The organism is Nitrosomonas aestuarii (assembly GCF_003046585.1).
Classification (GTDB): Bacteria; Pseudomonadota; Gammaproteobacteria; order Burkholderiales; family Nitrosomonadaceae; genus Nitrosomonas; species Nitrosomonas aestuarii.
In genome coordinates, this window is the sequence record NZ_QAAE01000022.1 from 1 (window position 1) to 50,009 (window position 50,009).

53 protein-coding genes and 2 pseudogenes are annotated in these 50,009 nt (G+C 44.9%); 25 read left to right on the forward strand and 30 right to left on the reverse strand.

The window, feature by feature from the left end:
- From C8R11_RS13820 to C8R11_RS13830, 3 genes are all read left to right on the forward strand, one after another.
- Positions 1-387, forward strand: a 387-nt coding sequence (locus C8R11_RS13820; RefSeq protein WP_146159119.1) for an efflux RND transporter permease subunit, incomplete at its 5' end; no start/stop codon positions are given.
- 45 nt (positions 388-432) lie between these two features.
- On the forward strand, positions 433-777 hold the full coding sequence (locus C8R11_RS13825) for an EAL domain-containing protein (RefSeq protein ID WP_107796211.1): 345 nt from the start codon (positions 433-435) through the stop codon (positions 775-777).
- A gap of 306 nt (positions 778-1,083) precedes the next feature.
- Positions 1,084-1,779, forward strand: coding sequence for an MgtC/SapB family protein (locus C8R11_RS13830; protein WP_107796212.1), 696 nt, complete (start codon positions 1,084-1,086; stop codon positions 1,777-1,779).
- A gap of 219 nt (positions 1,780-1,998) precedes the next feature.
- On the opposite strand, the gene C8R11_RS13835 is transcribed toward C8R11_RS13830, so the two are convergent.
- The 9 genes from C8R11_RS13835 to C8R11_RS13870 all read right to left on the reverse strand — a co-directional run bounded on the left by C8R11_RS13835 (position 1,999) and on the right by C8R11_RS13870 (position 10,805).
- A complete protein-coding gene (locus tag C8R11_RS13835) occupies positions 1,999-3,969 on the reverse strand; it encodes an aconitate hydratase (protein ID WP_107796254.1) in 1,971 nt (656 codons plus the stop codon).
- A gap of 185 nt (positions 3,970-4,154) precedes the next feature.
- The gene (locus tag C8R11_RS16825; RefSeq protein ID WP_244907699.1) at positions 4,155-4,280 is read right to left on the reverse strand and encodes a thiamine pyrophosphate-dependent enzyme; all 126 of its coding nucleotides are present in this window, start codon (positions 4,278-4,280) and stop codon (positions 4,155-4,157) included.
- Between the two features lie 74 nt (positions 4,281-4,354).
- A complete protein-coding gene (locus C8R11_RS16830) occupies positions 4,355-4,573 on the reverse strand; it encodes a hypothetical protein (RefSeq protein ID WP_244907700.1) in 219 nt (72 codons plus the stop codon).
- Between the two features lie 130 nt (positions 4,574-4,703).
- A complete protein-coding gene (locus C8R11_RS13845) occupies positions 4,704-5,336 on the reverse strand; it encodes a MarC family protein (protein WP_107796213.1) in 633 nt (210 codons plus the stop codon).
- A 363-nt stretch (positions 5,337-5,699) separates the two neighbouring features.
- Entirely contained in the window at positions 5,700-6,296 is a 597-nt protein-coding gene (locus C8R11_RS13850; protein WP_107796214.1) for a DUF1579 domain-containing protein, read from the reverse strand.
- Between the two features lie 485 nt (positions 6,297-6,781).
- Positions 6,782-7,861, reverse strand: a complete 1,080-nt coding sequence (locus C8R11_RS13855; protein WP_107796215.1) for a GGDEF domain-containing protein — start codon at positions 7,859-7,861, stop codon at positions 6,782-6,784.
- 18 nt (positions 7,862-7,879) lie between these two features.
- Positions 7,880-8,116: a hypothetical protein gene (locus C8R11_RS13860; RefSeq protein ID WP_146159120.1), complete on the reverse strand. Its 237-nt coding sequence runs from the start codon at positions 8,114-8,116 to the stop codon at positions 7,880-7,882.
- 257 nt (positions 8,117-8,373) lie between these two features.
- Positions 8,374-8,781, reverse strand: coding sequence for a hypothetical protein (locus tag C8R11_RS13865; RefSeq protein ID WP_107796217.1), 408 nt, complete (start codon positions 8,779-8,781; stop codon positions 8,374-8,376).
- Between the two features lie 428 nt (positions 8,782-9,209).
- Complete coding sequence (locus C8R11_RS13870; protein WP_146159121.1) at positions 9,210-10,805, reverse strand: tetratricopeptide repeat protein; 1,596 nt, start codon at positions 10,803-10,805, stop codon at positions 9,210-9,212.
- A 189-nt stretch (positions 10,806-10,994) separates the two neighbouring features.
- Here C8R11_RS13870 and C8R11_RS13875 point away from each other — a divergent pair, with 189 nt between their 5' ends.
- Together C8R11_RS13875 and C8R11_RS13880 are read left to right on the forward strand one after the other, a co-directional pair.
- Complete coding sequence (locus C8R11_RS13875) at positions 10,995-11,246, forward strand: WGR domain-containing protein (RefSeq protein ID WP_107796219.1); 252 nt, start codon at positions 10,995-10,997, stop codon at positions 11,244-11,246.
- A 34-nt stretch (positions 11,247-11,280) separates the two neighbouring features.
- Positions 11,281-11,850, forward strand: a complete 570-nt coding sequence (locus C8R11_RS13880) for a DNA-binding protein (protein WP_107796220.1) — start codon at positions 11,281-11,283, stop codon at positions 11,848-11,850.
- Positions 11,851-12,014: 164 nt separating this feature from the next.
- On the opposite strand, the gene C8R11_RS16275 is transcribed toward C8R11_RS13880, so the two are convergent.
- From C8R11_RS16275 to C8R11_RS13915, 7 genes are read right to left on the reverse strand one after another with little or no spacing between them, the layout of a single operon-like run.
- The gene (locus tag C8R11_RS16275; RefSeq protein ID WP_181258267.1) at positions 12,015-12,416 is read right to left on the reverse strand and encodes a hypothetical protein; all 402 of its coding nucleotides are present in this window, start codon (positions 12,414-12,416) and stop codon (positions 12,015-12,017) included.
- A 28-nt stretch (positions 12,417-12,444) separates the two neighbouring features.
- A complete protein-coding gene (locus C8R11_RS13890; RefSeq protein ID WP_107796221.1) occupies positions 12,445-15,294 on the reverse strand; it encodes a zincin-like metallopeptidase domain-containing protein in 2,850 nt (949 codons plus the stop codon).
- 1 nt (position 15,295) lies between these two features.
- Positions 15,296-15,526: a conjugal transfer protein TraD gene (locus tag C8R11_RS13895; protein WP_244907701.1), complete on the reverse strand. Its 231-nt coding sequence runs from the start codon at positions 15,524-15,526 to the stop codon at positions 15,296-15,298.
- Positions 15,523-16,083, reverse strand: a complete 561-nt coding sequence (traF, locus tag C8R11_RS13900; RefSeq protein ID WP_107796222.1) for a conjugative transfer signal peptidase TraF — start codon at positions 16,081-16,083, stop codon at positions 15,523-15,525. The genes C8R11_RS13895 and traF overlap by 4 nt, the downstream gene beginning before the upstream one ends.
- Positions 16,080-17,945 (reverse strand): type IV secretory system conjugative DNA transfer family protein, encoded by a 1,866-nt coding sequence (locus tag C8R11_RS13905; RefSeq protein ID WP_107796223.1) that lies wholly within the window; start codon positions 17,943-17,945, stop codon positions 16,080-16,082. Before C8R11_RS13905 ends, traF begins: the two co-directional genes overlap by 4 nt.
- Entirely contained in the window at positions 17,942-19,522 is a 1,581-nt protein-coding gene (gene traI / locus C8R11_RS13910) for a TraI/MobA(P) family conjugative relaxase (protein WP_107796224.1), read from the reverse strand. The genes C8R11_RS13905 and traI overlap by 4 nt, the downstream gene beginning before the upstream one ends.
- A 28-nt stretch (positions 19,523-19,550) precedes the next feature.
- A complete protein-coding gene (locus C8R11_RS13915; RefSeq protein WP_107796225.1) occupies positions 19,551-19,895 on the reverse strand; it encodes a plasmid mobilization protein in 345 nt (114 codons plus the stop codon).
- A 335-nt stretch (positions 19,896-20,230) separates the two neighbouring features.
- Here C8R11_RS13915 and C8R11_RS13920 point away from each other — a divergent pair, with 335 nt between their 5' ends.
- The 9 genes from C8R11_RS13920 to C8R11_RS13960 all read left to right on the forward strand — a co-directional run bounded on the left by C8R11_RS13920 (position 20,231) and on the right by C8R11_RS13960 (position 31,069).
- Positions 20,231-20,563 (forward strand): TraK family protein, encoded by a 333-nt coding sequence (locus tag C8R11_RS13920; RefSeq protein WP_107796226.1) that lies wholly within the window; start codon positions 20,231-20,233, stop codon positions 20,561-20,563.
- A complete protein-coding gene (locus C8R11_RS13925; protein ID WP_107796227.1) occupies positions 20,563-21,294 on the forward strand; it encodes a nucleotide-binding protein in 732 nt (243 codons plus the stop codon). The genes C8R11_RS13920 and C8R11_RS13925 overlap by 1 nt, the downstream gene beginning before the upstream one ends.
- Entirely contained in the window at positions 21,291-21,728 is a 438-nt protein-coding gene (locus C8R11_RS13930) for a conjugal transfer protein TraM (RefSeq protein ID WP_107796228.1), read from the forward strand. The genes C8R11_RS13925 and C8R11_RS13930 overlap by 4 nt, the downstream gene beginning before the upstream one ends.
- A 117-nt stretch (positions 21,729-21,845) precedes the next feature.
- Positions 21,846-22,865, forward strand: coding sequence for a hypothetical protein (locus C8R11_RS13935; RefSeq protein ID WP_244907702.1), 1,020 nt, complete (start codon positions 21,846-21,848; stop codon positions 22,863-22,865).
- An 885-nt stretch (positions 22,866-23,750) separates the two neighbouring features.
- A complete protein-coding gene (locus tag C8R11_RS13940; RefSeq protein ID WP_107796230.1) occupies positions 23,751-24,365 on the forward strand; it encodes a restriction endonuclease subunit S in 615 nt (204 codons plus the stop codon).
- A complete protein-coding gene (locus C8R11_RS13945) occupies positions 24,362-25,873 on the forward strand; it encodes a type I restriction-modification system subunit M (protein ID WP_107796231.1) in 1,512 nt (503 codons plus the stop codon). The genes C8R11_RS13940 and C8R11_RS13945 overlap by 4 nt, the downstream gene beginning before the upstream one ends.
- Positions 25,860-27,098 (forward strand): restriction endonuclease subunit S, encoded by a 1,239-nt coding sequence (locus C8R11_RS13950; protein WP_219908614.1) that lies wholly within the window; start codon positions 25,860-25,862, stop codon positions 27,096-27,098. Before C8R11_RS13945 ends, C8R11_RS13950 begins: the two co-directional genes overlap by 14 nt.
- Before the next feature lie 3 nt (positions 27,099-27,101).
- Positions 27,102-30,296 (forward strand): type I restriction endonuclease subunit R, encoded by a 3,195-nt coding sequence (locus C8R11_RS13955; RefSeq protein WP_107796232.1) that lies wholly within the window; start codon positions 27,102-27,104, stop codon positions 30,294-30,296.
- Positions 30,296-31,069 (forward strand): M48 family metallopeptidase, encoded by a 774-nt coding sequence (locus C8R11_RS13960; protein ID WP_107796233.1) that lies wholly within the window; start codon positions 30,296-30,298, stop codon positions 31,067-31,069. The genes C8R11_RS13955 and C8R11_RS13960 overlap by 1 nt, the downstream gene beginning before the upstream one ends.
- A gap of 129 nt (positions 31,070-31,198) precedes the next feature.
- On the opposite strand, the gene C8R11_RS13965 is transcribed toward C8R11_RS13960, so the two are convergent.
- The 9 genes and pseudogenes from C8R11_RS13965 to yjjJ all read right to left on the reverse strand — a co-directional run bounded on the left by C8R11_RS13965 (position 31,199) and on the right by yjjJ (position 39,831).
- Entirely contained in the window at positions 31,199-32,191 is a 993-nt protein-coding gene (locus C8R11_RS13965) for a hypothetical protein (RefSeq protein WP_107796234.1), read from the reverse strand.
- A complete protein-coding gene (locus C8R11_RS13970) occupies positions 32,172-34,667 on the reverse strand; it encodes a hypothetical protein (RefSeq protein WP_107796235.1) in 2,496 nt (831 codons plus the stop codon). The genes C8R11_RS13965 and C8R11_RS13970 overlap by 20 nt, the downstream gene beginning before the upstream one ends.
- 343 nt (positions 34,668-35,010) lie before the next feature.
- Entirely contained in the window at positions 35,011-35,328 is a 318-nt protein-coding gene (locus tag C8R11_RS13980) for a hypothetical protein (protein WP_107796237.1), read from the reverse strand.
- A 67-nt stretch (positions 35,329-35,395) separates the two neighbouring features.
- Positions 35,396-35,536, reverse strand: coding sequence for a hypothetical protein (locus C8R11_RS16280; protein ID WP_181258269.1), 141 nt, complete (start codon positions 35,534-35,536; stop codon positions 35,396-35,398).
- Positions 35,537-35,923: 387 nt separating this feature from the next.
- Positions 35,924-36,340, reverse strand: a pseudogene (locus C8R11_RS13985) (LexA family protein); the annotation flags it as partial.
- Between the two features lie 8 nt (positions 36,341-36,348).
- A pseudogene (locus C8R11_RS13990) lies at positions 36,349-36,545 on the reverse strand (ATP-binding protein); the annotation flags it as partial.
- Positions 36,546-36,796: 251 nt separating this feature from the next.
- A complete protein-coding gene (locus C8R11_RS13995) occupies positions 36,797-37,360 on the reverse strand; it encodes a helix-turn-helix transcriptional regulator (RefSeq protein WP_107796238.1) in 564 nt (187 codons plus the stop codon).
- A gap of 86 nt (positions 37,361-37,446) precedes the next feature.
- Complete coding sequence (locus C8R11_RS14000) at positions 37,447-38,001, reverse strand: hypothetical protein (protein WP_107796239.1); 555 nt, start codon at positions 37,999-38,001, stop codon at positions 37,447-37,449.
- 495 nt (positions 38,002-38,496) lie between these two features.
- A complete protein-coding gene (yjjJ, locus tag C8R11_RS14005; RefSeq protein ID WP_107796240.1) occupies positions 38,497-39,831 on the reverse strand; it encodes a type II toxin-antitoxin system HipA family toxin YjjJ in 1,335 nt (444 codons plus the stop codon).
- A 417-nt stretch (positions 39,832-40,248) separates the two neighbouring features.
- Between yjjJ and C8R11_RS14010 the strand changes: the two genes are divergently transcribed.
- The 7 genes from C8R11_RS14010 to C8R11_RS14040 all read left to right on the forward strand — a co-directional run bounded on the left by C8R11_RS14010 (position 40,249) and on the right by C8R11_RS14040 (position 43,327).
- Positions 40,249-40,602 (forward strand): hypothetical protein, encoded by a 354-nt coding sequence (locus tag C8R11_RS14010; RefSeq protein WP_107796241.1) that lies wholly within the window; start codon positions 40,249-40,251, stop codon positions 40,600-40,602.
- A 168-nt stretch (positions 40,603-40,770) separates the two neighbouring features.
- Positions 40,771-41,085 (forward strand): hypothetical protein, encoded by a 315-nt coding sequence (locus C8R11_RS14015; RefSeq protein ID WP_107796242.1) that lies wholly within the window; start codon positions 40,771-40,773, stop codon positions 41,083-41,085.
- A gap of 161 nt (positions 41,086-41,246) precedes the next feature.
- The gene (locus tag C8R11_RS14020) at positions 41,247-41,585 is read left to right on the forward strand and encodes a hypothetical protein (RefSeq protein WP_244907703.1); all 339 of its coding nucleotides are present in this window, start codon (positions 41,247-41,249) and stop codon (positions 41,583-41,585) included.
- A 267-nt stretch (positions 41,586-41,852) separates the two neighbouring features.
- A complete protein-coding gene (locus C8R11_RS14025) occupies positions 41,853-42,107 on the forward strand; it encodes a ribbon-helix-helix domain-containing protein (protein WP_181258270.1) in 255 nt (84 codons plus the stop codon).
- 3 nt (positions 42,108-42,110) lie between these two features.
- Complete coding sequence (locus C8R11_RS14030; RefSeq protein WP_107796244.1) at positions 42,111-42,485, forward strand: type II toxin-antitoxin system VapC family toxin; 375 nt, start codon at positions 42,111-42,113, stop codon at positions 42,483-42,485.
- A 207-nt stretch (positions 42,486-42,692) separates the two neighbouring features.
- A complete protein-coding gene (locus C8R11_RS14035) occupies positions 42,693-42,917 on the forward strand; it encodes an AbrB/MazE/SpoVT family DNA-binding domain-containing protein (RefSeq protein WP_107796245.1) in 225 nt (74 codons plus the stop codon).
- Entirely contained in the window at positions 42,917-43,327 is a 411-nt protein-coding gene (locus tag C8R11_RS14040; protein ID WP_107796246.1) for a type II toxin-antitoxin system VapC family toxin, read from the forward strand. The genes C8R11_RS14035 and C8R11_RS14040 overlap by 1 nt, the downstream gene beginning before the upstream one ends.
- A gap of 53 nt (positions 43,328-43,380) precedes the next feature.
- Here the strand turns inward: C8R11_RS14040 and C8R11_RS14045 are convergent, their stop codons facing one another.
- Positions 43,381-43,965, reverse strand: a complete 585-nt coding sequence (locus C8R11_RS14045) for a recombinase family protein (protein WP_107796247.1) — start codon at positions 43,963-43,965, stop codon at positions 43,381-43,383.
- A gap of 228 nt (positions 43,966-44,193) precedes the next feature.
- Between C8R11_RS14045 and C8R11_RS14050 the strand changes: the two genes are divergently transcribed.
- Both C8R11_RS14050 and C8R11_RS14055 read left to right on the forward strand, forming a co-directional pair.
- A complete protein-coding gene (locus C8R11_RS14050) occupies positions 44,194-44,472 on the forward strand; it encodes a type II toxin-antitoxin system TacA family antitoxin (RefSeq protein WP_107796248.1) in 279 nt (92 codons plus the stop codon).
- Entirely contained in the window at positions 44,469-44,996 is a 528-nt protein-coding gene (locus tag C8R11_RS14055; protein ID WP_107796249.1) for a GNAT family protein, read from the forward strand. Before C8R11_RS14050 ends, C8R11_RS14055 begins: the two co-directional genes overlap by 4 nt.
- A gap of 295 nt (positions 44,997-45,291) precedes the next feature.
- Here C8R11_RS14055 and C8R11_RS14060 read toward each other — a convergent pair whose 3' ends face one another.
- Positions 45,292-45,921: a P-loop NTPase family protein gene (locus C8R11_RS14060; RefSeq protein ID WP_107796250.1), complete on the reverse strand. Its 630-nt coding sequence runs from the start codon at positions 45,919-45,921 to the stop codon at positions 45,292-45,294.
- Positions 45,918-46,178 carry a hypothetical protein gene (locus tag C8R11_RS14065; RefSeq protein WP_090703058.1) on the reverse strand — a complete coding sequence of 87 codons (261 nt, stop codon included), beginning with the start codon at positions 46,176-46,178 and terminating at the stop codon, positions 45,918-45,920. Before C8R11_RS14065 ends, C8R11_RS14060 begins: the two co-directional genes overlap by 4 nt.
- Positions 46,179-46,844: 666 nt before the next feature.
- Between C8R11_RS14065 and C8R11_RS14070 the strand changes: the two genes are divergently transcribed.
- Positions 46,845-47,609 carry a hypothetical protein gene (locus C8R11_RS14070; protein ID WP_181258271.1) on the forward strand — a complete coding sequence of 255 codons (765 nt, stop codon included), beginning with the start codon at positions 46,845-46,847 and terminating at the stop codon, positions 47,607-47,609.
- Positions 47,610-48,023: 414 nt separating this feature from the next.
- On the opposite strand, the gene C8R11_RS14075 is transcribed toward C8R11_RS14070, so the two are convergent.
- Both C8R11_RS14075 and C8R11_RS14080 read right to left on the reverse strand, forming a co-directional pair.
- Positions 48,024-48,377 (reverse strand): KfrB domain-containing protein, encoded by a 354-nt coding sequence (locus C8R11_RS14075; RefSeq protein WP_107796252.1) that lies wholly within the window; start codon positions 48,375-48,377, stop codon positions 48,024-48,026.
- Positions 48,378-48,389: 12 nt separating this feature from the next.
- Positions 48,390-49,301: a ParB/RepB/Spo0J family partition protein gene (locus tag C8R11_RS14080; RefSeq protein WP_219908615.1), complete on the reverse strand. Its 912-nt coding sequence runs from the start codon at positions 49,299-49,301 to the stop codon at positions 48,390-48,392.
- 109 nt (positions 49,302-49,410) lie between these two features.
- On the opposite strand from C8R11_RS14080, the gene C8R11_RS14085 reads away from it, so the two are divergent.
- Positions 49,411-49,788 carry a helix-turn-helix domain-containing protein gene (locus C8R11_RS14085; RefSeq protein WP_107796253.1) on the forward strand — a complete coding sequence of 126 codons (378 nt, stop codon included), beginning with the start codon at positions 49,411-49,413 and terminating at the stop codon, positions 49,786-49,788.
- Positions 49,789-50,009 lie beyond the last annotated feature (221 nt).

Below are 50,009 nucleotides of genomic sequence, written 5' to 3' on the forward strand. Positions count from 1 at the left end.
GCGGTTTATGTAGGTTTTATAGCGTTGGCTGGAACGGCTGCTGAAACTGGCGTCATGGTATTAAATTTTATTGACATTGAAATTTCCAGATTGCGCAAAGAAAAACAAGCACTCTTGTCTTCCACAGAAATTAAAGAGGCGGTTGAGTCTGCGACTGCAATGCGTGTGCGGCCTGTGTCGATTACAGCGTTTTCTACCATGATCGGATTAATTCCCATCATGATGGCCACTGGCAGCGGTGCAGACGTCACCCACCGCATTGCGGCGCCGGTATTAGGTGGTATGTTCACAGTATTATTGTTGACTCTACTGGTTTTCCCAGTTATCTACAGTTTAGTCCTGCAATTTCAGGAAAAAAGAAAGCAGCAAAGAATTGACGCAAATTAATTACAATTTTATAAAATTGGGAATAAATGAAATGAGGGAAGTGACATGAGTGTCAATCATACAGAAAATAACTCCTTAACTTACCCCTCCCGGTGTCCAAATAACCAGGGCCACTTCAGTTTCATACATCGTGCCATGTTGAATCCGCGAGTATGCGCGATTTTTGAGAATATGCTGCAGCTTTCTAGTCGACTTGGACTAGATGTGGTTGCTGAAGGTGTGGAAGATATTGATGACTGGAATTTTTTATGTGCCGCACATTATGAACTTCTGGTACAAGGTTATTTTATTGCACATCCTATGCCTGCTGCTGATGTGTTTGATTGGATCCAAAATTGGCATTCATGTTCGCATGATAAATTTGCTATCAAAGGAAGGCTCGGACAATAATAATAAATTACGTTTTTTTGAGCTTAAAATTAGATCAATAAAATCATATAGATTATGCAAGTCATAAATTTTATCTGACTTGATGACCTTGTTACTTTGTCCAATTTTAAAATGCTTCTTCACTATTTTTTAATGTTCAAGAAATTTACGTACTATTCTAATATCTTGTTGATTTACAGCGATAATGGTCGATAATTTAGCATTAGATGCGGGTTGTTTAGATATAATGCCTGTCGTCCCAGTGAAGTCTGGGACTGTTCACTCAGCTAGTTAACCGAATTAAGGATTGCGATCGTGGAGTCCATTATGAACATTGATGACGATTTTCTGACAATCGTCATGCATCTTATCGCAGCGCTAGTAGCAGGGAGTGCCATTGGCATGGAAAGAAGCCTACACGGTCACCCTGCCGGTCTCAGAACACATGCACTCGTCAGTCTCGCATCCGGTTTACTGATGCTAATCACACTATATCAATGGAAATGGCTCCCGAATATTCCAGTCGACGCCATAAGAATGGATCCGACCCGAATGGCTCAGGGAATTATGACGGGGATAGGTTTCCTGGGTGCGGGCGTAATTTTCAAAGAGGGTTTGAATGTTCGCGGCTTAACCACCGCCGCTTCGATCTGGATCACGGCAGGTATTGGTATTTTGATGGGTATAGGATTTTTTCTTGTCGGCATTCTTGGAACCATTCTTACTCTCGGTATTCTCTCTTTATTTCGTAAGATAGAGAACAGACTGCCTCGTCAGTTATATATCCAATATCATGTCAGCTTTGATCGAAGCAAGGTCATGTCGGAAAGTGAAGTCAGAAAACTCCTGGCTGCGCACGGGTTTGAGGTTGTCACTATGAGTTATCGCATCACCTCGGCAGGCCTTTTTGAATACCGTACGGATATTCGCACCACAAGTCTCGATAGAAATTCAGTTCTTGCGGTTGCAATGAATGAAATGGAATCAGTCCGTGAATTTCGCATCTCGACAACCGGCAACTGATATAGGGTGTGTTTAAACAAACGACGGAATGTTTCATAGGCTGTAAATCAGCTTTCAATATTTTCCAGTCATTAGGCCATATAAAGCAATGAAATATAAAACTCACCTGATAAATATACATGCTGGTTTTTTAAAAAACTGGCAAGTTTTCAGCTGAATGACAACTGGAAGACGTCGATCGCTGGATAGCTTTCTGGAAGTTTGAGCTAGTACAACTAATTAGCAAATCTTCCCGCCGTTGCAAATATTGAAGTGGTTTATCACTCCGCCTTGAATCACGATATCAGCCTGTCTTTCGCTTAAATTATGTTTTACCTTGATATCATTACCTGAGGTCTTGTTTTTTAACACTATAGCAAGATTTCTCTTCAATGATTCATGTAAGTTCTCCAAAACCAAATCATCTTCCTGATTTATTTTGTCATAATCTTCAGGATTTTCAAACTCAAGAGGTAGTATTCCGAAGTTGGCAAGATTCTGCCAACCTATGCGTGCATAGCTCTTAGCAACAACAGCTACTTGTCCCAAATATCTTGGCGCGAGTGCTGCGTGCTCACGACTCGATCCCTGTGCATAATTTTCACCAGCAATCGTAATATGCCCACCATTCTTATTTTTCGCCTCAAGAGCACGATCATAATATTTTTCGTCAAGAATAAAATAAGTCCATTTGCTTATTTCTGGAATATTGCTTCTCAATGGCAGCACCTCTGCTCCAGCTCGAAGTATCTCGTCTGTTGAAATATTGTCCGCCACTTTTATCACGACAGGAACATTGTATGTATCCTTCAAAGGTTCAAGATAAGGAAGCTCTTTAATATTAGGCCCTTTACGCAATTTAACTTTGCTTCCGTCTTCAATGGGAGCAATCAACAGATCAGTATTGATTATCTCAGTCTCAGGCTGTTGGAATTTAGGATAATTCATACCATATATCTTCTCAAGATTTCTTGGATCAGTTATTGCTCCGGTAAGTGCTGATGCTGCCGCAGTCTCAGGACTGCAAAGATATACCTGATCGTCAAGTGTGCCGGAACGTCCTGGAAAGTTTCTTGGCATTGTTCTTAAGCTTACTGTGTTTGTTGCAGGCGCCTGCCCCATTCCGATGCAGCCCATACATCCCGTCTGATGCGACCTTGCACCAGCATGGACAAGATTCTTGAAAGAGCCCATGCTCGTAAGATTTTCAAGCATTTGTCTTGAGCTTGGGTTTACATCCAAAGAAACTCTATCATGGACCTTTCGTCCCCTGACTATCTCAGCTACGACCCAGAAATCTCTCACTCCAGGATTAGCTGAAGACCCGATAACACATTGATGCACTTCTTTTCCCTCAATTTCCTTTACTGGAATCACATTTCCAGGACTTGAAGGGCAGGCTATCAACGGTTCAACTTTAGATAAGTCTATTTCGTCTTCAAAATCATAAATGCATTCATTATCTGCTTTAAGCTCAACCCAGTCCTTTTCTCGTCCCTGAATCTTTAGGTATCTTCTTGTTTCATCGTCACTTGGGAATACTGTAGAGGTGGCGCCCATTTCTGTTCCCATATTGGCTATGACATGCCTATCCATTGTGCTTAGCATACTAAGACCTTCACCATGGTACTCAATGATCATTCCTCTGCATCCATTTACGTCATATCTTCTTAGCATCTCAAGAACTACATCCTTTGCGCTAACCCAGTCAGAAAGTTTTCCTGTTAGCCTTACACCAAAGACTTTAGGCATATCAATGTACAACGGTTCTCCTGCAATCGCGAACGCAACATCGAGCCCGCCGGACCCCAACGCAAGCATTCCTAGGGCACCTGCTGCTGGAGTGTGGCTGTCACTTCCTATTAGGGTTTTTCCTGGCTTTCCAAAATGTTGTTGATGCACTGGATGGCTGACGCCATTTCCGGGACGCGAAAACCATATGCCGAATTTAGCAGCTGCAGATTGCAGGAAAAGATGATCATCAGCATTTTTGAAGTCAGTCTGAAGAAGGTTATGGTCAATATACTGGACAGCCACTTCTGTCATAGCTTTCTTTACTCTCATGGCTTCAAGCTCCAACTGGACTAATGTCCCTGTGGCATCTTGAAGTAACGCTTGATCTATTTTAAGACCGATTTCAGAACCAGCAATCATCTCTCCTTTCACGAGATGAGATTTAATGAGCTTTTGTACAACGTTTAAACTATCCATAATTTCTACCTTTTTGTGATCTAAGAATTTCAGAGGCACATAATCAGAGACGCATGATTTAATTGCATATCACAGATCTCTGATATATTTGATATTTGTTCTAAACGCATCCCAGACTTCGCCTTTCCGATCTCTTAGTGCCAGATTGACCATGTCCAGACTATTATTGTTAAAGACAATCAGTATTATTGGCAATTTATATGGGTAATAGTCATCAGATCTCCCCTGAGCATCGAAATACCTCCGTCGCCACAAAATGCCATGACTTGGCGCTCGGGTGAGCGCAGTGCAGCACCGATAGATTGCGGCATAGCATTGCCATGGGTCCGTGCGAAAAGCTACCCATTAATGTGCGCTTACTGGTGCCTTGCAGATAGCGTGCCGCTCATACTGTATTCATGCCAGTATCTGCAGTGAAGATTGCATCAACATCGACTAGCCGATCAATCATCTCGGCGGCAAATTCAGGTTTAATCAAGTTTTCCTCGTCGGGATACGCAGCATGCACGCGGAAATCTTCCTCTACTTCGACATGGTCCGCCAGATAGGCATTTAAAAAATCATCTTCTACCTTGGGATTAATTAATGTATTGCAATGTGCCATGGGCTGATTCTCCAATTTTATTCAATAAGTTATGGAAAACGTCATTGTAACAATTTTGGCTGAATTGGGCCCCCTTGTTTGTCTGTTAACGGGGCAGCAGTGGCAAAAAATGAAAAATGAGACTTATTTGTCAAGCTAACCCCGGCAATAGATTGCGCAACCCATCCACAATAAACTCCACCGACATGGCTGCCAGTATCAGTCCCATGACACGCGTTGTTACATTCATTGCGGTTTGGCTCATACGATTCCCAATTTGCGGTGCGAAATGCAATATACCCCAAATAATTAGCGCCACTAGCAGACAGATAATAAGAAGAGCCAGATTGTTTATTGCTCCTTCTGTTTGATTGCTAAATAAGATAATAGTACTGATCGAACCGGGTCCCGCTAGTAAAGGTATCGCAAGGGGAACAACCGCAACCGACGCCGACTTGCTATCGACAGCCTCTTCGTCTTCCTCAGGAGTGTGTCCGGTTCGATTGATTGTCACCTGCAGCATTCCGAAGGCAATAGACATAAGCAGTATGCCCCCTGCTACTCTGAAAGCATCGACGCTGATACTGAAGAAGGATAAAATTGATTGGCCTAACAACATGGTCACGATGAAGACACAGGCAACCGAAAATGCAGTAGTGCGGGCTACTGCTAGGCGCCGATGTTTAATATTTTCCGTGAAGCTAAGGTAAAGTGGTACTACGCCTATCGGACTAACGATCGCAAACAAGCCGACAAACATGCGTGTGTATTCATTCCAATCCATTGACTACCTTTTTTAATTAAAACGGCGAGTTACATTAAAACTGCCGCTTGTGTTTTGCCCCCATTTAGTCAGCGTTTTCTGAATCCACGTACATGAGAATATTTCTAATGCAATGAATTTAAAAAAAATAGATGCTCCCTAACCCCAAAACTTGGCAGATTTTTGTGTCTAAATTTGGATTCTTAGAATATGCAATATTGATCTATATTCAATCTCTTAGAGAAAGCTAGGTGCCGCATTACATATTTTTGTAGGATTAGAGCCTACAGAAGACTTGTAAAGGAGGTTATGGCTAAATCATTCCAGGACGGCAACTACGCTGCGCTTCACACTCTTCAACGCGGCGTTACTAATTGCTGTGTATTATGTTCTTGTGTAAACAATCTCCATCATCTTCATTTCCTCGCTACCGTGATGAGCGCCGTACATATCAAATGTCTGGGTATTCTTGTCAACAATCTTCCAAATAGCGCGATGTGTCATGTGGCCGCCTCCTGGTTCGGCATGTTGTCCATGTAGCGTGATGGTTTTGCCATCCGCGCTTGCAGTTCCTTCCATAGTGAATATCCCGGTACCCATAGTACTCATCCACGCCGAAACATAGCGCTTAAGAATATTGTCATAGGCATTGATTACTATCCCAGCGTAAGGTTGTCCATGCATTAGGCCGTTGTATTCCTGTTGGAGAAAGCGGCCGCCTAGCAGCATTTTCATTTCAGCGGAGCCGGTCGATTCCACAGGTGGCTTGTTGGGTTCCATCCATTCCTTGGTTTCTGTAGTCCAGCTTCCAGCAAGACTGGCAAACAGTTGATGAGGTTCGCCTGGCATAGCTAGCTTGGTGTAGAGTTCCATCATGGCCTGTGGATCCACATTTTGTTTTTCTTTCGTGTCCGCCGCGAAGGTAACGAATGATATCAACACAACACAAATAGTAGTGAGTGTAAATTTTATGATGCGCATAATAGTATCCGCCTTATGAAATTAAACTTAGTTTTATGAGGGGAGTAAAAATCCCTCTTCAGAATTGAATTGTATCGAAAACCTCAGTATATTTTCTAACATAGAGTTTGTCGTGGTTAAGTTCTTCCTGACCTCTAGAATACTATTTTTAAGCAATGATTTACTTGGGATAAGAGAAATATTCTTTCAATAATCTAATACTACTGGCGCAGAATATTGAACAGCACCTCTGACCCTCGGATTTCGACGGTTAGGCTTAACAATCCCATTTTTCGGGCATACTAAAGCACCACCAGCCCAATTACCTGGTGTGTTACCCATATTTTATATTCCCGGTTACGGTTTCATTCGCGTATAACCCTCCGCCCGTAATTTCTGCAGAATTGTTGGTTAGGGTACTCGTCTTCATGTCTAGTATCCATCTTTTTTCTGATAAACACCGAATATATATGTTTGTTGCCAACAAATTTTCCGCCAGAAAACGTCTAGGGAGCTGCATCACAATTATCGGCGATTACTACTCGGTTGCGGCCATTTTTCTTTGCTTCATACATTGCCGAGTCTGCACGCTCAAGCAATGTTTCGAAGTACTCATTATTTCTTAGCATCGCCACCCCAAGACTAATTGTTATTTCGATGCTGAAATTTTTTGCGTGAAAGGGAGTGTCAGCAACCTCTTTACGTATTCGTTCCGCGATGACTCTCGCCAGCGCTAAGTCGGTATTTTTCAGAATAATGACGAACTCTTCTCCGCCGAACCGACCAATCATGTCGAATCCGCGAATTGCCGTTTGAATTCGCTTTGCCGTATGCTGGAGTACGATATCGCCGACGAGATGGCCATAGGTGTCGTTGACTTTTTTGAATAAATCGAGATCCGCCATCATCACGCACAAGGGACTGTCGTTTTGCTTCGCCTTATTGGCCTGGTGCTCGAGAATATCCATGAGACTGCTATAACTCAACACGCCGGTGAGTTGATCGGTTGCGACTTTTTGGTGTAGCTGGGATGCTTCTTCGCTCAGTCTGTCCAGCGCCTTCTGCAACTCGTCAACCTCACCTAGACGGTAGCCTTTCGCAGTCAGATACAAGTTTAGAGAAGTGAGTTTGAATACACAGTCCACTAACGACCATACAGTCTCTGGATCGCGATTGCATTGAACCGATATACTATCGACCAGAACTTGCTGTATAAGGCAATGTTGTAATTGCAAAATACTCAACGGGGTTTTTGTGCGGGCCCATGCCACAGCAACACCTAATTGATTTTCAAAATACCGGGGGGTGTCGAAATTTTGTCCGAAGCAACTCAAGTAATCAATCCAGGATTGCTTAAAGGATTCGACGCCAATATTTTTCTTTATCAGTGAAAAGTCTTGATAGAGCACAAGCTTATCAAGACAAGAACTTACCAAAGCATCAACTTTCTCATATATGAACTCGCTCCGAAGATGCTCCGCGTGCTTACCGTATTCCGCCTCTAATCCCAATAATGAAATAGTTTTCTGGATTCGTGCGCAGTCAAATCCAAGGGCCGCGCAGTTAGGTGTGGTTTCAGAGTTCATTATATTCTAGAAAATTTTTCACGATAGTACGCTACCGACCCCTTTTATCATTTTGGAAGTGCGTTGGAAAGGCAAATATATCCATTTGTAGCAATGAAACTTCTCTGTCCACCTCTGTATTATGGTCGGCGGGTAACCAATTTCAACCACTCGTGAAATGTAGTCGTCTTTCCTTTCTACGCCCAGCTTAGCGATTTCCTGAATAACCTGATCGTAGAATTCAGAACGATAACGCTTGATTTTCTCATCAGTCACACCGAGCTTGCGAAGAGGCTGCTGTGCATATTTGTGGACAAGAAAGAGAATATCATCCGTCAACATATTGACGAGGAGTATGTGACGAATGATCCGCGCTTGTTCGATAAAAAGCGACCTGTTGGGAAGGGTGTAGCGCTCTTTGGCTTAGAATAGTCAATAAAAAAACCCACCGAAGTGGGTTTTGAGGGTTACTACCATTTAACAGGGAGTGTCAGGTTTCTGTTGGGTTGTTTGGCAAATTTTAACGATCCGGTCTAGCCTTTAATCTTGCCTGATTCAGCAAATTTCTGTTGGTATGCTTGTTCCTCGGCCATTTTGTTATGGTACGCAGCTTTTTGCAGATTTTCTTCTGCAGCTTTTTCGAATTCGTGAATTTTATAAATCACATGTTTTTTGATACGCTGTCCATTCCTACCTAAGAAACTAGTACTAGGCTTATGATTGAACGCTTCTACCTGTTCTTCTATTTTAGCCTGCATTTCTTTGGCTTGATCTTCATAGTAATGTGCCAATGCATTATGATCAACATTGCCTTTACCACTTAGTACAGTCACATTTATTTCTTCACCTTGTTCTGCGGCAATGGAGCTCACCGGCATAGCAATGACCATAAAAGCAAAAATTGACAATATTGTAAAATATTTAATGGTTTCTGTTTTCATGATAGTGACTCCTTGAATTGACTGTTGACTTGAATATAACTCTAAACAAGTCAACATCTGAAGTATATTGGGGAGACTATTATTCTTATCTAATGAATACCATTAGGTGTTCCGAGAAGGTCGTAATAGATTGAAAGTTGCTCAATAATGTTACAAGGGGCAGAAGCTGTCCAAAATGGGTGTTCGTATATCAACACATGTGCAAAACTATAAAACACTATTGTTTGGGCATATATAAACAGCCTGTCCAATAGCGATCCTTTTTGAACAGGTCTAAATCGAGACCTTCAAGCATGGGGGGGTAAATTAATAGTCCACAACAAGGAAATGGAATTTTCCGCTACTTGCTTAATTTTGGCGTCCATTTTGATAGAGAAATTATCAGAAGCTTCTGAGTTTACAACTTATTAGAAAAAAATGCTTTGCTGCTAATCTCGTTGAGACTGACTTAATGCAGTCTGTGCAGCATCCAGATTGGTTTGCACAGTCCGGGTATTGGGGTGGTCTTTGCCTAGGAATTTTTCAAGTGTAGCCAGTACCAGCTCAAAATACGCAATGGCCTTGTGGTATTCGCCTAATGAATCCCACGCCCCGCCCAGGTTGTTTCGGGTTGCTGCGACACTGGGATGATGCTCCCCATAGGTCTTGAGGCCGCTTGCCAGCGCCTGTTCATAATATTCGATGGCTCTGTGGTATTCGTCCAATTGACGCCACGCTGATCCCAGGTTATTTCGGGTTGCTGCAACATTGGGATGATGCTCCCCATAGGTCTTGAGGCCGCTTACCAGCGCCTGTTCAAAATATTCAATGGCCTTGTGGTATTCGCCTAATGAATTCCACGCCCCGCCCAGGTTGTTTCGGGTTGTTGCAACATTGGGATGATGCTCCCCATAGGTCTTGAGGCCGCTTACCAGCGCCTGTTCAAAATATTCAATGGCCTTGTGGTATTCGCCTAATGAATTCCACGCCCCGCCCAGGTTGTTTCGGGTTGTTGCGATACTGGGATGATGCTCACCATAGGTCTTGAGGCCGCTTGCCAGCGCCAACTCATAATACGTAATAGCCTTGTGGTATTCACCTAATGAATTCCACGCCGCACCCAGGTTGTTTCGGGTTGTTGCGATACTGGGATGATGCTCACCATAGGTTTTGAGGTCGCTGGCCAGCGCGCGCTCTAAATACGCAATGGCTTTCTTGTAATTGGCGAACGTGTGATGTAATAAGCCCGCTTCATTTAAATGCAGCGTATTATAAGGTTGCAGCCGAACCGCATTTTCATAATGCCCAAGTGCGTCTGTATATCGAATAGCGTCTTGTGCAATCTTACCGCGCTGAAAGGCTGCTTCGGTAACCCGCTTGATATGGCTTTCCCCTTCATCTACGATTTGCTGAAACAGGCTATCCGCTTTATCGGTTTCACCCTGCTGCAAGGCTTCAATCGCCTGATCCAGCAATCCATCAGGAAATTCACCACGCAGTTGTTCCAATTGCGCAATACGTTCTTTTAGATCGGCAATATATGCTTCATAACTCGCTTCCGTGTCTTGTAGCCGCAGCTCAATATCTCTTAGTTCAATTTCAAGTAATTGTCGGTCTGCTGCATGCGCCTGTTCCAGTTCAGCGCGGATTTCTGCCTCGCGGCGCTTCAGTCTTTGTTCATGTTGCTCAAGGGTTATGCCAATGTGTATGGTTTGATTTTGGATATGAGCATTGTTGGTAACGTTAGCATGGATGTTACCAATGACCGTATGAACATTAGCCGTACCGCCATTTGTACTTGGATTTGTAGTGTCACCCTGATTGCCAAGCCAGGTGCCAAGAACACCTATTGATGTAACCAACAACATTAATAATACAATCTTTTCGCGTGTACGCAATGCCTTCCACCATTCCAGTAATTCATGCCCTATCTGCAAATCAATCTTTTCCTTATAGTAGAGAACGTTACATACAACCGCGAATTCCAGAATTGTAGCAGATAATGTTCTGCCTCTATTTAGGGCAACCAGCTGAATCCATTTCACCTGATTCACTTAAGTCTGTTGCACACAGCCTTATCCACAGATATTGTGGACAAGGCGACAGGCTGTTCGTATGCGCATATTTTTTCAACATTCATTGCAGTGTTATATAGTATAATGATAGTAGTAATACTATTAATGGTATTTAACTGCAACAACTGATATTTATTTTACTAATACTGCATATTTACCATGAACATACTCCTCAGAACCGACTTCAAAACAAATGCTCGCGGCTATACCCTGCTGATCGCACGCGACCTGTTCGGTGAATTGTCTGTGGTGCGATGCTGGTATGGATTGCACAATAACCGGGGTGGCCATAAACAGCAACCCTGTCATGACTGGCATGAAGCACTGAAAGCATACCAACGGATAACCGCCAGACGGCTACGCAGAGGCTATCAGGAAATATCGCCGGTTGAGGCCGAAAACGCCGCCTGACCCTCCTTTTTCCAACACACACATCTTAAATCCCATGGAACGTAAGCCCAAGGTCACACAACAGGCGGTTGACGCAGCCTGCGAAGAATTACAGCAAGCTGGCAAGAATGCCACTGTAAACGCTGTCATTGCGATCTCAGGCGGCTCTTTTTCGACTGTCGGTGCAATGGTCAAGGCCTGGCGCACGGAACAGCAAAAAAAAGCTGAGCCGGCCATTGATATGCCGCAATCCATTACCAATGCCATGTATCAGGCTACCGCCGTGGTCTGGGAAGCCGCAGCCAGTCTGGCCCACGAGAGAATTGAGCGTGTGCGCACCGAAGCGCAGGAAGCAATAGCGCAATCCAGATCGGAATTGTCAGAATACATGGACGCTATTGCCAGCCTGGAACAACAACTGGATAAAAACCGGCAATCGCTGGCGCTGGCAGAAAAACGCCTGTCCATAGCAACAAGCGAGATTGCCCAGCTGAACACGCATAAAATAGCACTGGAAACACGCCTGGCGGATCGTGACAGCGCATGGAATCAGTTACGGGATGATTACAGCAAACTGCAGGCCGATCTGGTTGTGATCGCTAAAATCGGCAAAGACAAGCAATAGTGCGGCTTGATTGACAGATAAAATCCCCCAGGGTCTGAAAGGGCAATGGAGTATCAACCCTGAGGGAGTACTGCTAGGTGTTACAGCTAGGGACTGCTAATTTATTTTCATAGACTGGTATCTATAATTAATGCATCGGCAGTCAAAAATGTTTCTTGAGCATTTTATTGCTTTAATCGCAGCAGCCTTGGCCAGCGGTCATGTATCCAGGCATATTCAGGTGGTGTATCGATGGTGACCACATAAACCCGCTGTTCTTTTTTTCGCTCGGCTAGTAATCCCTGAATCACCATCCTCTGATCCAGTGGTATCCAGTGCGATTGCGCGTCCTGGTCCTTTTCCATGAACTGGTCGGCGGCAATCAGTACCGGTCTTGGATGCCACGGCTTCCATTTGCCGGCATAGATGGAATTTAGTCGCGCCCAGCCGCCATTCGGGAAATTGCTGTTTGCTTCCTGCTTGCGGTTGCCCCAGGTCACATCGCCGCTGCGGTTACGCACCGGCAACCGCGCCTGTGGGTTCGGGAAGTAAATTTTCTCACCCTGGTATTCAATGCCGCCGCACATAATTTGCTTGCCTGCCGTGACTGTTCATTTATCGGGTTACCGCCCGTTGTTGTTGTCTGCCCGCCAAACCTGGCTGTTGACTATCCGCACGGGTCTGCAGCTTTTCAACTTTGGCCTGAACAATGGCCTTTTCAACGACCGAACCAACCTGGCGTTTGACCGCATCGATTCCCAATGTGCTTTTACTGGCCAGATCGTTAAAGTCGCTCAATTTCTGCGATACTTGTTCACCGGGTGCGAATACCGGAAACACCGCAACACCATCAACCAGTCCGGCCGCTTCAATCGCTTTGTCCTTGCCGGCATTGATTTCATTAATCGACTCCAGGTGCTGATCGTCATCACCGGCAATCACAATCGCCTTGTCTGTATAGCGCTCATGTAGAAGCTTTGCAACCGGCACAAGATTGCCTGAATCAAATGCCGCCACCACCGGGCAATTTAAGGCGCTTGATACCGTATCTGCTGTCGCATAACCTTCTGCAATAATAATGGCTTTTGCGTCATCCAGTGCAGCCAGGCCTTGATTATTGCTATCGATCACATGAAAGTGGCCTTCCTTCTGACTGCCTGCCGCAAACAACTTGGCGCCGTTCGGTTGTATGGTCTGCGCACTGCGGATATGGCCATCCACATCATAAATCGGCAACAACAGATCACCGACGACAAATACCAGGCTGTCAGGATGTTGTTCGCGTACTGTTTTGACTGCCTGCCAATCCTGTGCGATTTTAATGATCGAGTCTTTCGGTAAACCTGTCACACTTTCAGGCACGACCTTCAAACCACCCGGTCTGGCATTCTTGTCCTGCAGATAAGGATGATTAGCGTCAGCCTGTGGTGCGATGGTGAGCAGTTCCCCGATGGCATCAGCCACTTTGATCTGCTGCGCATGAAGCGCCGCTTGCCGTTCCTGTTGTTTGATCGCAACCTGCGCGGCAAACGCGGCCTTTTGTGCGTCAGTCAGGGTATATCCTTTCGCCTTCCAGCGTATCTCGGATTTGGTACGGTTATTGATAAAATAGCCGGCAGGGTGATTGTCCAGGTGCGCGACATAAAAACCGGACTTCTGCCCCCCCTTGTCGCCGGCCACCTTGATGCGGTGCTTGTGACCATCCATCAGCGGATGATTGCCGTCAACAACGCAACCGTTGGCGCGCAGCAGCTCGGCAAACTCCACTTGCGGCGATAGGGCGGGTTGCTGTTGCCGGGTGATATTTTCAGGAAACCAGCGCTGCAATGCCCGAATATCTGCGTTCTCGCCTACATACCATGCTTTGGCCACTTTATCCCAGCGTGCACCGGCTGCCTTGGCCTGGTCTTTCTCAGCGTAAGGGACAGCCAGGTATTGACGGGTATTGTCGGCCAGCGGGTCCTGTTTTTTGGGTGTGCGGATATTGGGTTGTGTGTTTTGCGGTTGCCTGTTTTCAGTGTTCGGATTGTGGCCGCTCCTCACTGCATCAATGCGTGCAAGTTTGGCCGCCTTTTCATGCTCATCGCGTTCTGCCACGGTATCAATCAAGGTAAGCTTTTCTGCAGCATCTTGCGCATGCAGTGCCACTTCAAAATCTTCCACCCAGGCCCAGGTACGATCTAGAAGCTGGACACTGATATTCCAGAACTCAGGCTCAACTCCCGGTTTTTCTGCCGCAACCACATGGCCGCTACCCTTATCATTCATTTCAACCGCACTGCCTTGTATCTCAATACGCCCGTTCCAGCCGGCAGGAATTGTAAATCCCAGCTTATCCGCTGCGATGTGTTCAAATTCGAAATTGCCGATACTGGCGTTTCTGTAGAATCTGAGTGCGTCGGCAACAAGGTAGATGGCGTCCTGGTCCTTTGCTGTGAGGCTTTCTGTCAGTTTTTGTAACTGCTGGATATTTTGCTGTGCCACGGTCGCCAGATCGGGCGCCAGGTTTGCTGTATAGCGTGCGATGTCCTGTTTGATTGCATCCATTCTGATGGCCTCCTGTTCTACGATATCCTGCTGCTGTACAAACCCTAGTACATATTCCTGAATCTTTTCTGCATCGGCTGCCGCACGGAATATCTCTAAAGGGTCTTCCTCCAATGCTTTGATCCACGCGCCGACATACGCCACATGCTGGCCGGGATCATGACCAATGCCAAGCTCCGCCCCAAGCAGCATGCTGGCAATCTCCGCACGTAATTCTTCCCTGGCATAGCCTTCACTGCCAAAGGGATGCACCAGATCGCGATTCAGGCGCGACGCATGGCCCGTCCAGTGTCCAAGTTCATGCAAGGCGGTGGCGTAATAGCGATCCGGCGTTTCAAACTGGTGCTGGTGTGGCAGGTGAATGCTGTCAGTCTTGGACCGGTAAAATGCCTGGTCATGTTCGCCATGTTGAATCACAGCACCGGATGCCTGCAGGATTGCTTCAGCACGCTCAATTGGATGCCAGTGCGGCGGATCGATAATCAGGTCCGGCAGGTTATCAATCTGGCCGGCATTAAAAACAGTGGCATAAAATACTCTGGGGCGCTCAAGCTTAAACTGCTCCTTGACCGGTTTGCCGTCATTGTTCAAAACGGGCTTGCCATGTTCATCCTTTTTGATGCGCTCATCAGTGAACTTCCAGTACTGAATCAGGGTGCTTTTTTCACCTTTACGTACCTGTGCGCCCATATTGGATGCCTGTTTATAGGTCAGCCAACGCGGGTCCTGATATCCCTGACTCATCAGATACAGCGCATTAATGCCCCGGTAACGTTTTTTTGTAGTCGGGTTGTTCGGAAACGACAATAAAGGATCGCCGGGCTGCCACGGCTTTTGCCAGGGGGCTGTGCCTTGCTTTAACTGTGCAATCAGGTTTTCGGCGACGGTTTGATGATAGGCCTTTCTGGATTTATCCATGTCAGTGCCCTCCAGCCGTTGATTGCGGTTGATCGATGCAGCTCTCCAGTGCATCGGTCTCAGTCAAGGCGTCTTCTGTGAATGCACCAAGCAGTTGCGCTTCATCGGGATCAAACTCAGCCTGGAATCCCGGTGTTTGCGCGTCAACTAACTTTTCAAGGACAACCGGGTCCTGAGTAGCCGAGTCATTCAGGTGATCGGGATTTGTTTCATCATTGACGGGTTTTTTCATGGTGATGACTCCTTGTTGTGGGAATGCCAGGTGAATTGCGCACGCACGACATGCAGAATCTGTGACTGATGCGATGGGCCGAAATAGCGTGCATCGAGTGAATGGGGATGCAGGTCTGCCAGCAGCAGGTATTCGAATGCATCGAGTACCGTATCCAGCGTGTATTGCGGTAACTGGATGACTGCCGGATTGGTTGTTACCTGCGCAGTGTTGGGCAGCAGTTCGCCATTGATACGAATGCCTTCTCGATCGATGCGAACATGATCATTTTCAACTGCATAAACCTGTTTGAGTAATTGGCCGTAACCACCCGGACAATCCCCTGAGAACAATACACCGCGGGCCACAGCCTTGCTAAAACCGTCCATCTGCGGTGGACAGAAGGCAACGTAAGCACCTTTTGTGATGGGTGCATCCACAATCTTGTAAAACCCCACCGGCAGACTTGCCGTGGTGTTGAGATAAATACCCGAAATACGCAAACCAATACTCAGTACAAACAAACCCGCGCTGATGGCGAGTACAGAAACAGCCAGCATTTTGAGCGGTTTTGTCATGACAGCAATCCGGCAGTATCGGCGTCTGTCAACTGGTCGCTAAAATTTGGTGGATTTACCTTTGCACGGGCTGCAAAGGTTTCATCCTGGAAATACAACGGTTGCACGCCGTAGATCGCCGGATAGCCTGCGGCATAAATGATCATGTCGCCAGGCTTTGTAATCCTGCCGCTGGCGTCTTTGGCGGCGCCGGGCAGGCGCATGCATTCATCGGGTGTCAGTAACGCGCGCTGCGTCTCCTGCAGCGTGCGTGTGACATGACCATGCATCATTGAGGCACGTTTGCCGCTGGTGGTAATCTGCTCCCTGATCACCGTGGTCTGTCCCGTGAGTTTGGATAAGTGTTCGGCCGTTTCAATACGGTTCGGGGCAAACGCTGACTGGATATGACAGTTCGATGTAATCGCTTCATCATGTCCGTAACCGGACTCGCGGCTTTTAAGCTGGTTGATGTCCTGGCAGATCAGATAGGCCTTGATACCGTAGCCGGCGATAAATGCCAGTGACTCCTGAAAGATCTCCAGTTTGCCAAGGCCTGGGAATTCATCAAGCATCAGCAGCAACCGGTGTCTGTAGTGTGCGACCGGCTCGCCATTCCTGAACGTCATCTGATCTGCGAGTTTACGCACGATCATATTAAGCAGGATCCGGATTAGCGGGCGCAGCCGTGATTTGTCATTCGGGTGTGACACAATGTACAGACTGACAGGGTTGTCATGGTGCATCAGATCGCGAATACAGAAATCCGAATCGCCGATATTGCCGGCCACGATGGGATCGCGGTACAAGGACAGATAGGACTTGGCGGTGGATAATACCGAACCTGCTTCTTCTTCGGGACGGTCAAGCATATCGCGGGCAGCGGCCGCGATTACCGGATGTGTCTGGCCATCCAGATAATCCTGCGTTACCATTTCCATCCACAGTTCCTGAATGTCGCGGTCAGGATCGGACAATAATGCATCGACAGCAGGCAATGTTGCCGGTATATCTTCGCGTACTGACTTGTACAGTACATGCAGGATCAGGCCGACCAGCAGCGCCTGCGCGGTCTTCTGCCAGTGTGTCTCCAACCCCTTGCCGTCCGGGTCAACAATCAGATTGGTCAGATTCTGTACATCGGCCACTTCAGTGCCGCTGCCGATGATGATTTCATCAAGCGGATTCCAGTGACAGCTTATTGTGGATGCCGGATCAAAGCGCAGTACCTTGTTGTTAGCATGCTGTTTGCGCCATCCGGCGGTCAATGCCCACAGTTCGCCTTTAAGATCGGTAATAACCGCGCTTTGCGTCCAGGATAACAAGGTAGGGATTACCAGGCTAACACCTTTACCCGAACGCGTCGGAGCAAAACACAATACATGTTCCGGCCCGCTGTGTTTGAGATAATGCGTTTTACCGGATTTGTCACGCCAGGCGCCGACATAGACAGCATCATGACGCGCATTCTGCCGGGTGGGCAATAATCCTGCCGCCTCAATGTCGTCTTTGATTGCCCATCGGGCTGAACCATACAGTTTTTGATTGGTTCTCGAAGAATTGGCCATCACCATCTTGATGACCAGCACCAGTATCAACCCGACACTGGAAAACAACACCCCGTAACCGGCCGCCAGATCAAAGATGTCTGAATGCCTGTCATACCATTGATTGCGCCACACCAGAATCGACCAGGGTGCATAGAGTTGATTGAACTGTGCACCCAGTTGCGCCTGATAATGAAACTGGTGTGCAAAATACTGGGTGGCAACCTGAAACCCGCCAATCAGAAAGACAGCGGCGAGCAGGCGAATCATCCAGCTATTGCTTGACGTATCCCTGTGCTGATCGAAATGGGGATTGTGCCTGTTGTCTGGACTCATAGCGATATTCCTCTGGAAGTACGGGTTTTAGTGAAGCGCTGCTGTTGCATGCACTGCTGGCGGTACTGCTCAAGCGCTGGATCATCAAATGTGACGTGAATGTTGTGCTGCACGGCAGCCTGCGCAATCGCTTTTTTAAAATCATCGTCACCGTTAATTGCCAACCGGTTGCCGTATCGTTTGACGGCTACTCGCAGAATGTCGGCAAAGGAGGCGTCTGCAGCATTGGATGGAATATGCAGTCGCCTGCCGTCATCGCGTACCGTTGTGCTACCCATTCGGTAAATCACGGTACCGCTTTTAGTGATCGATTCGATACGGCCCATGCTGGATGAATTGCCTCGTACTTGTTTGCCGCAAATAGAATTGCCGGTCACATCGCTGTTGGCCTTTCTGGCGCGCAGCACCGCAAGCGCTTCATCATTGCCGTTGTTCGCTTCAATAGCCAGCCAGTCAAGCCAGGCCATTTTGGGATAACGGGCTTTGGAGCTGGCATAATCGCGGCGGTAGTCGCGCTTGATGATGGCCAGAGATGTTTTGAACTGCAGGCTGACCGTTGCATACAGCGCTTTCTTGCCCAGTTTGCCGGCAGCAAGGTTTCTGATGATGCTGCGCTTGAGCCTGGCTTTTTGTGTGGCGCGGTCAATCAGCCGGTCACGTTGATTGCGCAGCATCACCCACGCAGTTTGGCGTACACCGGCTGCCTGGCTTTGTGCCTGCTGGTAGCGTGCATAAAGCTTTGACGTATCGATGCGGCCTTGCAGTGGTCTGGGTTGGTAGTGTTTGCGCTTCTGGGATGTTTTTGCGGTTTTTTGAGTATGCGCAGCCTGTTCAAATGTACCCAGCCGTTTCACAAGGCTGTTTTTGGACAATGACCGGTCAACGGAACTGGCTTTAACCGTGATACCGCTGCCGGAAACAAACACCAGGCCGTTGCCGCGTTCCCTGATTTCAAGGCCGTGGCTTTGAAGAACCGCATGCAAATCCTGCCAGCTGTCAGCGCTTTTGATGGTATCCAAACATTCGCGCCTGATCCAGCCGGGCAGGCTTTCGATACCTGTTCTGCTTTCAATGTCGCTGACTGTGCTATTGGTTGTGGTGTGGTTGTCGTGCGCTAAATTAAACTCAGCTTCCAGCTGCTCGCAAAGACCGGCAATCTTGATGTAATCATAATAAGGATTGTGGATGGTGAATCGCTGTGGATGAATCTTGTTGATCGCAACATGAATATGCATGTTGTCAGTATCATGGTGCACCACGCTGATGCGCTGATGACCTGCAAATCCGAGTCCTGTGCATATCCGTTCTTCGATCCCGGCCATGTCTTCATTGCGCACATGCTCGCCGGCACGAAAGCTGATAATCAGGTGGTATGTTTTATCGGATGTTGCGCGTGTATTCATGTATTGCGTCGCCAGTATTTCTATGGCCGCGCTTTCTATATCATCTGAATAACAGTTCGATATGCTTACTTCGCCAACACGCTCGGTTTTACGCTGTGTGTCGGTGAGATATTCAACCAGCCGGGAGAACCGGCTTTTGCTTTCCGTTCTGACCGCTACATGTTTGACTATCATAGTTTACCTGATAAACGTGACGAATCCATCAACCCCTCGCAACTACCCTTTTAAGAACCCGGCTCATTAACCCCTGCGTTTCCCTGATCTCCTGCAGCACGCCAAAGATCGCTTTTCTGTCCAGGCCTGCCGCACGCCTGTCGTCGCTTAGCCATAACTTAAGTAACCCCCCTGCCCTGCCAAGATCACCGTTGATCTTGAGCAGTTTCTCAACCTGGCAAAGATCAATGGTGCTTTGCACCATGTATCCCTGACTGACCAGGCGCATATACCTGGCAACCGGCAGGCCTGTGTCCTGCGCTTTTCTTTTAATGACCCGCTCTTCTTCGGCGCTGACAGGTACCCGAAGATGTTTGCTGCGTTTGCCGGTCATTTATTCTCCTTTGTTGGCGCTATGCCCTCGCAGAGCAGGATTCGTTGAGCACAGAACTGTGCGAATAAGATACATGTGAAATTTGATAACTTTTAAAAGTTAGCTAACTTCACATATCCTGCCCCAAGATTCGGGTTTATGAGTTGATAATAGCATTTAATATTTTTCTTGCAAACACTAAACGAATGGTTTACAGTCATTGAATATTGCATTAAAACATTGTTATAGTGTTCTTTAGTTAACAACTGCTTAACTGAAGAGTAACTGCTCCATCAGTAAAATCCACTGAAACCAAGGGAAAAAAATTTTTCACCAGAAAATAAACGGTATTTGCTATGAAACTAACTTTGTCAGAACGGCTTTCAATGAATCAGGCCCGGAATCCTTCTCGTTCCAACCTCCACTTACCCGCTTTCCTGGCCTTGAAAGAAGAAATCAGACAGGCCATTAATGATGGCTGGACCAAGCATCAGATATGGTCGACGCTGTATGAAGAAAACAAACTGGTTTGCTCCTATGTCTGGTTTCTTAATCTGTGCAGGCGATATGTTGCTGATGATCCGGTTGAAAGAAACAGAGCCGGCGCCATGCCGAACAGGCAGGGTGCGGATTCGAACAGTAACGGGTTTAACTACCATGCTTCATATAACAAAGAGGAGCTCATCTAATGGCAAAAATCCACATGGTTCTGCAAGGTAAAGGCGGCGTTGGTAAATCGTTTATTGCGTCAACGCTGGCACAACATCAATACGCCAAAGGTAAAAAACCGTTATGCATTGATACCGATCCGGTCAATGCGACGTTTAAAGGGTTCAAGAAACTGAATGTTCGGCAAATCAACGTCATGTCCGGTGATGAAATTGATCCCAGAAAGTTTGACGATCTCATCGAACTCATCGCCGGCACCCAAACCGATGTTGTGATTGACAATGGCGCCAGCACCTTTGTGCCGATGTCGCACTACCTGATCAGTAACCAGATTCCGGCGCTGCTTACCGACATGGGACATGAGCTGATCGTGCATACCGTTATTACCGGCAGCCAGGCGTTGATGGATACGTTGACTGGATTTAAGAACCTGGTCAGCCAGTTCCCCGATGAAACGCGGTTTGTTGTCTGGCTCAACCCCTATTGGGGCGCGATTACGATGGATGGCAAACGGTTTGAAGAAATGAAGATCTATCTGGACAACAAATCGCGCGTCTCGGCCATTATCAGAATACCCGAGTACAAAGCTGATACATTTGGCAAGGATTTGAGCGAAATCCTGCAGGCGAAACTGACTTTCAGTGAAGCGTTGGAGAGTAAAACACTGCCTATCATGGTCAGGCAGCGGCTCACTATCATCAAGAAACAGTTGTTCACCAGCATTGAAAGTGTGGCCGCAGTCCTTACATGACCGGCAACGATTCAGATCCGTTGCATAAAGTCATCGAGAGGGTTGCCGCGAAGCACGGTATTGCCCTGTCAGATGATGATCCTGTGCTCATGGTGCACACGCTCAATGAGATTCTGCTCGAAGAAAACGCCAGAGCGCATCAGCTGTTATTAAATGATTTCAGGTCTGTGCTGGAGGAGTCTATCGGTCGTCTGGAATCAGCGAATACAAAAACCTGCGCCCTGCCCTCTCCCGGCAACAAAAACATACTTGCAAACCGGCAATTCCTGCAGCGTTTTATTGAATCGGCTGATCAGGAAATTAATACGCGTCTTGCTGAAAAAATCAATGCTGTTTCTGTTGTGTGTAAATACGCCAGGCAAGCGGCCATTATCAATCTGCTGGCCGCAGTGGTTTGTATGATCGCTATTTTAGTTGCTTTAGTTGTTTTCTGATAAATCAACAATTTAATTCAAGGTTTTGATATGGACACTCCGTTAATTGATAGTACAATAACCCAGAATTCTGTTAAAAAACTAAATGTCCGTTGTCAAAGCCATAAGTACAAGCCTGTGAAAGAACCACCGGAAAAATATATCAAAAGTCTTCAGCTTGATTTGTTCTCCCAGTTTGTGACTAATAACAAAAAAGGGGTTTCAAATACTGTTGAAATTTGGGAAAGTATTCCAAAATACTTCCTCACACCAGCCCAAGTAACAAAATTAAGAACAAAAGCAGGTCATGCAGACCCCTATAAATTTGAATATATGTACGAAGGTGTTTCCTGCTTAGTAAAAATCCAGCCAGCTTTAATTGAACAATCTAATGGGACTTATAAAGCTTTTTTTCCGGGTGTAACCGAGGAACTTGTAGAAGAATCACTCAAGAAATTTCTAACCATTCAAAATCATGGCATCCATGATCCGGATAAAGCCGAAACATGGGTACGTTTTTCTCTCAGCATGTTACATCGTGAACTCAAATCCATTGGGCGGACCCGAAGTAGAGATGAAATCAAACACGCCATCCAAGTAATGAACAAATGCAATATTTCTTTATTCAGAAATAATAAAGAAATATGGAGTGGCTCTCTTTTACAAGACCTTGTTACAGTAGGTCGCGAAGAATATATTGAAAACACGGATTCACTCCATGTAAGCCGACTACCACTTTTTATAAGCCATGCAATCAATCAACTTGGGTACAGACAATTTAACTACAACCGATTAATGAGTTGTAATGAACAATTGACACGGTGGATATACAAAAAGCTTATCAATCGTTATCGTCAAGCCAACATTCTAAATAACTATCATTTTTTATATACTGATTTAAAAAGTAGTGGGTTATTACAAAGGGAAACAGAAAGAAAAAACAGACAAAAGGTACTTTCTGCACTTAATGAACTTGTAGAAAAAAATATAGTGGCCAAATATGAAACTGACCAACGAAAAACAGGCCGAACAATTACAAACGTCAAATACACAATATACCCATCTCAAGAATTTATTTCCGAGCAAAAAGCAGCAAACAAACGCTCATATCAATCAGAAAAAATAAGTGACAATTTGTTTGTTGATAAAACTCTCTAAAGTAGTAGGTATAGTGACCGGAAGGTAGTAGGTATAACGACCACATGTAGAAGGTATAACGACCGAAAAGTAGTAGGTATAACGACCACACTATATCTTAATAGTAAATATTGTAATTACCAAAACCAAAAAGTAATAGGTAAAGTGACCACATGTAGAAGGTATAGCGATCATATGTAGTAGGTACAACGACCACATAAGCAAATAAGTAGTAGGTATAGTGGCCATATGTAGAAGGTATACCGACCACTTTACTAAAAGTAGAAGGTATAACGATCACTTAAAATAGCATAATCACTCTAAATTAATGATTAATAAACATTAATCCTATGCCCAAAGTTACCTATTCTTTTCTTCTTTTAGTCTTTATATATTTAATCTTTGTTTAATCATGCCTGTGGATATGTGTATAACTCATCAAAAACAAAATTTAGGCGCTTACGCGCCAGAAAAAACAGAATAAAACCCATCGAGATCGCTACGCTCACAAAAATACGAACATACACTCCTCTCTATTCCATTGAAATAACATCGCAAGAAAACAGCTCATATACTTTTACGATCTCTTTTTGTCTTATAAAGGAGAAATTGATTGAAAGATATTCAAAATGAACGTCGCACACCATGAAAATACCCGTTTACGCCGACTTACCGCCCTCAAACCGTAAACTATTTCCCTACGGGAAATTTTGAGCCTCTGTAAGATCGGCTACTGGTCTGTCGTTGTATTCAATTGTTAAGCAACGAATGAATACCAGATTCCCCTCACACTTGTTAATACGGCTAAACCGATACTTTCCACACATCACTTTCTATAACCTGCATTTTTCCTTTTAACGTAGTATCAATTGACATTTGTACTATTTCTTTTTACATTTGCGTTAAATGGGAAAATGCACAGGAACTATTACACTCAAACACATCACGTCATTGATGGCCGGGCATCCTTTTCGCGGCAGTATCGAAAACACACCCGGCGGCGCAGTGGCTGTTGTGCAGATGCGGGATGTTGACCCGAAGAAAGGGATTGATCACTCCAATCTTATTCGAGTGAATGTGACGGGGCGCAAACAACCGGATTATCTGAAACGGGGCGATATTTTGTTTATGGGTCGCGGTTATCGGTTATTTGCAGTTCTGGTTGATCAGGACCTGGAACACACCGTTGCCGGATCACATTTCTTTATTCTCAGAATCAAACCAAATAAGCACGCTGTAAGCGCCGATTATTTAACCTGGTATATCAACCATAACCGCGCGCAGAAGTATTTTTCCAGGCATGTGGCGGGTACAGCATTGCCTCATGTCAATCGCCGTACGCTTGAGCATTTACCGGTTGTGTTACCGCCTCTAGCGGTGCAGGCACAGATAATGCAGGCATATCGTTGCAGCATGAAGGAAAAAGCGTTGTTAGCGGCATTAATCCAGAAAAAAACGCAGTTTTTAGATAAAGTACTGGACCAGACCCTGGCGCATTATATTGAAAAGGAAAATGCATGAGCACGAAGATCAATCAGGACGAAATTAACAGCATTCTTTGGAAGGCCTGCGATACGTTTCGCGGGGCTGTCGATGCGTCGGAATATAAGAATTATATTCTGGTGATGCTGTTTGTGAAATATATCTCTGATGTCTGGCAGGAACACTATCAGTCTTTAAGAGAAAAATACGGTGATGATGAGGCCATGATCCTGCGCCGCATGCAGCGTGAGCGTTTTGTGTTACCCAAAGGGTGCAGTTTTCAGAACCTTTATAACCAGCGCAATGAAGCCAATATCGGCGAGATCATCAATATCGCCCTGGAACATATCGAAGAAAGTAATAAACAAAAGCTCTCCGGGGTGTTCAGAAACATCGATTTTAACTCTGAGGCCAATCTCGGTCAGACCAAAGACCGTAATGCCCGCTTAAAGCACCTGTTGGAAGATTTTAACGATACCCGGCTGGATTTAAGTCCTTCCCGTGTCGGTAATCTGGATGTGATTGGTAATGCGTATGAATATCTGATTGCAAAGTTTGCAGCCGGTGCCGGTAAAAAAGCCGGGGAATTTTATACCCCTGCCGAAGTCTCCGAACTGATTGCTGAGCTGGTTAATCCGCAAGCCGGCGAGCGGATCAGTGATCCGGCCTGTGGTTCGGGTTCTTTGCTGATTAAATGCGGCAATCAGTTATTGAAGAACGGAACAAAAGACTTTGCATTGTACGGCCAGGAAATTACCGGTTCGACCTGGGCACTGGCAAAAATGAATATGTTTCTGCACGGCATGGATAATGCCCGCATTGAATGGGGCGACACTATTCGCAGTCCCAAGCTTATCGAGGATGACAGCACCATGAAGTTTGAAGTGGTGGTGGCCAATCCACCGTTTTCACTCGATAAATGGGGGTATGACGATGCGGGCAATGATCCTTATCAACGCTTTCATCGCGGCCTGCCGCCCAAATCCAAGGGCGATTACGCGTTTATTTCACACATGATCGAGACCACCACTCGGGACTCCGGTCGGGTTGGCGTGGTGGTGCCGCATGGCGTGTTATTCAGAGGTTCCAGTGAAGGCAAAATCCGCCAGCAATTGATCGAAGAAAACCTACTCGATGCCGTCATTGGCCTACCTTCTAACTTGTTCTATGGCACCGGTATACCGGCGGCGGTTCTGGTGTTTAAACGCAACAAAGCCGACACGAACGTGATGTTCATTGATGCCAGCCGGGAATACAAAGACGGCAAAAATCAAAACAAGCTGCGGCAATCGGACATTGATAAGATCGTGGCAACCTATCAGGCCAGAGAAAACGTCGATAAATACGCTTATCTGGCCAGTTTTGAGGAAATCAGGGAAAACGATTTTAATCTCAATATTCCGCGCTATGTCGATACCTTTGAAGAAGAGGAAGAGATTGATATTGATGGGGTGCAGGCGGAAATTAGTCGGCTTGAGAAGGAACTGATCGAAGTGAAGCAGGAAATGGCTGGGTATTTGGAGGAGCTGGGTTATGCACGTGCCTGAGGGGTGGAATATTTTCTCTTTAAGTGAAATTACAAAAGAGAAAATTTCATACGGGATTGTTCAAGCTGGACCGCATGTTGAAGATGGCATACCCTATATTAGAAGCTCTGATGTCGGAGGGAAAATTGACATAGACTCACTCCAAAAAACTAGTAAAGAGATTCATCATAAATACCGGCGTTCTTCCGTTCACCCAGGCGATATTATATTTTCACTAAGGGGAAATATTGGCGAAGTTAGCATTGTTCCAGACCATCTTTCTGATGCCAATCTAACTCAAGGTACTGCACGCATCTCTGTCGATCTAATCCATGATCGTTGGTTTGTTTTATATCAGCTTTCTAGCACCTTGATATTGAATCGAATTACTACCCTGAGTAAGGGGAGCACATTTAAAGAAATATCATTAGAAGAGCTGCGGAAAGTTCAAATACCAATTGCCCCCCTCCCCGAACAACAAAAAATTGCCCAAATCCTCTCCACCTGGGACAAAGCCATTGAAAAACTCCACACCCTAATCACCGCCAAACAAAAACGCAAAAAAGCCCTGATGCAGCAGCTGTTGACTGGGAAGAAGCGGTTTGCTGGATTTTTTGGGGAGTGGGCAGAAGTAGAACTTGGCAGTTTGTTTAAAGAAGTAAAAGAAAAGGTAGGAGAGAAAACCGCTATTCCTCACAGCATTACTGCTGGTGCCGGATTTGTTTCTCATGAAGAAAAATGGGGAAAGGATATTTCAGGTTCTCAATACGAAAATTATACGCTGCTTAAAAGAAATCAATTTTCTTACAACAAAGGTAATTCAAAAAAATATGCCTGCGGGTGTATGTATTTACTTAAACATGCAGACGAAATAGCCGTACCGAATGTATTTATTAGCTTTGAACGCCATAAAGATAATGTTTGCAATGAGTTTTATGAGCAATATTTTATTGCGGATTATTGCGCTAGGGAATTAAGAAAGCACATTACAAGCGGAGCACGATCAGATGGTCTTCTTAATCTTAGTAAGGTAAATTTTTTCTCAGTGAAATTGCCGTCACCACCTTATAAAGAACAACAAAAAATAGCCTCAGTCCTCTCCGCAGCCGACAAAGAAATCGAAACCCACCAAAAAGAACTTTCTGCGTTAAAGCAACAAAAGAAAGGCCTGATGCAACAGCTTCTGACCGGCAAGAAGCGCGTTAAAATTGATGAGCCGGTCCAAATGGCCGCAGCCGGGGCATAATGAATGCCTGCACATGATTATCTCGAAGACCTGTCCTCTTTACTGCCCGCTGTCAGCTTACTGAACACGCTTGGGTTTACCTACCTCACTCCTTCACAAAACCTGGCCCTGCGCGGTGGCAGAACCTCCAGACTGATCCTGGAAAGTGTTTTGAAAGAACAGCTGCAGAAATTCAACGCTATTACCTTCAAAGGCAAGCAATACGCCTTCAGTGACAGCAATATCCAAAAAGCGGTACAGGCCCTGGCCGATATTCCTTTTGACAGCCTGATGAATACCAGTGAGCAGGTGTACGACCTGCTGACCCTGGGCAAAAGCCTGGAACAGACCATTGATGGCTATACCAAGAGCTTTTCCCTGCACTACATCGACTGGAAACATCCGCAAAACAATGTCTATCACGTCTGCGATGAGTTTGTGCTGGAGCGCCGCAACAGTAAACTGACCCGCAGGCCGGACATTGTGCTGTTCGTCAATGGCATTCCCCTGGCAGTCATTGAATGCAAGCGGCCAGACCTGAAAGAGGCGGCCCTCGAAGGCATCAGCCAGCATTTGCGCAATCAGCGCAGCGATGAAATCCCGGAACTGTTTACCTATGCCCAGATTCTGTTGTCAGTCAGTCAGAACAAAGCGCAATACGGTACCACCGGCACACCGGCCAGGTTCTGGGCCATCTGGAAAGAAGAAAATACAGATACACAGGAACAGCAATTGCATGAACTGGTTAATCTGCCCGCTAATAACGATTTTAAAGCCCTTCTCTTTGCCGAACGCGATCCGCAGCAACACCGGTATATGGAAACAGTCTGGCAATCCGGTGAGCGCCTGCCTTCGCCGCAGGATAAAGCCATTCACAGCCTGTTGCGACCCGAGCGATTATTAGAGCTCGTTTATCAATACATCGTCTTTGATAACAAGGAAAAGAAGATCTGCCGGTACCAGCAGTATTTTGCCGTTGCCGCAACGTTTGCACGGATCGCACACAGAAAAGGCGATACACAACGCCCCGGCGGCGTGATCTGGCATACCACCGGTTCCGGAAAGTCTTTAACCATGGTCATGCTCGCCAAAGCACTTGCATTGGCACCCGATATTCCCAACCCCAGGATTGTGCTGGTGACCGACCGGGTGGACCTGGATGATCAGATTTATAAAACTTTCCATGCGTGCGGTAAGCCAGTGGTGCAGGCCAAAACCGGCGAACATCTGATTGAACTGATTGCGCATAACAAAGCGGGCATTATCACCACGATTATTGACAAATTTGAATCGGCCAGCCGCAAACGCAGAATCAGCGATGAAAGCAGTAACATCTTTGTCCTGGTCGATGAATCGCACCGCTCTCAATACGGTATCTCTCATGCCAAAATGCAGAATGTCTTTCCGAACGCCTGCTATATCGGCTTTACCGGCACACCCCTGCTTCGAAAAGAAAAAACCACCCTGATGAAATTCGGGGGCAGCTTCATTCACAAATACACCATGAACCAGGCGGTCGCCGATGGTGCCGTCACGCCCTTGCTCTACGAAGGCCGCATGAGCGAGCTGCATGGCGATAAAACACAGATTGATCGATGGTTTGAGCGCATTACCAAAGACCTGACGACAGAACAACAGGCGGACTTAAAGAACAAATTCCGTCGTGAAGAAGAGCTCAGCAAATCCGAACAGCGTTTGGCTGAGATTGCCTATGATATCGGCCAGCATTTCAAAACCAACTTCAGCGGCACCGGAAAAAAAGGCCAGTTCGCCGTTTCCAGCAAAGCGATGGCGCTGCGGTATAAACGCTATTTTGATGAATTTGGCGATGTGACCGCAGAAGTGGTGATTTCACCACCGGATACCCGCGAAGGCAATAAAACAGTCGATGAAGATACGCTCGAAGCAGTACAGGCCTTCTGGAAAGCAATGATGGCCAGATACGGCAGCGATGAGAAATACCAGAAAAGCATCATCCACGCTTTTAAACATTCTGAAGAACCGGAAATACTGATTGTAGTGGATAAGCTGCTCACCGGCTTTGATGCGCCCAGAAACAGCGTGCTGTATCTGGATAAACGGTTAAAAGAACATAACATCCTGCAAGCCATTGCCCGCGTGAACCGTTTGTTTGAAGGCAAGGATTATGGACTGATTCTCGATTACCGGGGAATCTTTGGTGAACTGAATGATGCCATTGATACCTACGCGGCACTGGAGAATGAAGGCTTTGATCCGGAAGATATCGAAGGCACACTGACCGATGTGACCGAAGAGATCAGGTTATTGCCGCAGCGGCATACCAACACCTGGGAAGTGTTCAAAGCAGTTGAGAACCGGCAGGACCTGGAAGCGATGCAGCGCCATCTGGAACCGGAAGACCGCCGGCAGCGCTTTTATGAAGCACTTGCCCGTTTTGCCAAAACGCTGCAGATCGCGTTGTCCAATGCCAGATTCCAGGATGAAACACCCGAGCACAGAATTGCCCGCTACAAGGATGACCTGAAATATTTCCTGAACCTGCGCCAGGCGGTCAAACAGCGCTATGGTGAGGCGGTTGATTATTCCGCCTATGAAAAGCAAATCCGCAACATGGTCAATAAATATATTGGTGCTGATGCAGTCAAACAGCTGATTGAACCTGTCAATGTGTTTGCCATTGACGAATTTGAGAAGGAGATAGAATCCATCGACGGTGATGCCGCAAAAGCGGATGCCATTGCGTCTCGAATGAAGAAGACCATCACCGAAAAGATGGAAGAAGATCCGGCCTTGTATAAACGCCTGTCTGAGCTGATTGACGAAGCCATAGCCGAGCATCGGGCCAAACGGCTCTCCGATGCTGAATTCCTGAGAAAGATACGCAAATCCCTGGATGAACTGCGTGGAAAAGCGCATTCGGATCTGCCGGATGTTTTAAACCATCGTGATGAAGCCAAAGCCTATTATGGTGTGATTCAAGCGCCGATGTCCGGCTTTAATGTACCTGGCTATTTACCGGATGATTTTGCTGCGGAAACTGCGGTGCGGTTAGAAGATATTATTCGCGATCATAAAATACGCGACTGGACCAAAAACCAGGATGTTAAAAACACCATGATGAATGAGATTGAAGACTATCTCTACAGTCTTAAAGGGCGTTATGAACTGGCACTGGGTATGGACATGATTGAACAGATCACCCAGCAGGTGCTGGCCATCGCAGAGCGCCGTGGCTAATGGGCATTGGCCCCATGATGATGAAAGCGCGTAACAATAAGGCCCGTCAGGGACAGCCGTCTTCTGTTTTCTTTGGCCAGACAGAAATTAATTACGCCATCCATTTCTGTGAACGCAAAACCCTGGCGATCCATGTTTATCCTGATGGCAATGTGATTGTTGATGCGCCCATTGCGGCCAGCAATCAAGCTATTGCGGACAAGGTAAAGAAAAAAGCCCGCTGGATATTTAAACAACAACTGAAGTTTGCGTCCTACCCCCCTGCCCTGTCGCAACGCCAATATGTCTCTGGAGAAACACACCGTTATTTAGGGCGGCAATACCGGCTCAAGGTGACAAAAGGAAACAATGAGTGTGTCAAGCTGTTGCATGGCCATCTACTGATAGAAACAACCGATCCGGAAAACCGGTTACAGGTGAAAGCACTTTTGCAGCACTGGATTCGCCTGCGAGCCAGGGTGGTATTTTGGGAGCGTTATGATGCCTGTGTTCAGCAGGTTGCAAAACTAGGCATAACCCATCATTTGGGCATCCAGCTTCGCTTTATGTCTAAGCGTTGGGGAAGCTGCACCGGACGAGGCAATATTATTCTGAATCCCGAACTGGTTGCGGCGCCAAAAGACTGCATTGATTATGTAATTACGCATGAGCTTTGTCATTTGAAAGAGCGTAATCACAGCCCGGCATTTTATAAATTACTGACGAGCGTGATGAAGGACTGGGAATTGAGGCGCAAGCGGCTTAATGAACTGGTTGCGGTCAGGTTTGTTTAAAGCAACTGGGCGGTACTGCGCTGAATTAATTCGATATGGCCTGACGGTTGGTTGTTGGTCAAAAGCGGCCCATTCCGGACATTCATCAGGTTTGCAGCATACTGTACTGCGGCCCTTCGAACTGGCAATTCAGCGCTTGTAGCAATAGTCGATGATTTCGTTGAACCCCACCTCTTCACGCGCCAGTCTCACTTCCAATTCGTTCAGGTGTGCGATGCTGGGCAATTCATTAGTTCCCAATATTTCAACCGAGAATTCGGTTTTGTAACCTTTTCCAACTCTCGAGAACTCACCGCTGAGCTGGCTCAAGATGTTGTCTCTTAGCAAGAGTTGGTTTCGTCGGAAGCGGATCAGTCTGTGACAAAAGAAGAAGTCTGAGCGCTTTGACGAGTCATATTTTCTACCGTTCCAGCCGGTACTTCGCGTGGCACGATACAAAGCGCGATCTTGCGTATCTCTCCACACACTGAAATCGAAATAGTTGGTCGGATTCGGGTTCTCGTATGTGGCCTGTGGATGGAAATTGGTTTCCCCAAATTGGTGTTTGTCAAGGACAGCCAAAGTTCTGTTCTGTGCGGATAGCATGCGTTTGATTGATGTTGGCATGTTGAAGCGCATTACTTTGGCTGCATCCAAGATACGTATTTCTCTCGGAAGTTCCTCGTCATCTCGATTCCAGTGTCTTTCCCTGCGATTGGGCACCCACTGAATATGCGCACCAAAGAGGCGTACAACGCCGACTGAACTGAACGAAGTTACGTGGATTACTTCCTGTTCTGTATCGTCGTGAAGGAAATAGTACGCTCTTCCGAAGCAAATTAGCGAATGAGCTATTTCCTCCACCAACTCACGTATCGTGTCGTCAACCTGATGTGGTGCGCATCTCGTCTTAACGTTACCAAGTAGCTTTTGCATGAGTTCGCCGTCATTCGACACGATCTCGAATAGATTACTGCTTCGACTATTCATCAAGTGGAACAATCTCGCAAAATCCTCATCAAACATCCGGCGATTGAAGTCTTGTTCCTGCCGTTCGCGCTTGACGAAAAGGCTATCAACTAACCCAATCTGCTCATCGCAAAAGCGATACCAGAGTGAAGGCTCAGCCCTGAAAATCTTCATGTTGCAACTCTTCGTCGTCTTCACGTATCCGGCGAGCAAGGGCGGTGATGTGTTGGTCGATATTGAAGTTAATTGGCTCGAGTTGCGGCACAACTTGTTTTGCAAAAAACAGATGAGATGCTTCAGAAAGTGATCTTAAAAACTCCCTCACGATTTTATTTGGGTGCTGTTTCCCTTGCCCCATACTGATTTGGCCTTTAAATCCATCGCTTCTCATTCGATGTTCGAATGAGATTTTCCATTTTGTCCGGATTAGACCACGCGGTGACAAATGTATACTGAAGCTGTACGGGTTTGAAAGGAGCACCATTCGTTTTAAGTATTGTTGCTTGTCGGTAGCATGCTCAATCCAAGTATCGAATTTGGCAAGGGCACTCTCCGACAACTTCTCATTGTCGAAGTATGCCCCGTAGAGGATGGCAAAGCCTAAGACTGACGCCAAGTCATTGATAACCGTTGAAATAAGATGAAGTCGGAACTCATCGTTTACGTCGAGTGAAGGATCCGTGAACTTCGAATCTGCCGCCAGAAACGCTAGGGACAAGAACATCGGGAGAACCTTGTCCAACCTACTTTCATCGTTTTGTTCGAGCGCGCTTATGCATGCTTCTGCCAGTTCGAAGTAGATCTGCCCAAAATGATCCGGCAGTTCATCGTTGTGTTTTGATTCAAATATATGTCCGACCATAGCTTTGCTACCGAGCCTGCTAATTGCATCATCTCGCGCAGAAGCGAGCTGCTGGGTCATCTCAACAATGTTTATCTCAGGCAGTTTGTACGGCTCTTCGGTGTAGTGCCCATACCCCTGATACCGATCTAGGAGCTGGGCGAGTTCATCGAACCAGCGTGGTAGTTTCCAATGGCTATGTAAGCTTGCTAGGACGACCTGCGTTGCGGCCTTTGACATTTTCAACTTTGTCAGTGACTCCACAAAATCTGGAACCATATTTTGGTAAAAGTCGCATACCGCAGGAAGGACTTCTGCGTAGTGCTGCAACAGCTTTTGGACTGCCAACTGTTGAACGTATTTTGGCTTGGATAGGCGTCGCCCCTCAATCTCTTGCTCAAACTCAATGCGTTCGACGATGAAGGCGAGCTCCACTTGCAGAAAAGCGGGTAGACAGCGCAAGGACTTTTCGCTCCACTCGTCCGTCTCAAAGAATTGTTTCAGCACTTTTTCAAAGGTCATCATTCGACGCAGAGTTTCTATGCAGAGATTGCTCCCCAGCGCAGCCCATGTGTCTGCTATGCTAATCTTTATATTCGCTGTTTCATCATCCACTACAGCGTCCGATAAGCCGAAAGCCTGTTCAATGATTTCCTTGAATCTTTTGAGTTCTTGTATGCCGACGTCGAACTGAAACCTTTCCGCATACGCTAAAACTCGGCTTGAAAAGCGGCCGATGAGTTTCAACGTAAGATCGAAGTCACCGACTTGAAATGCGAGCTCAATGTGGCCTGCCAATCTGTCCACGATCTTGTTTTCAAGCCATTGGTGATCTGGGTTTTCCTCAACCAGCATTTGCTGGCTGCTCTGTTGCAGCGCCATAGACGTCGCACTGTCACCAGCTAAAAACCATTGCTTGTGCTTTCTTCGCCTTGGAAACCAATAGCTATTTTGGTCGATTGTATGTTTCCGTTGGAGGTAGTGCAGCAGCAAGGCCGTATAGTCATGGGACAGCGTAGGCAGCTTGTCTTCCAGTCCCTCCTTGTCCGCTTTGACACGATCATCAATATAGGCGAGTTGCTCAAGGGCCTGTCGTGCCGCCCTCGAGTGATAGTTGGATAAAGCAATTGAATTCCGAGGGTTTGCTGCACCTTCGATGTGATGAGCGATGCTGGGGAGTATCTCGCTGTGAACCAGCGGAAGGAGGTCAAAGAAATTGAACAGCCTCTGGCCCAAAGGAAACAAGGCCAAAGCACTCAACAAAGTCAAAGTCGTACCGACAACATAAACGAACAGGCCGGGTTCGAATCCAAACAGAGGCGAGGCGGTTGCTACTAAACAGAAAATAGCTGCAAGCACCAAAACCCGAGAATACACGCTGCCCACCTGCTCATTGGTGAGCATTTGGATAATATCCTGGCGAAGCCTAGTGTAACCAGCGCTCAGTATGATGCCAATTGTAGCGAAGTAGATCGAGAATATCGCAGTGAGCAGTTGGGCGTACAGCCTGAGCTGCTCGATGTTAAAATCTTTGTCTTCTACACTGAGTGGCAGGGGCCAAGACAGGTTACTTCTGATATTACCCTCAACGAAATTCAGTGCTGCCAAAGCCAAAACAACCAAAAAAAGGCTTTTCATCCCGATCCATGCGAAAGAGCCTAAAATACGGGCGTTTGCCTTTGCTTTGGTGACTGAGGCGCTCCTCTTGTACGCGTTGCGCTCGAAGACAAAGCCAATCTTTCCTAGCCATGTTCGAAACTTCCAAAACCAAGACCTGGAACTTATCCAGATTTTCAGCCGATCAATCAAAAAGTGCTCACTCTCAATGCTTACTACTCACATATAGTTGGGTCCGTTTCCAATTGCGAGAATGTGGAGCCACGATCGTGCTGTGAGTGTTATAGAATCTTCAATTATTCGGAAGCCATTTTGCTTCAAACTTTCAAGCGACGGCACGACTTCTAAATGACCGCTTAAAGCTTGCTCGGCTGCTACATTGCACCCGCAGAGAACGTCCGCCATTGGTCGAAAGCGACTCAAAGCGGGCGGCGAGATAGAACGAAATTTCATATTTACAGTGGTAACGCCACCAGCAGCGGCACGCAAACTAGAACGAAGCGGTGGCTCTTTTGTGTGTCTCTGGATTGCCCTGTTAGCTTTGACTGTAATCGACATTGCGATCTATATTATCAAGCCACTTTTCGTGGCGATCCGAATAAATTCGGAGGTCTTTTGTCTCACTCTCCACGCTATTTAATTGTTGCTCTAGCTTTGATATTATTTCTAGCTGTGACTCAATCTCTTTGGCGAGAAATTTAATTTGCGACTCATTTCTTTGGCGAAGTATATCTTGGGCTAATACAGAAAATACAATCATAGATAGAATTATAGAAATTGTCGTTCCTGCTTCATGATACGTGAAATATCCAGCTACAGCGGTAAAGATAATACTGAATATAAGTTTCCCCATTACTTGAATCTCCATGTAAAGCTAACACCTAGTTAAACGACGAAGACGCCGAGGATCAAAATGTAATTTACACTTTGGTCGTAGGTGCTTCGTCCGAAGTGACTTCACGGGTAATATATCCAGCCAATTTTTTCTTCGGTTGAGTAATTTCGGCGTGTTGCGCTTCGAATATCCCGCGCCGTTTTTTCAGTGCTGTGTTTTGCGTCATTCTTCTTTTTTAGTAGTAACGATGAACTAAAACAGTCTCTTAGGCAATCAGACTATTCTGTACAACTTGTGTCAACGGGGTACAAGCTTTCATCATAACAAACCGTGTTATATTCATAAACGAATCTAATGAATGAGTCCTATATTTCTATAATTTTAAATTAAATGCCGTTTTAGTTAGAGGCGACCATTCCATTAGTCTGGGCCATCAACAGTCAGTCACCAGTTTCCAATGAACGGCTGGTCAACCTTGAAAAGTGGTCTGTCAGTGACAGCCAAGCACTCAAACTACGATAGTAGAATGAAGAAATATTTATTTTAATAGTCACAAAGCCGGTAATAACCGGTTATTTTCAAATCAAGAATACATAATATGGCAACAACGCGCTTATTTGAAACGTCTGAATGATCCTGTTACTACGCCAAAAATCTCAAACTGTGTATCTGGACGAATGTAAATGGGTCTGAAAGCACCTGATGAATTAGCCGGCATAAGCCTTGGCATCTTGTTTGCACCGTAATCAAGGATCTTGATGGTGAATTCTCGATCCACCACTGCAAGCACAATGTCACCGATGACTGGCTTTTTGGATCGATCTACCACAACTTTGTCATCCGGTAACAAACCCAGATCAATCATCGATTCTCCCTTAATAGTAACGAAGAAGGTTGAATCGGCGTGGTCAATTAGAAATTCACTGATATCAAGACGTTTCTCGACATGATCGTCTGCTGGGCTTGGTAAACCTGCGGCCACTTAGGTAGAAAAAAGTGGCAATCGTGTTGGCTGATCGCTAATCGTAGGATGTTACGGTGCTTGAATCGATGGGAATCGTTACCGGTCTCGAGGATGTCGCAGTGATGCGATCGAGTAAGGCGGTGGTCATTTTTTCATCGCCAAAAACTTGCACCCACTCAGCAAAATTGAGATTCGTGGTAATAATCAGATAGGTTTTCTCATACAATTGGCTAATGAGATGAAACAGCAAAGTCCCGCCGGATTCCGGGAATCGAGCCGTAGTCTATTTCTGATAAATCAGTCATTTAATTTTATCCTGTGTTTAATCTGTATCATTATATACTTCTTAAGTAACTAATTAATATAGATTTTATCTAGAACAGAATCTATTGATATTTTTCGAGATTGTTTAGGTTTTTATTGATTCAGACTCGTTTCTTTACAAGAAAATGATTTTAATTATTTATTTCTGACGGTTATCATAATATTTATGATAACCGTCAAGCCTAAAATACTAACTCTTTATCCATTGGATATAGGAGACCCAGGTACAGGAGTGTTGTTAGTTTCCGGCATTAAAGAGCTCCGATTTTTGGGTAATGATTGAGAAAGTTGATGATACTTTTCAGCTTCTCTCTTACCGGCAAGAGTAATCGTATATTTCCTTCTCTGCTCATTTTTTGTTTTAGGATTTTTGTCCTTTGGGTTAAGGATACTTATTAATCCCTTATCATCTAACCTGCTTAATGTCATTACAATAGCGCCTAAAGATGGTTTTTTCGCCCCATCAGCGGTAGATACTGAAGATTGTATCTCAGATGCATAAGCGGCTCTATTTAAGTCATTTAATGTGTCGAGTAATAAAATCTGTAGGTTTCTTCTAAATAATAGACTCATAATTTCTTGCCCTTTTGCTTTAAATATAATCATCTTATTTTGAATAAAATTCGTTCTTCTAATAATCCGAAAAAAATATAGTTTAGAAAGAATTTTCCTACGCTTTCTGTTTTTAATTAGAAATTTAAAATACATATCAATTAAATTTTTTCTGGAAATTTCTTGTTTAAAGAGAATACTCATATTCATATGCACTCCTTTTTACGGCAATGTCTCATATCAGTCTGAAGTGAACAGTCATCTTTATTGATATATGTTCACTTAGAAAGTGACATTTAATAACCAATAAGTTTTTTGAGAATATAGAGAAGTGCAGCTGATCCGACCACCTTATCAATTAACTTGCTGGAAATTGCCCCACTATCAGATGTATATATTTCAATTATTAAAGCAAAATTTGCTCTTTTTATATCGCTGTTAAATAAGTTGTTTAAATAAATTTCTTTTAGATTATTTATAAAATCTTCCCAGTAACCCTCATGTTCGGCTTTAAATCTTTTTTGAACGACGCCGAGTTGGTCATTAACTTTAAGCTTGTCATAAATCTTTTGAGCTAGAATTATTTCGATTGTTATTTCAGATTCTAATTCATCAATAAAATCTGAGAATATTTTACCAGCTAAATCAGTTGTTTGACTGCGTCCGGCATTCCGACAGAAAAATTCTATTTCTGAAAATTTATTATTTATCTCATTACAATCCCGACCAAGAACAATAAGGAGATGTTGAGCATATATTTCTTGCGGTAATGTGATTCCAATATCAAAATGTGCCCTACCATTTCTATGGGTGGGTATAGGTTTCTGACATTTACTACAGAGCCTGTCCATTTGAATTCCCTCCTGAAAACGACATTGATGTAAGGATTTTGACTGTTATTCAAAATCCTAAGCTTGCAAAGATTTTCATGTGATCGAAAATATATCAAGTGTTAACGTCGTTAACGTTAACGACGTTAACACTACTATAGTCAAATTCATATTGTCAACAAATTTTTTAAATATTTTGTTTGTTAGTTTCGTAATATATAGAATAAATAATTAGAGGCTTTGTTCTGGCTTAATGGTCACCGGCGATAGAAGTGAGAACAGAAAAAACATGCCGCCGTAATCGCCTGCAATTTGAAGTGCCAAAGTGGGCAGTCAGTTCATCCGCTTGGACGACTTGTGTCAAATTTGTGCCACAATTGAGACCAGTCGAGACAAAGTGGTGTTTGGAAGAACCGGTACTAAGACCCTGTTTTTCAATGGTCTTGGGTGGTATAGGTTGGTCTGTGTTAGACCGGAAGATGGTGGAGACGGCGGGAATGGTTCCCTGCTACAGATTCACCCCAGTCGTTCGATCTTAGCGCTGGTCGTCTCGATGTGATACTTTAGTGCGGCGATGCACGGTTCAAATCGACGGCTAAACCCTATTGCCGCCATGACCCGAGTGAGGAACGCGCGTGCCAAATCTTGTGCGTGTCGCCAGGTTTCGTTGGGTACATTAACGCGAAAGGTCGCTTCGGGTATGGTTTCAAGCAGTCTGCCACCAGTATTAGGCGCGAAAGCCATTGGCGTCATGTCATAGGCTGGTGCAATGTAATAAGGCCGACCATGTTCAGAGACGAATGATAGGTTGCCGCAGTGCATATCCGTGTTGCCGATCAGAGTGCCAAATGCCCACAGGAGATCTGCGAAGCCCACTGCTTCCGGACGGATATGGTTGCCATCCGCCAAATGTCTGGCAATGACGGGCCAGTCACCTTCTATTCCGACGAATTCGGCATCCAATGCAGCCAAGGAGTGCAGCGCATAGCGGCCCAGGTTGCCGATGCGATCAAAACGTTCCACTTCGAGGAAGCGTTGACCGCCATGATCGACTATCCGTGTTTTGGCGGAAGGGATATCAGCTTCGCGCAGCGTTTCTAGCGCGAGGTGTTCGGCCAGCAGAAGATCTCGCCAACGCTCGCTCACGGACTCTTCCGTCAGCTCGCTGAATTTCACGATAACGTACCGAGGTCCATCTGGCGTCATGGCATAGGCGGTGAATTTTGGCTGCTCGCCCCCGGCTGACGATCCAGGTATTTCACCGTAGGCGGCTGCCAATCGAGCATATTCCTCGCCCTTCTGTCTCTCTGTGATTGGATCGGGGACGGGAGCAGCGAGAAATCGGTCTTTTGTAATTTCGCCTAAAAGTAGATTTCCTACCACATCATGCCCATGCACAAGCAGTGCTCGTAAAGCGTGAGTATCGGTCCAGTCTTTAAGTCGCACCGGAAGCCCGAGTTCAGCACCATGACGAGCGGCGTACGCCCTGCCAAGATATCCTTGGGGGCGCATGTCAAACAACCACCATGGTAGGCCGTTGCTGTGCAGGGTCACACCGTCTTCCTGGCGCATGACGAACCCTTCTGGACGGACTGGGACCAGAGTTCCCAGTTGTCGGAGTAGGCCCTCTGCATTGACCCGGTAAATCGGGATGTCTGATAATCCGCGCAAGTTATCGCGTAGGGTGTATTGAATTGATCGTGCAGCTCCTATACGTACGACTTCACTGCCAAGTTTGCTCACCGCGCGAGAAATAGTCGGCTGACTTACACCAATATTTACAGATAGTTGGCGGGCAGATAGCGGTCCACGTGATAGTTGTATACGGATTTTCTCAGCGTGCTGTAACATGCGTATGAATTAATATATGAATACATTAGTGAATAGATATTATAAACTAATTTGAAATTCATTCGGAAAATTATCGAAGATCAAAGTTGTCTGCAGCCAAAGCTAGGTGGATATATGGCAGTTTTAGGCGAGAGGTCGCTGTCGATCATTAGGCATCGCATGACTGCATCGGGTCGCTTTTCGCTGAAAGTGGCCAGTCAATTTCTTTCAGTAAATCTCCGGTAATCTAGCCAAAGAATATGAGGCAGCCGGTACTGTCATGATCTTCAGATCTGTATATCGTTTCATTTAGGTTGATTACAGTTAGTAAATCTTATAAAGATAGTAATTATTTTGCCGTTTATACGAATACGGGGAAGATATTGAGAATGTTAGGTTTGTCAGCGACCAGGTGCATTGTAAAGGAGCGAGTACTTTATGGGATACGAGAAAATATCCGAACAAGCAGAGAAACTTAATTATCGAGATAAGCTCCGATTGGCTCAGTTGTTGATTCAATTAGCTCGAAAAGAGGAAGAAGAAGAAAACCCGGAAAAGCGCGCAGATGAGGCCACTTCTTGTTCATCTGATCCTGATCTTATTCAATACGTCGTTGATAGACTGAATAAATTAAGACCAGCGAAAAGAAGAACGTTACTTAACTCAATCGGAGCAATGTTCCAATTTCAGGGGGGTGTGTCTGAGAGTGACAAGGAAAAAATATTATCCGAACTATTGGACAACGGTCATATAAGCATTACGGAAAATAATTGTGTCCAGTATCCGAGGTAAGTATAAGTCTAACAAGTCATTCGAGCACCCCCCTTCGGAACTGGGTGTGCTGACGAGTGTTTCACAATTCTAGCGTTAATTACTTTGACAGGATGACAGGATTACGAATCAGAAATGGGTTACAAACGACGTTATCGTAGGAGTTCTGCTTCAGCAGTGGTCAGTGATATGGCGTACATCGGCTCCAAAGTAAGCTGGCAGAGAGCATTGTTGTTAGGTACGATCTCATTTGGACTGTTTTATTTTGCATTGCCTGCAAGTATTGAGTCTCTCTTAAATGAGAGGCAAAATAGTACGTTCTATCCAATACTTGAAGCTGTACTCGCAAGACGGGTGCACTGGCTTCAATGGATAGGGATTGCGTGTGGACTTGTCGGTCTGTTTTTCTCGTTGCGTAATTACTATTTCGTCAACACAGCAGGTCGTAATGAGCGGAGTCTAGCCGCTTTTATAGCCAAACTTTTTGGAAGAAGCATCGGTTGACTAACTTAACGAATAGCTTCAGCGGATAGCAAAAGGCGGAGCGACAAGGAAAACCATTTTTACTGTCGCTGAGGCTCGTGTTATCTCTGTTAGGCTGCTGAAATCTGCCTAGAGCCTGTTGTTCTTATCAAATTAGTGGCTAAATGATGGAGAGAGTATCTATGAAAACCAAAATGATGTTGGTAGCTGTTTTGTCAGTAGTCGGAGTTCTAGCAGCAAATACAGCCAGTGCTGAGTCGTATGGCATATACGGCAATACCATTTATGGCTCTGATGGTAGTTCTTATAGTCAGCATGGTAATACTTTGTATGGTAATGACGGGAGTTCATACAGCACATATGGCAATACCACTTATGGCTCTGATGGTAGTTCGTACAGTACATACGGTAATACCACATACGACAATAATGGCAATTCATATTCGACATACGGTAATACAACCTATGGTTCAGATGGATCGTCGTGTTCTCGATACGGTAATCAGGTCTATTGTCAGTAAAGATTGAAGCTTAACAAGGCACATGTACTCGGACTGCTAATAGTTACGTTGTTTCGCTCAGTAGCTTTTAGCATCTGTAGATTCGAACGTGATTTAAGTTCTTAAATGTCAGCTCGCGTCAGTCAATGGGCAACAGATGCCTATAGAAAGTCTTTTTATAAACGGTAAGATTGGACGGTTACGCTTCCAAACCAAAGTTTCATAAACTTGTCTTTTGTACATTAAATAGATTTGCATTATATGTTTTAAACATATACAGTAATGTATATGAAACAAGATACTATGGTGCGTACACAAGTTTATCTATCCAAGGAACAAGAGCAAGCTCTCAAATCTCTTGCCCTGACTTCCGGAACACGCCAAAGCGAGCTTATTCGTGAAGCGGTTGATTTGTTGCTGTCAGAAAAGAATGCCCTGCAGGGCCAGTGGAAACAGGCCCTGCATGACATGAAAGGTATATGGGCAGATGACAAAACCGCCAAGCAGCGTATGCAAACGATTCGTGAGGAATTCGACCGTTAAAAAATGGCGCACTACCTGATAGATACCTGCATCTTAATTGATTTTTTTCGTGGCAATGAAAAAGCCGCGCAGTTTCTGGAAGAACTAGAGAACCCCCCTTTCCTTTCAGCCCTCACTGTTGCCGAGTTATATGCAGGTGTTCGGGATGGCAAAGAACGTACCCTGCTCGATAATTTGGTGCAACACTTCCCTGTGATCCCTTTGACTGATGAAGCGGCTACTAAAGGCGGTTTGTATCGTCGCCAGTATGGTAAAAGTCATGGTGTCGGTATTGTCTATGCATTGCTTGCTTCTTCTGCTGAATGTAAAAATCTTATCCTTGCTACCTGCAATGTGAAACATTTCCCGATGATGGAAAGTGTCTACTGTCCCTATTAAGAGTAAACAGAATAACCTGGCTTGCGTAAGATTTCGTATTGTGCACCTATAACGGGCTTGTAAGTTTCCGGCCACGCCAGGGTATCAATCAACCCGCAAAGGCAAATCTGGTTTAGCTGTGAATTGGCAGTTTGAGTTTTGAACAGATTTGCTTTAAAGTAATGGTAATACCGATATTAATCTTACTTAAAGAGGAAGCATTCAATAATGCTCATTACATCAAAAGGTCAAGTCACTATTCCCAAGAAATATAGAGAAGCATTGGGCCTGTTGCCGCATACGCATATCGAGTTCGAGTGTGTCGGTGATGAGTTGCGCATCAAGAAAGCAAAGCAGGTTACCCGTGGCCAAAGAATGATTGAAATAATGGCCGGGAAAAGCACGGTTTCAATGAGTACCGATGAGATTATGAAATTGACGCGCAGTGAGTAATGCCGGTTCTAATTGACAGTAACGTCATTCTGGATGTCTTTACCAGGGATCCGCAATGGTTTGACTGGTCATCAAAGACACTCACCTATTATGCTGAGCGTGAGCTGCTTTATATTAATCCTATCGTTTATTCTGAAATCTCGATTGGTTTTAAACGTATTGAGGAATTGGAACTGGCTTTGCCTGGTGATTATATTCTTCGAGAAAATCTACCTTATGAAGCCGCCTTTCTGGCGGGCAAATGTTTTCTGAAATACCGGAAGTCAGGTGGCGTTAAAAACGCACCACTACCAGATTTTTATATTGGCGCACATGCTGCAGTACGGGGATGGTCTATTCTGACTCGAGACAATGGTCGCTTTAATACTTATTTCCCGACATTACACGTTATTACGCCAGAAAAACCATAATAAATGTGGTTTCTATTTCATGTTTCTTACTATTATTTGCAACAGGGCCCTTTTTATTGCTGTGGTCTGAGTTGCTCAATTTTCTCTGGCGTAAAATGGCGGTAGAAAGTGGTTCTTCCGATGCCGAGTGCTTTGATAATATCGGAAACGAACAGATAATTCTCCGTGTCTTTGAGCATAGCTTGAGCGGTGCGGATTTTTTCATCTGTCATGAGTGTTGGTCTACCACCAATCCGGCCATTTTTGCGGGCCGATTTCAACCCTGCCCGCGTGTTTTCAACGATGATTTCGCGTTGAAACTGGTCAAAAGCTGCATTCATGTGGAAGAACAGTCTGCCTTCAGGCGTGGCGGTATCAATATTCTGAGTCAGAACCTTCAAACCAATTTGGCGCTCTTCCAGATCCTTCACTGTATTGATAATCTGAGTGAGTGATCGCGCCAGGCGCGACAGTTTCCAGATGACAAGTGTATCTCCTTTACGCATGAAATCGAGCGCTTGTTGCAATTGTTTACGGTCTTTACTCGCCCCGGAGACTTTTTCCGTGAATATCTTTTTGCACCCGGCTTCATTCAAAGCATCTATTTGCAATTCTGGATTTTGATCCAGCGTTGAAACCCGCGCATATCCAATCAGCATATTTTGTGTTCCTAAAACGATATTTAGAGATATTAACAGAACATATGATTAGGAACAAAGTATTGGAACAGATTATTACGCGTTTTCTTTCGAATTTATCAATCTGTTTGAGTTGTTCCAAAAACGATCGTTTTTGGAATAGGTGCTGTACATTTTCAAAACGTACATGTTGCTTATACGTAAATTTTTATGTACTATTTTAATGTGTACAATTATTGGATTTTGACCATGCCTCGAATCCCAGTAGAAAACAATGATCGTATGTCATTACGTATTGCTTCAGAAGAGAAATCGCTGTTGATACGGGCAGCTGCTCTACAGCATACTAACTTAACCGAGTTTGTTATCAGCAATGCTGTATCGGTGGCTCGTAAGATCATCAATGAGAATGAAAGACTGGAACTGACCGAGAGAGACAGTTTGCACGTTCTGGATCTTCTGGATAATCCCCCGGCACCCAATGAAAAATTGATGGCTGCTGCATTCTCCTTGCCAAAACAAGAATGACGCTGCCGGCCTGGCACGAAGAACCTATCGGCAAGCATCATGACCGTATCGCTTTCAACTGCGGTGATGAAGCGTTGAATCAGTTTTTACATTGTCATGCAAGGCAGAGTCATGAGAAGGGAGGAGCAAAATCTTATGTTACTGTTCCTGATAACGACAATAAAAAAGTACTTGGATACTACTGTCTTAGCCCAGCTTCCATTGCTTACGAGCGAGCGCCGGAAGTGATTAAACGTGGTTTGGCCAGGTATGAAGTGCCAGTATTCAGGCTTGGACGTCTAGCGGTGGACGTGTCAGTGCAAAAACAAGGACTAGGAGGACAGCTGTTACTTGCGGCAGGACGACGTTGCCTTTTGGTTGCAACGCAGGCTGGCGGCGTAGCGTTCCTGATTGATGCTAAGAATAAGAAGGTTGCTCAGTGGTATGCTGGCTATGGCGCTGTTCCACTACTGGATGCACCTTTATCATTGCTATTGCCTTTCAAGACTATCCATGCGGTACTGACTGCTGCTGGAAAAGTGTGATGGGACAGATTAAGGGTTTTGCTTTGCCGGCATAATTCCAAAAGCAAGTAAGTATTGAAATACTTAGCTTTCACACAATGAGAAGGAATTCAGACAACTTGCAAGTAACAATCTACAGCTAAAATAATGCTTAAGATATGAAGATATGATCATATCTTCATATCATCTTATTTTTATGCTTCAACTCTAATTGTTACTGAGCATAAGGTTTAAACCAGATTTATTATATTTATTTGAGAAAAGATGGAACGAGTAATAGAATTTTTTATGTTTTAATTTGAGCATCATTCCTGGATTATTCATCTAAATGAATGTCTTTATTTTCGAGTACGCCGATAACTTGGCGGTACAAATCTCTTGTCATGTTATTTAATCGTGTTGTAGGAGTTTGCCATTTCGGATTATCTGCCATTCTAAGTGTCCTGATAGCTCTAACCTCACCTATTTTTCCCATGATCTTAGCTTGTGGTAGTTTAGATAAGAATTCACGATAGACATATTCTCGTTCTGTGTGTCCAGATGGATACATATTGATAAAAAGGCGAATATTTTGAGCGCCCGCTTCTTCCAACCGTTTCATATGCTCTAATCCTTCGGTCACGGCTTCAGGGTCAGGCGTAATCGGTATAATGACCAAATCCACACTTTTGGCGATCCATTGATCAAATTCTGGACGATTGCCGCCGCTGTCAATGATGCATAAACCATCATTATTCATAGCTGCTTCGATCAATGTTGTCAGTATTTTTGGTTCTCTTGCGTCATAATAAGCGTATGGTCGTCCATTAACTTTAATAGGTGGACGATTGTCTGTATGCATGAAATAGGACGGAACTTGATGCCACGCCGCGCCAAGAGCTAGTGCATGAGCCAGTGACGTTTTACCAACCCCACCTTTACTAGCTGTAATTGCAACACCTTTCATTGCCCTGCCCTTTCCATATCACGCTTAATTATTATTCTAAGCGCTTGTGATGCGTTTACAGGTTTTCCTTGTTTTTGAGTCAGATCAGTAGCGATCTTATCGATATATGATGAATAAAACTTTTCTATACTGAAAGTACGGCGCACTGTTTCATTTTCTACTTCTGTTTGTTGTATAACGGCCTTTTTGAATTGATCATCAATCGGTTTGGCTGTAGGAGTCTTTGTGTTTAAATCAATAAGCTTGGGTGCCTTCATATAATCTTATCCTCATATAGTATGATCATATCGTAATATGTATTATGCGCATGAATACAATTACGGTGATATTAGTATTATGATTATACTATTATACGATATGATCATATCGTAATACAATATGAGATAGTACGCTTCGTTATTGAACTGGTCATCAATCGATCTGGCTGTGGGAGTCTTTGTGTTTAAATCAATAAGCTTGGGTGACCTCATATAATCATATCCTCATATGGTATGATTATATCGTAATATAATATGAGGAAATACGTTATGTTATTAATATGTTTTTATTGCATGGCAATATGGCAGTGTGACGATGTATTGATATGATGGTGTGAAGATATGATAAGATGGTATGATGTTCATATGATATGTTCTTTCTTAGTTGGGAGTTATTGTTTAAATGAGTAAAAACACTTGCCGCAAGTGCAGCTTTCCGTAGTGTCCATCAACATTAAAGTTGTACCAGTTATTTTCACAATAGACGCTGACAATGGAAAAAATTCAATGCTGATTTACAGCTTTATACGCTCATATTTTTGAATGATAGTTAGCAAATCGAGTATATTACACAAATTGTTAAAACTAAAATATCGAAGTAATTCAAGCTACAGAAATGAAAATCTTTGTTTCTGAACGATGAAACTATATAAAGGAAATGTCAATATGAAGTCATTCAAAGTTAAAATACTTTTGACCATTATGCTTTGTATCTGTGGAAATTATGTGCATGCCCAAGATTTTGATGTTATTGGGCTTAAACTTGGCATGACCGTAGAAGAAGTTCACAAGGTGCTAAAGGATTACGATGTGGAATCAAATATTAAAGAGCATCGACAATACTACAACTATAGTGATGGCGTTGAGCACTTTAAAACAGATGATTTTGTTTATTATATTGATGCAATAAAAAGAAAGGAAAATAATGACTACTTGTCCATTTTCTTTTCTCCTGGTCCTCAAGGGGGACGTGTAGTGGCTGTTACCCGGACTTTGGAAAATAAGGCTCAACCCCCTACGCGCGGCCAATACCTGAGTGCGCTGAAGAAAAAATACGGACAGCCTACATCAGAAGACATAAGTACAGTTCATTGGGATTTTCCAGCAGGGAAAATACAGTGCTTAGTTGGTGCCATTGGGGCTTACCAACCGACGCACCCCAGTATTCTGAAAAAAATATACAGCGCAAATGTTGGAAGTAGAGATGGTATTTTTCATAATTCAAAGGTAAAGTCACTCTCAGATTGTGCTAGTTATCTTACATACTCAATGCCAAGTGGTGATAATAGTCCTGTTACGGAAGCTCGAGCAATCATGGTTGACGTTGCGGGCATAGCTAACGGTGAATTGGCAGCAAATGAATGGGTGGACGGACTTGCAGAGCAAGCTCGCAAGGCTCGTGAAGCTAAAGGCGAGATGCCTGATCTCTAGTAGTTAGTAAGCTGTTGGAATGTGTCCGAGTCCTCAAACCGATGAGGTTTTATCTTTGAAAGTGCCCAGGTGGTTTGGTCTTCGTTGTGTGATTTCGAGGAAGTCGAACCGGTGTGCGGCAAAGAGCTTGATTTCGTTGATTTACTCATTTCTAATAATTCACACTTTGTCGCAGAAAGCAGAGGGACTTCTTTGTCAGCTTTTTACAGTTTTGATAAGGCGGTGGTGCAACTAAAAGGAGCTAAAATACCATGAAACGAACGTCTGGTTTGGTTTGAGATACTGTACATAGCCCGGTTTTCTGTTCACATTTGCTGTAAAAATAAATCAATTTGTCTTGCGGTAAAGATTATTGATTCCAGTTGTGACAGGGGAGGGTTAGTATTTAACTGTGTAACATACGGGGCGATGTATTCAGCGCGTCAGTTTTCTGGTTTTTCTTGCAGCCAGTTGTTGTATTGACGCCTGCTTATCGTTATACCGGATCATCATGTTTTTTCCAAAGACGGGTAGTTCAGAAAACAATCCTCTTTCATGTTTAATGAAATCCCTGCCGGTTTTCTGATACACAAAATCGTTATCTGCGTGAACAATCTCACCTTCGTATTTGATTGCTTCTTCTTTGACCGCTTCTTTGGCCAGATAGATATTATAAATACCGGCCCTGATATCACCGGCTTTACTGATTTTATCGATTTTCCATTCGCCATTGACTTCATGCTGCAGCAATTTCTGGCCGTTCATTACCAGCAGTCTTTGTTTCAACATTTATTGTGCTCTCTACTTGATCGATTCCTGAAATAGAGCGACATTAAGCACCTTTTGCAGCAGTCTTTGTAATTGTTTTTGTTCGCCAGGATTTAAATGATCAAATATGGCGTCTGATTTATCATCAGTACCAACCTTCTCTGCAATATTGACGACCAGTGCTTTCAATTCAATTTTCTGTTCGGTTTCTTTTTTGTTTTTGCTTTTGCTTTTGTTGCCTGGTCGGGTTTTAGGCAGAAACATTGCATTCTCAACAGGGTTACTGCTTAAACGCTGGTGCTGCATATCGGTCAGGCAGTCACGCATGAGTAAGATCGCGGCACGCGTCAATTCCGTGTTTTCATCAGAAACCCACCGGGTAACTTCATCTGGAAACTGTCTGTATATTTTAACCAGTTCGTTAATGCCGCCCAGATCGTTGATACGGCCGTTATTGACCAGATCAGAGATGACCGGCGGCAGATCAAGCAGCGTTGTGTGTTGAGAAACATACGCTTTGGACTTGCCGATCATCACGGCAATTTCATGATTCTTCTTGCCGGCGGAGAGTTGCTGGCCGATAAAGTCGGCCACCTCTCTGGAAGACAGGTTATCGCGCTGGATGTTTTCAATGACCTGGTCAATTTCCGTATAATCATGATCTATAAAAGCGGGGATGGTCTTTTTGCCCGCTATTCTGGACGCCCGGTAACGTCTTGCGCCATGATTAATGATGTAGGTCCCGGATTTGTCCGGGTTGGGACGCACCGATATGGGCGTTTTAACGCCCCGTGTTTTAATGGTGTTGGCCAGTTCTTCCAGGGACGCAGTATCAAACACCTTTCTGGGTTGATTCGGGTCTTCAATAATCGAATCCAGATCCATTTCACTTAAGGTATGTGCCTTGGCGGATTTGCTGGTTTCATGTTTATGTTTTTCAGTCAAAGTGATAGCCCTATAAATTCCCAATTGCCATTTGGGTGATACTTATCTATGATATTTTAATTATCTGCCATTTATCAGGTAAACATCAATAATTTAGACCAATCCTATTTTGTACAATCAAATCCTGCTGACAAATATTTTGCGCATCCTTGAAGAGAAGGGGATGACTAAAAAACAGCTTTCCGAGAAGTCAGGCATATCTATTGCGTTCATGCAAGACCTTACTCAGGGCAGAGGCAATCCTTCGCTAAAAACAATGGAGGCGATTGCAGATGCACTGGAAACGCCGATCCAGGTCCTGCTGGAAATAAATGACGTAACAGACGGTGAGCTGGAAGCGTTGTTGCCCGGCAATAAACAGAAATTCTCTGATCTGCCGGCAGGCTATAAAAGAACGTATGCAATTCTCAATGACTTTCAGGATTTTCAGGTAAGGCAGTGGGACGCAGCCAACAAGAAATTAATACAAAAATTAAAGAAACAATAAAATAGTTCTTGCATTAACTATAAAATGGTTATATTGTTACACCCATCTTAACCGACTGGTGTAAACAAGCCCATGCAAGATATTGCAGTTGCTCCACTCACAGCCCCGCTCACGGCCGCGTCGACCGTCAGGGACCGCGCCAAAAGAAAGCTTGAACGCGATGCCCGCGATATCGTGTCTGCGTTGCAGGACCCTGAAACGGTTGAAGTCATGGTCAACGC

Excerpts from the sequence above, each read along its gene's own strand:
- C8R11_RS13825 (WP_107796211.1), top strand. The coding sequence starts at position 433 with ATGAGTGTCAATCATACAGAAAATAACTCCTTAACTTACCCCTCCCGG.
- C8R11_RS13830 (WP_107796212.1), top strand. The coding sequence starts at position 1,084 with ATGAACATTGATGACGATTTTCTGACAATCGTCATGCATCTTATCGCA.
- C8R11_RS13835 (WP_107796254.1), bottom strand. The coding sequence starts at position 3,969 with ATGGATAGTTTAAACGTTGTACAAAAGCTCATTAAATCTCATCTCGTG.
- C8R11_RS16825 (WP_244907699.1), bottom strand. The coding sequence starts at position 4,280 with ATGCCGCAATCTATCGGTGCTGCACTGCGCTCACCCGAGCGCCAAGTC.
- C8R11_RS16830 (WP_244907700.1), bottom strand. The coding sequence starts at position 4,573 with ATGGCACATTGCAATACATTAATTAATCCCAAGGTAGAAGATGATTTT.
- C8R11_RS13845 (WP_107796213.1), bottom strand. The coding sequence starts at position 5,336 with ATGGATTGGAATGAATACACACGCATGTTTGTCGGCTTGTTTGCGATC.
- C8R11_RS13850 (WP_107796214.1), bottom strand. The coding sequence starts at position 6,296 with ATGCGCATCATAAAATTTACACTCACTACTATTTGTGTTGTGTTGATA.
- C8R11_RS13855 (WP_107796215.1), bottom strand. The coding sequence starts at position 7,861 with ATGAACTCTGAAACCACACCTAACTGCGCGGCCCTTGGATTTGACTGC.
- C8R11_RS13865 (WP_107796217.1), bottom strand. The coding sequence starts at position 8,781 with ATGAAAACAGAAACCATTAAATATTTTACAATATTGTCAATTTTTGCT.
- C8R11_RS13875 (WP_107796219.1), top strand. The coding sequence starts at position 10,995 with ATGAACATACTCCTCAGAACCGACTTCAAAACAAATGCTCGCGGCTAT.
- C8R11_RS13880 (WP_107796220.1), top strand. The coding sequence starts at position 11,281 with ATGGAACGTAAGCCCAAGGTCACACAACAGGCGGTTGACGCAGCCTGC.
- C8R11_RS16275 (WP_181258267.1), bottom strand. The coding sequence starts at position 12,416 with ATGTGCGGCGGCATTGAATACCAGGGTGAGAAAATTTACTTCCCGAAC.
- C8R11_RS13890 (WP_107796221.1), bottom strand. The coding sequence starts at position 15,294 with ATGGATAAATCCAGAAAGGCCTATCATCAAACCGTCGCCGAAAACCTG.
- C8R11_RS13895 (WP_244907701.1), bottom strand. The coding sequence starts at position 15,526 with ATGAAAAAACCCGTCAATGATGAAACAAATCCCGATCACCTGAATGAC.
- traF (WP_107796222.1), bottom strand. The coding sequence starts at position 16,083 with ATGACAAAACCGCTCAAAATGCTGGCTGTTTCTGTACTCGCCATCAGC.
- C8R11_RS13905 (WP_107796223.1), bottom strand. The coding sequence starts at position 17,945 with ATGAGTCCAGACAACAGGCACAATCCCCATTTCGATCAGCACAGGGAT.
- traI (WP_107796224.1), bottom strand. The coding sequence starts at position 19,522 with ATGATAGTCAAACATGTAGCGGTCAGAACGGAAAGCAAAAGCCGGTTC.
- C8R11_RS13915 (WP_107796225.1), bottom strand. The coding sequence starts at position 19,895 with ATGACCGGCAAACGCAGCAAACATCTTCGGGTACCTGTCAGCGCCGAA.
- C8R11_RS13920 (WP_107796226.1), top strand. The coding sequence starts at position 20,231 with ATGAAACTAACTTTGTCAGAACGGCTTTCAATGAATCAGGCCCGGAAT.
- C8R11_RS13925 (WP_107796227.1), top strand. The coding sequence starts at position 20,563 with ATGGCAAAAATCCACATGGTTCTGCAAGGTAAAGGCGGCGTTGGTAAA.
- C8R11_RS13930 (WP_107796228.1), top strand. The coding sequence starts at position 21,291 with ATGACCGGCAACGATTCAGATCCGTTGCATAAAGTCATCGAGAGGGTT.
- C8R11_RS13940 (WP_107796230.1), top strand. The coding sequence starts at position 23,751 with ATGGGAAAATGCACAGGAACTATTACACTCAAACACATCACGTCATTG.
- C8R11_RS13945 (WP_107796231.1), top strand. The coding sequence starts at position 24,362 with ATGAGCACGAAGATCAATCAGGACGAAATTAACAGCATTCTTTGGAAG.
- C8R11_RS13950 (WP_219908614.1), top strand. The coding sequence starts at position 25,860 with ATGCACGTGCCTGAGGGGTGGAATATTTTCTCTTTAAGTGAAATTACA.
- C8R11_RS13955 (WP_107796232.1), top strand. The coding sequence starts at position 27,102 with ATGCCTGCACATGATTATCTCGAAGACCTGTCCTCTTTACTGCCCGCT.
- C8R11_RS13960 (WP_107796233.1), top strand. The coding sequence starts at position 30,296 with ATGGGCATTGGCCCCATGATGATGAAAGCGCGTAACAATAAGGCCCGT.
- C8R11_RS13965 (WP_107796234.1), bottom strand. The coding sequence starts at position 32,191 with ATGAAGATTTTCAGGGCTGAGCCTTCACTCTGGTATCGCTTTTGCGAT.
- C8R11_RS13980 (WP_107796237.1), bottom strand. The coding sequence starts at position 35,328 with ATGGGGAAACTTATATTCAGTATTATCTTTACCGCTGTAGCTGGATAT.
- C8R11_RS16280 (WP_181258269.1), bottom strand. The coding sequence starts at position 35,536 with ATGACGCAAAACACAGCACTGAAAAAACGGCGCGGGATATTCGAAGCG.
- C8R11_RS13995 (WP_107796238.1), bottom strand. The coding sequence starts at position 37,360 with ATGAATATGAGTATTCTCTTTAAACAAGAAATTTCCAGAAAAAATTTA.
- C8R11_RS14000 (WP_107796239.1), bottom strand. The coding sequence starts at position 38,001 with ATGGACAGGCTCTGTAGTAAATGTCAGAAACCTATACCCACCCATAGA.
- yjjJ (WP_107796240.1), bottom strand. The coding sequence starts at position 39,831 with ATGTTACAGCACGCTGAGAAAATCCGTATACAACTATCACGTGGACCG.
- C8R11_RS14010 (WP_107796241.1), top strand. The coding sequence starts at position 40,249 with ATGGGATACGAGAAAATATCCGAACAAGCAGAGAAACTTAATTATCGA.
- C8R11_RS14015 (WP_107796242.1), top strand. The coding sequence starts at position 40,771 with ATGGCGTACATCGGCTCCAAAGTAAGCTGGCAGAGAGCATTGTTGTTA.
- C8R11_RS14020 (WP_244907703.1), top strand. The coding sequence starts at position 41,247 with ATGAAAACCAAAATGATGTTGGTAGCTGTTTTGTCAGTAGTCGGAGTT.
- C8R11_RS14025 (WP_181258270.1), top strand. The coding sequence starts at position 41,853 with ATGAAACAAGATACTATGGTGCGTACACAAGTTTATCTATCCAAGGAA.
- C8R11_RS14030 (WP_107796244.1), top strand. The coding sequence starts at position 42,111 with ATGGCGCACTACCTGATAGATACCTGCATCTTAATTGATTTTTTTCGT.
- C8R11_RS14035 (WP_107796245.1), top strand. The coding sequence starts at position 42,693 with ATGCTCATTACATCAAAAGGTCAAGTCACTATTCCCAAGAAATATAGA.
- C8R11_RS14040 (WP_107796246.1), top strand. The coding sequence starts at position 42,917 with ATGCCGGTTCTAATTGACAGTAACGTCATTCTGGATGTCTTTACCAGG.
- C8R11_RS14045 (WP_107796247.1), bottom strand. The coding sequence starts at position 43,965 with ATGCTGATTGGATATGCGCGGGTTTCAACGCTGGATCAAAATCCAGAA.
- C8R11_RS14050 (WP_107796248.1), top strand. The coding sequence starts at position 44,194 with ATGCCTCGAATCCCAGTAGAAAACAATGATCGTATGTCATTACGTATT.
- C8R11_RS14055 (WP_107796249.1), top strand. The coding sequence starts at position 44,469 with ATGACGCTGCCGGCCTGGCACGAAGAACCTATCGGCAAGCATCATGAC.
- C8R11_RS14060 (WP_107796250.1), bottom strand. The coding sequence starts at position 45,921 with ATGAAAGGTGTTGCAATTACAGCTAGTAAAGGTGGGGTTGGTAAAACG.
- C8R11_RS14065 (WP_090703058.1), bottom strand. The coding sequence starts at position 46,178 with ATGAAGGCACCCAAGCTTATTGATTTAAACACAAAGACTCCTACAGCC.
- C8R11_RS14070 (WP_181258271.1), top strand. The coding sequence starts at position 46,845 with ATGAAGTCATTCAAAGTTAAAATACTTTTGACCATTATGCTTTGTATC.
- C8R11_RS14075 (WP_107796252.1), bottom strand. The coding sequence starts at position 48,377 with ATGTTGAAACAAAGACTGCTGGTAATGAACGGCCAGAAATTGCTGCAG.